This window comes from Sporosarcina sp. Y1004 (genome assembly GCF_057669665.1).
In genome coordinates this window covers 57,672-114,629 of record NZ_JBYHFQ010000001.1, presented here as the reverse complement: position 1 = coordinate 114,629, position 56,958 = coordinate 57,672, and the positions used below count along the sequence as shown (strand labels likewise).

At 43.3% G+C, this 56,958-nt stretch carries 69 protein-coding genes and 1 other annotated feature (2 of these 70 running past the window's edge); of the genes, 68 read left to right on the top strand and 1 reads right to left on the bottom strand.

Annotation, left to right across the window (positions count from 1 at the left end; all coding sequences use genetic code 11):
• Both AC25Y6_RS00675 and bioB read left to right on the top strand, forming a co-directional pair.
• A protein-coding gene (locus tag AC25Y6_RS00675; RefSeq protein ID WP_488141740.1) for a biotin transporter BioY crosses the window boundary here: on the top strand, positions 1-495 show its 3' portion. 102 nt of this gene lie to the left of the window's left edge; the window shows 495 of its 597 coding nt (coding positions 103-597); its start codon lies beyond the left edge, outside the window; it ends in the stop codon at positions 493-495.
• Between the two features lies 1 nt (position 496).
• Positions 497-1,501 carry a biotin synthase BioB gene (gene bioB, locus AC25Y6_RS00670; RefSeq protein WP_488141739.1) on the top strand — a complete coding sequence of 335 codons (1,005 nt, stop codon included), beginning with the start codon at positions 497-499 and terminating at the stop codon, positions 1,499-1,501.
• 35 nt (positions 1,502-1,536) lie between these two features.
• Here bioB and AC25Y6_RS00665 read toward each other — a convergent pair whose 3' ends face one another.
• Positions 1,537-2,121 carry a GNAT family N-acetyltransferase gene (locus tag AC25Y6_RS00665; RefSeq protein WP_488141738.1) on the bottom strand — a complete coding sequence of 195 codons (585 nt, stop codon included), beginning with the start codon at positions 2,119-2,121 and terminating at the stop codon, positions 1,537-1,539.
• Between the two features lie 206 nt (positions 2,122-2,327).
• Between AC25Y6_RS00665 and AC25Y6_RS00660 the strand changes: the two genes are divergently transcribed.
• The 66 genes from AC25Y6_RS00660 to rplM form a co-directional block, all read left to right on the top strand.
• On the top strand, positions 2,328-4,028 hold the full coding sequence (locus AC25Y6_RS00660) for a hypothetical protein (protein ID WP_488141737.1): 1,701 nt from the start codon (positions 2,328-2,330) through the stop codon (positions 4,026-4,028).
• 202 nt (positions 4,029-4,230) lie between these two features.
• On the top strand, positions 4,231-4,701 hold the full coding sequence (locus tag AC25Y6_RS00655) for a CtsR family transcriptional regulator (protein ID WP_482101619.1): 471 nt from the start codon (positions 4,231-4,233) through the stop codon (positions 4,699-4,701).
• Between the two features lie 32 nt (positions 4,702-4,733).
• Positions 4,734-5,288, top strand: coding sequence for a UvrB/UvrC motif-containing protein (locus tag AC25Y6_RS00650; RefSeq protein ID WP_488141736.1), 555 nt, complete (start codon positions 4,734-4,736; stop codon positions 5,286-5,288).
• Positions 5,278-6,366: a protein-arginine kinase McsB gene (gene mcsB / locus AC25Y6_RS00645; protein WP_488141735.1), complete on the top strand. Its 1,089-nt coding sequence runs from the start codon at positions 5,278-5,280 to the stop codon at positions 6,364-6,366. Before AC25Y6_RS00650 ends, mcsB begins: the two co-directional genes overlap by 11 nt.
• Positions 6,367-6,584: 218 nt before the next feature.
• Positions 6,585-9,059 carry an ATP-dependent Clp protease ATP-binding subunit gene (locus AC25Y6_RS00640; protein WP_488141734.1) on the top strand — a complete coding sequence of 825 codons (2,475 nt, stop codon included), beginning with the start codon at positions 6,585-6,587 and terminating at the stop codon, positions 9,057-9,059.
• 78 nt (positions 9,060-9,137) lie between these two features.
• A complete protein-coding gene (radA, locus tag AC25Y6_RS00635; protein WP_488139925.1) occupies positions 9,138-10,514 on the top strand; it encodes a DNA repair protein RadA in 1,377 nt (458 codons plus the stop codon).
• 186 nt (positions 10,515-10,700) lie between these two features.
• On the top strand, positions 10,701-11,792 hold the full coding sequence (locus AC25Y6_RS00630) for a PIN/TRAM domain-containing protein (protein WP_482101614.1): 1,092 nt from the start codon (positions 10,701-10,703) through the stop codon (positions 11,790-11,792).
• Positions 11,793-11,837: 45 nt separating this feature from the next.
• Positions 11,838-12,530 (top strand): 2-C-methyl-D-erythritol 4-phosphate cytidylyltransferase, encoded by a 693-nt coding sequence (gene ispD / locus AC25Y6_RS00625; protein WP_488141733.1) that lies wholly within the window; start codon positions 11,838-11,840, stop codon positions 12,528-12,530.
• Positions 12,527-13,003 (top strand): 2-C-methyl-D-erythritol 2,4-cyclodiphosphate synthase, encoded by a 477-nt coding sequence (gene ispF / locus AC25Y6_RS00620; RefSeq protein WP_488141732.1) that lies wholly within the window; start codon positions 12,527-12,529, stop codon positions 13,001-13,003. The genes ispD and ispF overlap by 4 nt, the downstream gene beginning before the upstream one ends.
• A 71-nt stretch (positions 13,004-13,074) precedes the next feature.
• Positions 13,075-14,538: a glutamate--tRNA ligase gene (gene gltX, locus AC25Y6_RS00615; protein ID WP_488141731.1), complete on the top strand. Its 1,464-nt coding sequence runs from the start codon at positions 13,075-13,077 to the stop codon at positions 14,536-14,538.
• A 589-nt stretch (positions 14,539-15,127) separates the two neighbouring features.
• Positions 15,128-15,790, top strand: a complete 663-nt coding sequence (gene cysE, locus AC25Y6_RS00610) for a serine O-acetyltransferase (RefSeq protein ID WP_482101610.1) — start codon at positions 15,128-15,130, stop codon at positions 15,788-15,790.
• Positions 15,787-17,187 carry a cysteine--tRNA ligase gene (cysS, locus tag AC25Y6_RS00605; RefSeq protein ID WP_488141730.1) on the top strand — a complete coding sequence of 467 codons (1,401 nt, stop codon included), beginning with the start codon at positions 15,787-15,789 and terminating at the stop codon, positions 17,185-17,187. The genes cysE and cysS overlap by 4 nt, the downstream gene beginning before the upstream one ends.
• Positions 17,184-17,615 (top strand): Mini-ribonuclease 3, encoded by a 432-nt coding sequence (locus AC25Y6_RS00600; RefSeq protein WP_488141729.1) that lies wholly within the window; start codon positions 17,184-17,186, stop codon positions 17,613-17,615. Before cysS ends, AC25Y6_RS00600 begins: the two co-directional genes overlap by 4 nt.
• A complete protein-coding gene (gene rlmB, locus AC25Y6_RS00595; RefSeq protein ID WP_488141728.1) occupies positions 17,612-18,394 on the top strand; it encodes a 23S rRNA (guanosine(2251)-2'-O)-methyltransferase RlmB in 783 nt (260 codons plus the stop codon). The genes AC25Y6_RS00600 and rlmB overlap by 4 nt, the downstream gene beginning before the upstream one ends.
• Positions 18,391-18,906 (top strand): NYN domain-containing protein, encoded by a 516-nt coding sequence (locus AC25Y6_RS00590; RefSeq protein ID WP_488141727.1) that lies wholly within the window; start codon positions 18,391-18,393, stop codon positions 18,904-18,906. Before rlmB ends, AC25Y6_RS00590 begins: the two co-directional genes overlap by 4 nt.
• Positions 18,907-18,980: 74 nt before the next feature.
• Entirely contained in the window at positions 18,981-19,628 is a 648-nt protein-coding gene (gene sigH, locus AC25Y6_RS00585) for an RNA polymerase sporulation sigma factor SigH (RefSeq protein ID WP_482101605.1), read from the top strand.
• Positions 19,629-19,824: 196 nt separating this feature from the next.
• Positions 19,825-19,974, top strand: a complete 150-nt coding sequence (rpmG, locus tag AC25Y6_RS00580) for a 50S ribosomal protein L33 (RefSeq protein ID WP_482101604.1) — start codon at positions 19,825-19,827, stop codon at positions 19,972-19,974.
• A gap of 38 nt (positions 19,975-20,012) precedes the next feature.
• On the top strand, positions 20,013-20,198 hold the full coding sequence (secE, locus tag AC25Y6_RS00575) for a preprotein translocase subunit SecE (protein ID WP_482101603.1): 186 nt from the start codon (positions 20,013-20,015) through the stop codon (positions 20,196-20,198).
• A gap of 231 nt (positions 20,199-20,429) precedes the next feature.
• The gene (gene nusG, locus AC25Y6_RS00570; RefSeq protein WP_482101602.1) at positions 20,430-20,963 is read left to right on the top strand and encodes a transcription termination/antitermination protein NusG; all 534 of its coding nucleotides are present in this window, start codon (positions 20,430-20,432) and stop codon (positions 20,961-20,963) included.
• 168 nt (positions 20,964-21,131) lie between these two features.
• Positions 21,132-21,557 (top strand): 50S ribosomal protein L11, encoded by a 426-nt coding sequence (gene rplK, locus AC25Y6_RS00565; protein ID WP_482101601.1) that lies wholly within the window; start codon positions 21,132-21,134, stop codon positions 21,555-21,557.
• Between the two features lie 120 nt (positions 21,558-21,677).
• On the top strand, positions 21,678-22,379 hold the full coding sequence (rplA, locus tag AC25Y6_RS00560; RefSeq protein WP_482101600.1) for a 50S ribosomal protein L1: 702 nt from the start codon (positions 21,678-21,680) through the stop codon (positions 22,377-22,379).
• Between the two features lie 46 nt (positions 22,380-22,425).
• Positions 22,426-22,574, top strand: a sequence feature (ribosomal protein L10 leader region).
• Between the two features lie 31 nt (positions 22,575-22,605).
• Positions 22,606-23,106 carry a 50S ribosomal protein L10 gene (rplJ, locus tag AC25Y6_RS00555; RefSeq protein ID WP_482101599.1) on the top strand — a complete coding sequence of 167 codons (501 nt, stop codon included), beginning with the start codon at positions 22,606-22,608 and terminating at the stop codon, positions 23,104-23,106.
• 90 nt (positions 23,107-23,196) lie between these two features.
• Positions 23,197-23,559: a 50S ribosomal protein L7/L12 gene (rplL, locus tag AC25Y6_RS00550; protein WP_482101598.1), complete on the top strand. Its 363-nt coding sequence runs from the start codon at positions 23,197-23,199 to the stop codon at positions 23,557-23,559.
• A 136-nt stretch (positions 23,560-23,695) separates the two neighbouring features.
• On the top strand, positions 23,696-24,298 hold the full coding sequence (locus tag AC25Y6_RS00545) for a class I SAM-dependent methyltransferase (protein WP_482101597.1): 603 nt from the start codon (positions 23,696-23,698) through the stop codon (positions 24,296-24,298).
• Positions 24,299-24,528: 230 nt separating this feature from the next.
• Entirely contained in the window at positions 24,529-28,062 is a 3,534-nt protein-coding gene (rpoB, locus tag AC25Y6_RS00540; protein ID WP_488139918.1) for a DNA-directed RNA polymerase subunit beta, read from the top strand.
• Between the two features lie 129 nt (positions 28,063-28,191).
• A complete protein-coding gene (gene rpoC, locus AC25Y6_RS00535) occupies positions 28,192-31,779 on the top strand; it encodes a DNA-directed RNA polymerase subunit beta' (protein WP_482101595.1) in 3,588 nt (1,195 codons plus the stop codon).
• A gap of 144 nt (positions 31,780-31,923) precedes the next feature.
• Positions 31,924-32,172 (top strand): ribosomal L7Ae/L30e/S12e/Gadd45 family protein, encoded by a 249-nt coding sequence (locus AC25Y6_RS00530; RefSeq protein WP_482101594.1) that lies wholly within the window; start codon positions 31,924-31,926, stop codon positions 32,170-32,172.
• A gap of 101 nt (positions 32,173-32,273) precedes the next feature.
• A complete protein-coding gene (gene rpsL, locus AC25Y6_RS00525; RefSeq protein ID WP_488139916.1) occupies positions 32,274-32,696 on the top strand; it encodes a 30S ribosomal protein S12 in 423 nt (140 codons plus the stop codon).
• A gap of 109 nt (positions 32,697-32,805) precedes the next feature.
• Positions 32,806-33,276 (top strand): 30S ribosomal protein S7, encoded by a 471-nt coding sequence (gene rpsG, locus AC25Y6_RS00520; RefSeq protein WP_067204733.1) that lies wholly within the window; start codon positions 32,806-32,808, stop codon positions 33,274-33,276.
• Between the two features lie 50 nt (positions 33,277-33,326).
• Positions 33,327-35,405: an elongation factor G gene (gene fusA / locus AC25Y6_RS00515; protein ID WP_488141726.1), complete on the top strand. Its 2,079-nt coding sequence runs from the start codon at positions 33,327-33,329 to the stop codon at positions 35,403-35,405.
• 131 nt (positions 35,406-35,536) lie between these two features.
• A complete protein-coding gene (gene tuf / locus AC25Y6_RS00510) occupies positions 35,537-36,724 on the top strand; it encodes an elongation factor Tu (RefSeq protein WP_482104725.1) in 1,188 nt (395 codons plus the stop codon).
• Positions 36,725-36,866: 142 nt separating this feature from the next.
• Positions 36,867-38,186 carry a Na+/H+ antiporter family protein gene (locus AC25Y6_RS00505; protein WP_482101590.1) on the top strand — a complete coding sequence of 440 codons (1,320 nt, stop codon included), beginning with the start codon at positions 36,867-36,869 and terminating at the stop codon, positions 38,184-38,186.
• Positions 38,187-38,441: 255 nt separating this feature from the next.
• A complete protein-coding gene (rpsJ, locus tag AC25Y6_RS00500) occupies positions 38,442-38,750 on the top strand; it encodes a 30S ribosomal protein S10 (protein ID WP_067204744.1) in 309 nt (102 codons plus the stop codon).
• A 43-nt stretch (positions 38,751-38,793) separates the two neighbouring features.
• Positions 38,794-39,423, top strand: a complete 630-nt coding sequence (gene rplC, locus AC25Y6_RS00495; protein ID WP_482104724.1) for a 50S ribosomal protein L3 — start codon at positions 38,794-38,796, stop codon at positions 39,421-39,423.
• A 25-nt stretch (positions 39,424-39,448) separates the two neighbouring features.
• Positions 39,449-40,072 (top strand): 50S ribosomal protein L4, encoded by a 624-nt coding sequence (gene rplD / locus AC25Y6_RS00490; protein WP_482101588.1) that lies wholly within the window; start codon positions 39,449-39,451, stop codon positions 40,070-40,072.
• Positions 40,072-40,356, top strand: a complete 285-nt coding sequence (rplW, locus tag AC25Y6_RS00485) for a 50S ribosomal protein L23 (protein ID WP_340792986.1) — start codon at positions 40,072-40,074, stop codon at positions 40,354-40,356. Before rplD ends, rplW begins: the two co-directional genes overlap by 1 nt.
• Positions 40,357-40,402: 46 nt before the next feature.
• Positions 40,403-41,233, top strand: coding sequence for a 50S ribosomal protein L2 (gene rplB, locus AC25Y6_RS00480; RefSeq protein ID WP_482101587.1), 831 nt, complete (start codon positions 40,403-40,405; stop codon positions 41,231-41,233).
• 60 nt (positions 41,234-41,293) lie between these two features.
• Positions 41,294-41,572, top strand: a complete 279-nt coding sequence (gene rpsS / locus AC25Y6_RS00475) for a 30S ribosomal protein S19 (protein ID WP_340792988.1) — start codon at positions 41,294-41,296, stop codon at positions 41,570-41,572.
• A 21-nt stretch (positions 41,573-41,593) separates the two neighbouring features.
• Positions 41,594-41,938: a 50S ribosomal protein L22 gene (gene rplV, locus AC25Y6_RS00470; RefSeq protein WP_067204760.1), complete on the top strand. Its 345-nt coding sequence runs from the start codon at positions 41,594-41,596 to the stop codon at positions 41,936-41,938.
• Positions 41,939-41,941: 3 nt separating this feature from the next.
• Entirely contained in the window at positions 41,942-42,604 is a 663-nt protein-coding gene (gene rpsC, locus AC25Y6_RS00465; protein WP_482101586.1) for a 30S ribosomal protein S3, read from the top strand.
• Positions 42,605-42,606: 2 nt separating this feature from the next.
• Positions 42,607-43,041 carry a 50S ribosomal protein L16 gene (gene rplP / locus AC25Y6_RS00460; protein WP_482101585.1) on the top strand — a complete coding sequence of 145 codons (435 nt, stop codon included), beginning with the start codon at positions 42,607-42,609 and terminating at the stop codon, positions 43,039-43,041.
• A complete protein-coding gene (rpmC, locus tag AC25Y6_RS00455) occupies positions 43,031-43,231 on the top strand; it encodes a 50S ribosomal protein L29 (RefSeq protein WP_025783856.1) in 201 nt (66 codons plus the stop codon). The genes rplP and rpmC overlap by 11 nt, the downstream gene beginning before the upstream one ends.
• Before the next feature lie 17 nt (positions 43,232-43,248).
• Positions 43,249-43,515 carry a 30S ribosomal protein S17 gene (gene rpsQ, locus AC25Y6_RS00450; RefSeq protein ID WP_340792992.1) on the top strand — a complete coding sequence of 89 codons (267 nt, stop codon included), beginning with the start codon at positions 43,249-43,251 and terminating at the stop codon, positions 43,513-43,515.
• Positions 43,516-43,554: 39 nt separating this feature from the next.
• The gene (gene rplN, locus AC25Y6_RS00445) at positions 43,555-43,923 is read left to right on the top strand and encodes a 50S ribosomal protein L14 (protein ID WP_482101584.1); all 369 of its coding nucleotides are present in this window, start codon (positions 43,555-43,557) and stop codon (positions 43,921-43,923) included.
• A 35-nt stretch (positions 43,924-43,958) separates the two neighbouring features.
• The gene (gene rplX, locus AC25Y6_RS00440) at positions 43,959-44,270 is read left to right on the top strand and encodes a 50S ribosomal protein L24 (protein WP_179392967.1); all 312 of its coding nucleotides are present in this window, start codon (positions 43,959-43,961) and stop codon (positions 44,268-44,270) included.
• 26 nt (positions 44,271-44,296) lie between these two features.
• Entirely contained in the window at positions 44,297-44,836 is a 540-nt protein-coding gene (rplE, locus tag AC25Y6_RS00435) for a 50S ribosomal protein L5 (protein WP_482101583.1), read from the top strand.
• A 19-nt stretch (positions 44,837-44,855) separates the two neighbouring features.
• Positions 44,856-45,041, top strand: a complete 186-nt coding sequence (locus tag AC25Y6_RS00430; RefSeq protein WP_482101582.1) for a type Z 30S ribosomal protein S14 — start codon at positions 44,856-44,858, stop codon at positions 45,039-45,041.
• Between the two features lie 30 nt (positions 45,042-45,071).
• Complete coding sequence (gene rpsH, locus AC25Y6_RS00425) at positions 45,072-45,470, top strand: 30S ribosomal protein S8 (RefSeq protein ID WP_149581701.1); 399 nt, start codon at positions 45,072-45,074, stop codon at positions 45,468-45,470.
• 30 nt (positions 45,471-45,500) lie between these two features.
• Positions 45,501-46,040, top strand: a complete 540-nt coding sequence (gene rplF, locus AC25Y6_RS00420; protein ID WP_482101581.1) for a 50S ribosomal protein L6 — start codon at positions 45,501-45,503, stop codon at positions 46,038-46,040.
• Between the two features lie 33 nt (positions 46,041-46,073).
• On the top strand, positions 46,074-46,436 hold the full coding sequence (gene rplR, locus AC25Y6_RS00415) for a 50S ribosomal protein L18 (protein WP_482101580.1): 363 nt from the start codon (positions 46,074-46,076) through the stop codon (positions 46,434-46,436).
• 22 nt (positions 46,437-46,458) lie between these two features.
• A complete protein-coding gene (rpsE, locus tag AC25Y6_RS00410) occupies positions 46,459-46,959 on the top strand; it encodes a 30S ribosomal protein S5 (RefSeq protein WP_482101579.1) in 501 nt (166 codons plus the stop codon).
• A 13-nt stretch (positions 46,960-46,972) separates the two neighbouring features.
• Complete coding sequence (gene rpmD, locus AC25Y6_RS00405) at positions 46,973-47,155, top strand: 50S ribosomal protein L30 (protein ID WP_482101578.1); 183 nt, start codon at positions 46,973-46,975, stop codon at positions 47,153-47,155.
• Positions 47,156-47,189: 34 nt separating this feature from the next.
• Positions 47,190-47,630: a 50S ribosomal protein L15 gene (rplO, locus tag AC25Y6_RS00400; protein WP_482101577.1), complete on the top strand. Its 441-nt coding sequence runs from the start codon at positions 47,190-47,192 to the stop codon at positions 47,628-47,630.
• Positions 47,630-48,922, top strand: coding sequence for a preprotein translocase subunit SecY (secY, locus tag AC25Y6_RS00395; protein ID WP_482104723.1), 1,293 nt, complete (start codon positions 47,630-47,632; stop codon positions 48,920-48,922). The genes rplO and secY overlap by 1 nt, the downstream gene beginning before the upstream one ends.
• Positions 48,923-48,977: 55 nt before the next feature.
• A complete protein-coding gene (locus AC25Y6_RS00390; RefSeq protein ID WP_482104722.1) occupies positions 48,978-49,631 on the top strand; it encodes an adenylate kinase in 654 nt (217 codons plus the stop codon).
• A gap of 422 nt (positions 49,632-50,053) precedes the next feature.
• Entirely contained in the window at positions 50,054-50,272 is a 219-nt protein-coding gene (gene infA / locus AC25Y6_RS00385; RefSeq protein ID WP_067204804.1) for a translation initiation factor IF-1, read from the top strand.
• 39 nt (positions 50,273-50,311) lie between these two features.
• A complete protein-coding gene (gene rpmJ / locus AC25Y6_RS00380) occupies positions 50,312-50,425 on the top strand; it encodes a 50S ribosomal protein L36 (RefSeq protein WP_067204807.1) in 114 nt (37 codons plus the stop codon).
• A 24-nt stretch (positions 50,426-50,449) separates the two neighbouring features.
• Positions 50,450-50,815 carry a 30S ribosomal protein S13 gene (rpsM, locus tag AC25Y6_RS00375; protein ID WP_067204810.1) on the top strand — a complete coding sequence of 122 codons (366 nt, stop codon included), beginning with the start codon at positions 50,450-50,452 and terminating at the stop codon, positions 50,813-50,815.
• Between the two features lie 25 nt (positions 50,816-50,840).
• Positions 50,841-51,230 carry a 30S ribosomal protein S11 gene (gene rpsK / locus AC25Y6_RS00370; RefSeq protein WP_482101574.1) on the top strand — a complete coding sequence of 130 codons (390 nt, stop codon included), beginning with the start codon at positions 50,841-50,843 and terminating at the stop codon, positions 51,228-51,230.
• 134 nt (positions 51,231-51,364) lie between these two features.
• A complete protein-coding gene (locus tag AC25Y6_RS00365; protein WP_482101573.1) occupies positions 51,365-52,309 on the top strand; it encodes a DNA-directed RNA polymerase subunit alpha in 945 nt (314 codons plus the stop codon).
• Between the two features lie 32 nt (positions 52,310-52,341).
• The gene (rplQ, locus tag AC25Y6_RS00360) at positions 52,342-52,722 is read left to right on the top strand and encodes a 50S ribosomal protein L17 (protein WP_482101572.1); all 381 of its coding nucleotides are present in this window, start codon (positions 52,342-52,344) and stop codon (positions 52,720-52,722) included.
• Between the two features lie 542 nt (positions 52,723-53,264).
• Positions 53,265-54,110 carry an energy-coupling factor ABC transporter ATP-binding protein gene (locus tag AC25Y6_RS00355; protein WP_488141725.1) on the top strand — a complete coding sequence of 282 codons (846 nt, stop codon included), beginning with the start codon at positions 53,265-53,267 and terminating at the stop codon, positions 54,108-54,110.
• Positions 54,086-54,955 carry an energy-coupling factor ABC transporter ATP-binding protein gene (locus tag AC25Y6_RS00350; RefSeq protein ID WP_488141724.1) on the top strand — a complete coding sequence of 290 codons (870 nt, stop codon included), beginning with the start codon at positions 54,086-54,088 and terminating at the stop codon, positions 54,953-54,955. Before AC25Y6_RS00355 ends, AC25Y6_RS00350 begins: the two co-directional genes overlap by 25 nt.
• Positions 54,955-55,752 (top strand): energy-coupling factor transporter transmembrane component T family protein, encoded by a 798-nt coding sequence (locus tag AC25Y6_RS00345; RefSeq protein WP_488141723.1) that lies wholly within the window; start codon positions 54,955-54,957, stop codon positions 55,750-55,752. The genes AC25Y6_RS00350 and AC25Y6_RS00345 overlap by 1 nt, the downstream gene beginning before the upstream one ends.
• An 11-nt stretch (positions 55,753-55,763) precedes the next feature.
• Positions 55,764-56,516 (top strand): tRNA pseudouridine(38-40) synthase TruA, encoded by a 753-nt coding sequence (gene truA, locus AC25Y6_RS00340; RefSeq protein WP_488141722.1) that lies wholly within the window; start codon positions 55,764-55,766, stop codon positions 56,514-56,516.
• A gap of 170 nt (positions 56,517-56,686) precedes the next feature.
• Positions 56,687-56,958 carry the 5' portion of a 50S ribosomal protein L13 gene (gene rplM / locus AC25Y6_RS00335; RefSeq protein WP_340793008.1) on the top strand. The gene runs 166 nt beyond the window's last position, so 272 of the gene's 438 nt are visible here — the first part of the coding sequence; the start codon lies at positions 56,687-56,689; its stop codon lies off the right edge, out of view.

Sequence of the window (56,958 nt, the reverse complement as noted above, 5' to 3'; positions counted from 1 at the left end):
ATTACAGCATTTTTACCATTTCTGGTAGTTGGCGGAGTACCGATTACATTACAAACCTTTTTCGCGATTCTTGCAGGACTTATTCTTGGCAGTCGCAGAGGTGCGCTGGCAATGACGGTCTACATGTTCATCGGGCTTGCGGGGGCGCCCGTATTTGCAAGATTCGGAGGCGGTTTTGGATCGATTATCAGTCCGACATTCGGATTTATCGTCTCTTTCATTTTCGTTGCATTCATTGCCGGAAAAATTGTTGAGAAGAACGGAAAGCTTCATGGATATATTATCGCGGCACTCGTTGGAATGTCTGTGAACTATCTATTTGGTACGAACTGGATGTATTATGCCTATAAGTTCTGGGCTGCGGCTCCAGATGCGTTCACGTACAAAGTGGCGTGGTTATGGATGGTTCCACCATTGCCGAAAGATATTATTCTTGCAGTTCTTGGCGGAATGTTTGGACATCGTATGTATAAAGTATTGAAAGTGAGGCGCTAATATGACGAAGTATACTGATTTAGCTGAACGTGTTCTAGAAGGACATGTCTTAACGGATGAGGAAGCACTCTCCATATTGGATAGTCCTGATGAGGAATTACTCTTACTCTTGCATGCGGCATATACAATTCGGAAACAGTATTATGGGAATAAAGTGAAACTTAATATGATAATGAATACGAAATCGGGCTTATGCGCGGAAAACTGCGGGTATTGTGCGCAGTCGATTATTTCGACAGCGCCAATCGAAAAGTATTCCATGATGAAAAAAGAAGAAATTGTAGCGGGTGCGGCAAGGGCGGCCGAATTGAATGCGGGAACCTACTGTATCGTGGCGAGCGGTAGGGGGCCTGTGAATCGTGAACTTGAAATCGTTATTGATTCTGTGAAAGAAATTAAGTTGAAACATGAACATATGACCGTTTGTGCATGTCTCGGACTTTTGAAACCGGAACAGGCAAAACGATTGAAAGAAGCCGGCGTCGACCGCTACAACCACAACATTAATACTTCAGCTGAGCACCATGAAAGTATTACGACATCCCATACATATGAGGATCGTGTAAATACGGTGGATCTTGTGAAGGAATCGGGTATTTCACCGTGTTCGGGTGTAATTATCGGTATGCGTGAGACAAAACAAGATGTCGTTTCCATGGCGCGTAGTCTGTACGCAATGGACGCAGATTCAATTCCAGTCAACTTTTTACATGCCGTGGATGGCACGCCCCTTGGTGGTACGGACGAATTAACACCACGTTATTGCTTGAAAGTACTGTGTTTGTTCAGGTTTATCAATCCTACAAAAGAAATTAGGATTTCAGGTGGGCGAGAAGTGAATTTACGCAGTCTACAACCGTTTGGTTTATACCCAGCAAACTCAATTTTCATCGGAGATTATTTAACGACGGCTGGACAGGAAAGCGATTGGGATCGTAAAATGTTGGAAGACTTAGGATTCGAAGTAGATTTGGAACCTTTGGAGAAAGAATTGATTAAGGCATAAAAAATGGACTTCCCATTTCAAAGGGAAGTCCATTTTTATTCGGATGTATCGAAAGGTTGAAGAATATCGCGTTTGCCCTTCGTGTGGAAAACAAGTACTTTATAGGTCGGGTCGTACTTTTGACCGTAAAAAGTTTCATCTTTGTATGTGTGAATTTCATCGTACGTCTGAGTCATTGCGTTGTAGATTTCTTCTTCGCCTGAATCAGTAGGCGACCAGTATAAAATTTCGAGCACTGTGTTTTCACCCGTAGCCAGAGAGCGGCGGTTATAGCCGATGCGCTGTGCATGTGAGAACGCTTCGCGTGAGTAAAATTTAAGCCTTTTAGCTGTATCTGTATCTTCATAGTCGACTGGCTCAACTTCTAGGAGGATCGGTTTATTTTTGGACTTTAACATGGTCAATAGTTTACCGCCAAGTCCCATACCGCGTGATTGTGTGGAAACAAACAAATAATCTACGAAGATGAATTTTTCGAACTCAACATACATGAGCACATGATGTGGTCCTTCGTCTTTTTTGTAGACACTTTTCTTGTCCAACAGCAACGCGTCCATATGTTCCTTTGACTTCATCTCTTCAACGGGGAAGTATTCATTTAACTTCTCGTACCAATTCAAAATGTATTGCCTCCAATGGTTTATTTACTGGATTGTAAGACCGAGGAAAAAAGAAGGGCAAGAAAAATCCTCTATTGCTCTGTTTACCCATGTATTCAAAATGATAAACTTTTTTCAACTTCAATCCGAAAAATGAAACTATTTTGCTGATAGCCCGTATACTAACTATCAGCAAAAAATCTTCAAGATGGAAAAGGGTGTATTTTATGCTTAACTTACTATTATTTTCTATAATTACGGGCGTTGTATTCAGTTTATTAATCGTACCTTTTATCCTCAGCAGTCAAACGAAACGTGTCACAGATGATGCGCAATCGCCGATTGCCTTCAATAGAGGTGCCGCAATAGCTACAGTAGCGATTATCTCTGCTATTTTGGTATTTTTGTTTTACTATTTGACTAATATGGATCGCAACTGGACGTCGCTTTGGATTGCGTTTCTAGTCGTTACACTTCTAGGAGCCATTTCCGCTGGCGGTAAAGATCGTAAAGTGAAAGGTATTTTGTTCCTGGGCGCACTTGTGTTTGGCGTTTATATTTTAAGTGCTCCGCTATTCAATGCCAATAAGAAATACAAAGCGGTTGAGATGGATCAGAAAGTTGAAATCACAGCTTTTGACGAAACGAAAACGCCAGCAAGTGTCCCTCCGAAATTTGCAAGAAATAAAATGAAGAAAGCGTTCGGGCAAGTACCGAATACAAGTTATTATGAACTTGGCAGTCTGCAGATTCAAAAAGTAGATGGTAAATTCGTCTACATTGCACCCGTTGAGTTTTCTGGCTTTTTTAAATGGCTAAATGCGGATACAACTCCGGGTTATTTCACGATGAGCGCGACGGATTCAGCAGATAATCCTAAATTTGTGGAAGCAGAAATGGCTTACACGCCATCGTCATTCTTCCATAAGCAAGTTGAGCGTCATATACGAATGAAAATGCCGAACCTCATCTTTTATGGAGATGTACAACTTGAAATTGATGATGAAGGAAAGCCGCATTATATACGTTCATACGGTGAATTCATCAGCGCACGTAATGGTTTTGACGTAAAGGGAATTGTAGTCGTTGATCCTGAGAGTGGTAGTGTGAAGAAATATTCGCTAAAAGATGTTCCAGAATATATTGATGGCGCTGTTTCACCTGAAGCTGTCAGTTTGCAGAACAGCTATTTCGGTAATTATATCCATGGTTTCTGGAATTCAATCATTGGGAAGAAAGACGTTAAACTACCGTCTGATGAAGGAACAGAGGCGAATGTCAGTCCAATCTTCGATGAAGATGGCCATATGTATTACTTCACCGATTTCACTAGCCCGAAAGAAGGCGTCGATTCGATGCTAGGCTATGCGTTGACTGACGGGAGAACAGGTAAAGCCACATATTATACAGGTAATCTAGAAGAGTCCTATATGGATTCTCAAGGAGCACTTCAAATCATAGAAAAGAAATTCATAGAAAAGAAATGGTCGGGAGAAATGCCAGTCTTGTATAACTTCTACGGAGAAGCTAGCTGGTTGACACCGGTACTCGATTCAAATGGATTCCTACAAAATTACTTCATCGTATCAGCATCGAATCCGGAGATTTCGGTCTACGGAAATACGCCAAATGAAGCGTTAAAGTTATATAAAACAGCTCTTCAACGCGGAAGTAGCAGTGTGGATGGCAGTTCAGGCGCCGAAGAGGCGAAGGTGGCGGTAACTGTCGTGCGTGTCTTTAAAGAACGCGTTGGCGACTTTACACTGATTTCATTTTTAGCGGAGGATGGACGTAACTTCATCGTTTCTTCTGAAACTGTGCCGCTTGCCATTTATATTCAAGCAGGCGATAAACTTGCCGTAACGTATTTAGAAACGGGAGAACTATTCTTGCCGGTTAAAGAATTGACGAATGTTAGCGTGGAATAGAGGGTAAAGGAGTGTAAGGCTATACGCCTTGCACTCCATTTTTTTGTTTAGAGACTAAAAGATCACCTACTATGCCGATGCTAAGGGAATCCCCTCCTTCTTGGTGCATATCGATTGCAGTGCGAACAGAGAGTCCTGTACAATCAAGTCAAAGATAGTCAAAGTCAACGGCTTATTCCCCCAGTAGGAAAGAGGTGAGGACATGCGAAACATTTCCGACATTATAGAAGGATATTTGAAGGCAATAATCGAAGAGGAACAGTGTGGAACGATTGAAATTAAGCGCAATGAAGTTGCTGAAAAATTCCAATGCGTACCATCGCAGATCAACTACGTCATTAAGACCCGTTTTACAGCGGAAAGAGGGTATGCAGTTGAGTCTAAGCGAGGTGGCGGTGGTTATATACGCATATTCCGCGTGCAGGCAAATTCTCGTAAAGAATTAATTGAACATATTCTAGAGGGTATCCAGTCAGGAGCCTCCTTTACAATGGCCCTGGATGTCGTCTACAGACTAATTGAGGAAGACGTTATATCAGAGCGCGAGTCAAAGCTTATTCTCGCCGCTGTCGATCGAACAACAATCCATCAGCCACTTCCCGAACGTGATATTATACGTGCACGTATTTTGCAAGCGATGCTTTTGACGCTCATTTACGAGCAGCTAAATTGATTGATAATCTAACTGATTTGAGGTGGCTTTCAATGATATGTGAAAATTGTAAAGAACGGCCCGCATCCGTCAGCATCACTCAAGAAAGCGTGGTCGGATCCATGGAACATCATTTATGTGAGAAGTGCGCCTTCCAATCACATACATTAATTTTTGATCCTAATCAGGAACCGCTGTCGATTCAACAGTTTCTATCGCACTGGTTCAGCGGTTCAGAATCATTTCAGGAACAGCAGCCGAAAAGAGGGGAACAGTTGACAGGACCTGAATGTCCTTCATGCGGTTTGACGTTCCCGAAATTTCTCGATATCGGGAAATTTGGCTGTGCGGCATGTTACGACACGTTCCGTGAAAGACTTCCATACGTCTTTGGGAAACTGCACAACGGACGTTCGTCACATACGGGTAAAATCCCAGTTTCTTTTAATGAGCTTTATGCCGTTAAAAAGAAGATTGATGAGATTCGGGTCAAAATGAAAGATGCTATCGAAGCCGAACGTTTTGAAGAAGCGGCAGAATTACGTGACGAAGCGAATACACTCAAGCAACACCTTTCCCATGGAGGTGAAGAAAACGATGTCGATTGAAAAATTCATGCGTAATGCGGTAACCACCTGGATGATAGCTTATGGAGAAAACTCAGATATCGTGATGTCTACACGGGTTCGGCTTGCACGTAATTTAACAGGCTATCGTTTTCCAATCGCCATCACGGAAGAAGAGGCCATGGCGGTTGATAGGGCGGTTACAGGCGTCTTGCTTGATGCTGTAGAAAACGGGTATACCTACACCAAGATGTCGGATCTCCCTGCACTGGAACGACAAGTGCTCGTTGAGAAGCATTTAATCAGTCCACAACTTGCAGCACCTAATCGGCACGGGGCTGTCTTGCTATCGGAAGATGAGACCGTGAGTGTCATGGTCAATGAAGAAGACCATATTCGGATCCAATGCATCTGTCCAGGGCTTCAGCTGGAAGATGCATATAAACAGGCAGACCGAGTAGATGATTATTTGGAAAAAGAGCTACCATACGCGTTTGATGAGGATTTCGGTTTTTTGACAAGCTGCCCGTCAAATACGGGAACCGGCATGCGCGCATCAGTCATGATGCATTTGCCTGCACTTACCATTACCAAACAGATTGAACGTATAATTCCGGCTATTTCACGACTTGGCATGATTGTCCGTGGAAGTTATGGAGAAGGAAGCGAAGCGCCCGGCAATATCTATCAAGTGTCAAATCAGACAACGCTTGGTAAAACGGAGCAGGAGATATTAAAAGACCTTAGGAACATTACATCTCGCCTGATTGCTCATGAACGGAAATCACGGGAGTTGTTACTTGCAAAGTCACGGATTTCACTTGAGAACAGGTTATTCCGTTCGCTCGGTACAATCAGCTATGCACGTCTGTTACCGTCAGGAGAAGCTGCTCGATGTCTTTCCGACGTCAGGCTCGGAATCGATCTAGGGATTATCCAGGACGTTGATGTGTCGATCTTAAATGAGTTGATGATATTTATGCAACCGGGTTTTTTGCAGCAATATGCAAGTACGGAGTTATCCCAGGAAGAACGGGATATCTTCAGGGCGAAATTGTTCCGCGAACGGCTTAACGTTGAAAGAACAGTGCCGCCGGTTGAAAAAGAAGCGGAAGAGTGAGCAACTATTTTGCACAATATCTTAGGTTTCTGTATAGTCAGGTCAAAGATAGTCAAAGTCAATTTCTCTAATAAAGGAGTTCTGACGTTACCAGTTGAATACGTATAATTAGGATGGTTGTTTTATCGCTCCATTCTAATATTTATAATTCAATTGAGTAATGTACGAGTATTTGGGGAATTGATTGTATATATATAGATAGAAGGAGAGGACTGATTATGATGTTTAACCGATTTACACAGCGTGCACAGAAAGTATTGCAACTTGCACAGGAAGAGGCAATTCGAATGAAACACGAGTCCATCGGCACAGAACATATTTTGCTAGGGCTAATCCGTGAAGGCGGAGGAATTGCCGCGAAAGCACTTGAAGCGATTGGTGTGAACTTTGAAACAATCGTACAAGGCGTGGAAAAACTTGTCGGAGCCGGAACAAAGGATGTCGGTCCCATCGTTCACTACACACCTAGAGCAAAAAAAGTTATTGAATTATCCGTAGATGAATCACGCAAACTTGGCCATTCCTATATCGGTACGGAACATATTTTGCTTGCACTTATTCGTGAGGGTGAAGGCGTTGCAGCGCGAGTATTGAATAATTCCGGCGTTAGCTTGAACAAAGCGCGTCAGCAAGTACTTCAACTTCTGGGAAGCAATGACAGTTCAGCAACAGGTCAAGGGGTCTCTAATTCTGCCGCAACACCAACGTTAGATAGTTTGGCACGTGATTTAACAGAAGTGGCACGTGAAGGCTTGCTAGATCCGGTTATCGGACGTAGCAAAGAAATCACACGTGTTATTGAAGTATTGGCACGCCGGACGAAAAACAATCCGGTACTTATCGGAGAACCGGGTGTCGGTAAGACAGCAATTGCGGAAGGGCTTGCGCAGCAAGTCATTAACAACGAGGTACCTGAAATCCTTCGCGACAAGCGTGTTATGACGCTTGATATGGGAACTGTTGTCGCAGGTACGAAATACCGTGGTGAATTTGAAGATCGCATGAAAAAAGTAATGGAAGAGATTCGCCAGGCAGGCAATATCATCCTGTTCATCGATGAATTGCATACATTAATTGGAGCAGGAGGAGCGGAAGGTGCAATCGATGCATCTAATATCCTGAAACCGTCGCTCGCACGCGGTGAATTGCAATGTATTGGTGCAACGACACTGGACGAATACCGTAAATATATTGAAAAAGATGCAGCGCTTGAACGACGTTTCCAACCGATTCAAGTCGATGAGCCAACTGTTGATGAAACAATCCAGATTCTATACGGATTGCGTGACCGTTATGAAGCGCATCACCGTGTGAAAATTACGGATGCCTCAATTGAAGCGGCTGCAAAAATGTCGGATCGCTATATTTCCGACAGATTCCTTCCGGATAAAGCAATTGACTTAATTGACGAAGCGGGCTCGAAGGTTCGCCTACGTTCATATACAACACCACCGAACTTGAAAGAGCTCGAATCGAAACTAGAAGCAATTCGTTCTGAGAAGAATGCGGCTGTACAAAGTCAAGAATTCGAAAAAGCGGCATCTTTCCGTGATAAAGAACAGAAAATGAAAGAAGAACTTGAAACAACGAAAACTGACTGGAAAGAAAAGCAAGGTCAAAAGGAATCCGAAGTAACAGTTGAAGATATCGCTGAAGTTGTAGCGATGTGGACGGGAATACCTGTCTCTAAAATTGCAGAAGCGGAATCCGCCAAATTGCTCAATATGGAAGAAATGCTCCATGAACGTGTTATCGGTCAAGGTGAAGCAGTTACAGCTATTTCCCGGGCAATACGCCGAGCGCGTGCAGGCTTGAAAGATCCTAAGCGTCCAATCGGTTCGTTCATATTCCTCGGTCCTACAGGTGTCGGGAAAACGGAACTTGCAAGAGCGCTTGCAGAAGTCATGTTCGGTGACGAAGACGCAATGATCCGCGTCGACATGTCCGAGTATATGGAAAAACATTCGACATCACGACTTGTCGGTTCACCTCCAGGTTATGTAGGCTATGAAGAAGGCGGACAGTTAACAGAGAAAGTTCGACGTAAACCCTACTCAGTAGTCCTGTTGGATGAAATCGAAAAAGCGCACCCGGATGTATTTAACATACTACTGCAAGTACTGGAAGATGGAAGATTGACGGATTCAAAAGGACGCACAGTCGATTTCCGTAATACGGTTATTATTATGACGTCAAACGTAGGTGCACAAGAACTCAGGAAAAATCGTTATGTGGGCTTCAATATTGGAGACGCAGGACGTGATTACGAAGGCATGAAGTCGGCGATGCTTGAAGAGTTGAAGAAAGCTTTCCGTCCAGAGTTCCTAAATCGTGTCGATGAAATGATTGTTTTCCATTCTCTTGAAAAAGATCATTTGCGTGAAATCGTCACACTTATGTCTAATGAGTTGACTAAACGTCTCGTCGAACAAGATATCGAGCTTGCATTAACGGATGCTGCGAAATTGAAAATTGTTGACGCGGGTTACGACCCTGAGTACGGTGCTCGACCACTGCGCCGTGCCATTCAGAAACACGTCGAAGACCGGTTGTCCGAGGAACTTTTAAAAGGTACAGTCCTCGTAGGTGGTAAAGTACTCGTCGATGTGGTGAATGATGAGTTTGTCGTCAAGGTTGGCAAAGATGCCGAACAAACAGAGGTCGCAGAAAAAGAAGTAGTAATCGAAAAATAAAGAGTGAATTGGATAGCCCATCCTTAACCCGCTATTTTGGGGGAAGATGGGCTGTCCTTTTCGTATTTGGAGGATTCCATGGCTAAAAGAAAGGTAAAATTCATGTGTAAGTCATGTGGATATGAATCACCGAAGTGGATGGGCCGCTGTCCGGGGTGTGGTGAGTGGAACATGATGGAGGAAGAAGTTGAAGCCGCTGTCCAAAAAGGTCCGCGCGGCGCATTTCAGCATACGGATACAGTTCGTCACAAGGCGCTACCAATCAGTTCGATTGAAATGGTTGAGGAACCAAGAATCGCAACGGATCTGGAAGAGTTTAACCGCGTTCTAGGCGGTGGAATTGTCCCTGGTTCACTCATACTTATCGGTGGGGATCCGGGTATCGGAAAGTCGACACTCCTACTACAAGTATCGTCGCTCTTGGCGAATAAAGGGCAGCGTGTCCTTTACATTTCAGGCGAGGAATCAATTCGCCAAACAAAGTTACGTGCCGAGCGGTTAGGCGTAAAGTCTGACGAACTCTATATTTATGCAGAAACGGATCTTGGGTTGATTCACGAAACGATTGCAGATGTGAAACCTACATTTGTCGTTGTGGACTCAATCCAGACCGTTCATCATCCAGAAGTAGCGTCTGCGCCTGGAAGCGTATCTCAAGTACGCGAATGTACGGCTCAACTGATGCGCATCGCAAAGACGCAAAACATTGCCATTTTCCTCGTTGGCCACGTGACGAAAGATGGACAGATCGCCGGTCCGCGACTGCTTGAGCATATGGTCGATACCGTACTCTACTTCGAAGGGGAGCGTCATCATACGTACCGGATTTTACGCAGTGTAAAAAACCGGTTTGGTTCTACAAATGAAATTGCCATATTTGAAATGTTGCAGGAGGGTTTAAAAGAAGTACTAAATCCATCCGAGCTGTTCCTTAGGGAAAGATCTCAAGGTGGGGCTGGCTCAACAGTCGTCGCATCTATGGAAGGAACAAGACCGATTCTTGTGGAAATCCAAGCGCTCGTGACGCCTTCAAGCTTTAATTACCCGAAGCGCATGGCAACAGGGCTCGACCAAAACCGTGTCCAATTGCTGATGGCTGTACTTGAGAAGCGTATGGGGATGCTCCTGCAAGCACAGGATGCATATATTAAAGTAGCGGGTGGCGTAAAGCTGGATGAACCGGCGATTGACCTAGCTGTGCTCGTTAGCATCGTCTCCAGCTACCGCGACGTAGCGGCAGGTCTATCCGACTGCTTTATTGGCGAAGTTGGCTTAACGGGGGAAGTACGCCGGGTATCCAGGGTCGAACAGCGCGTATCGGAAGCAGCAAAACTTGGTTTCGAACGCGCAATCATTCCTGAATCGAACCTTGGCGGCTGGGATTACCCGAAAGGCATCCGTGTGATAGGTGTAGAAACAGTCAGTGATGCATTGAAAATCGCTTTCACAGATTGAATGAAAGACAGGGCTGTAATTATGGCAGTTCTGTCACTTCTCTTTTGAAATAAACGGAAAAAGAGAAACTTTCAATTGTCCTAAAGAGTCCTATTACAACAGAGGTGAAAGCTACTCCTGCCTATGCTTATCAAAGCGTTTTGGCGTGAAAACATGTATAATTAATAACTGAAGGAGGTGGTTCATATGTTGAAAAAAGTAGTTCAAGTTACATTCCTGCTTATAGGAGGAACACTGGGTGTATTATTTTTACCGCATTTATTCGCCTTATTTTCTTTCTCCCAGAGTCTATGGATTGATAATCCATACGTGTCCGCAATCCTTGGAGCAGCAATTTTTTACGTGCTCGGTCTTTTCTTAGTGGAACCAATTGTCAATTTCATCAAATGGATGGAAGAACTTTTACTGAAAGCGCCAGTTTTTGATTTAATATTTGGTACAATCGGCCTCGTCGTGGGTTTAAGTGTCGCGTTCCTTGTCAGTTTTGGTTTGGGCAGTATCCAAATACCAATCATTACATCGGTTCTTCCGATTCTATTATCAATCATTCTCGGCTATTTAGGTTTTCAGGTTGGGTTTAAGAAGCGGGAAGAAATTATCAATACGCTACAATCTACAAAGAACAGTGGACTCAAAAAGAAAGAAGTGGAGGATGCATCCACTCAAACAAAAGGGAAGCACTACAAGATATTGGATACCAGCGTTATTATAGATGGTCGGATTGCTGATATTTCGGAGACAGGTTTTCTCGAAGGTGTGTTAGTTGTGCCCCAGTTCGTATTAACAGAGCTTCAGCATATTGCGGATTCTTCAGACACGTTAAAACGGACGAAAGGCAGACGCGGACTTGACGTATTGAAGCGCATGCAAACCTATGACGGTCCATCTATTCAAATTACTGACGAAGATTTCGCTGGTGTTCCCGAAGTCGATATGAAGCTTGTGCATTTGGCTAAGAGTATGGGTGGGCTCGTAGTAACAAACGATTTCAATTTGAATAAAGTCGCAGATTTGCACGGTGTTTCAGTTCTAAACATCAACGATCTTGCGAATGCGGTGAAGCCGGTTGTTATTCCGGGTGAAGACATGCATGTCGTGATTGTTAAAGACGGTAAAGAACAGAACCAGGGTGTTGCCTACTTGGATGACGGTACAATGATTGTCGTTGAAGATGGGAAATTCCATATTGGTAATGCCATCGATGTCGTTGTAACAAGTGTGTTGCAGACGTCGGCGGGAAGAATGATTTTTGCTAAATTGAAAAATGGTAAACCTTAAAAACTAAATTGAGGATGACGAACTCATAAAAAAGGGATGGAAATCGTGAACTATACAGTGATGATGCCGGCAGCCGGAAGTGGTCAACGGATGGATGCCGGATTCAATAAATTGTTTTTGAAACTGGATGACAAACCAATTCTTATCCATACACTACAAGTGTTTGAAGGAGATCCGGCGTGTGTTGGGGTTATTCTTGCTGTGAAGCCTGAAGAGCGTGCTCAAATTCAATCTATGCTTGACCAATTCGCTATTAATAAAGTTACAGCTTTAGTAGATGGTGGAGGGGAGCGGCAAGATAGTGTAGCGGCATGTATCTGTGCACATGACGGGGGTGGTATTGTCCTCGTTCATGATGCTGCCAGGCCATTTATCCGACATAGCGTTATTACTGAGCTTGTTAAAGTAGCGGAGAAGCACGGAGCGGCGATTGCTGGCGTACGGGCAAAAGATACAATGAAGTATGTTGAATTGGGTGTTGTCGAAGGCACAGTGGATCGTGAGAAGTTGTGGGTCATTCAGACTCCCCAGGCATTCCGCTATGAGTTGCTGAAACTGGCATCCGCACAAGCACAAGCAGAGGGTTTTCTAGGCACGGATGAATCGATGCTCGTCGAACGCCTTGGCGAACCGATACATATTGTAGAAAGTACTTATGATAATGTGAAGATGACAACGCAAGAGGACCTTGTTTTTGGAGAGGTTTTATTGAAAAAAAGTAGGAGGTTTTTTAAATGATTAGAGTAGGACAAGGGTTTGATGTACACAAGTTTGAAAAGGGGCGTCCGCTTATCATCGGTGGTGTTCTAATTCCGCATGACAGAGGGCTGACAGGTCATTCTGATGCGGATGTACTTCTACATACAATTACCGATGCAGCGCTTGGTGCAATTGGTGAAGGGGATATCGGAAGGCATTTTCCGGATACGGATGCGGAATTTAAAGACGCTGATTCGGCAGTGTTGTTAGAAAAGATTTGGACACTTGTAGAAGAAAAAGGTTATAAACTCGGCAACATTGACTGTACGATTATTGCGCAAAAGCCGAAAATGGCTCCGTATATTGAAGTAATCCAAAAGCGTGTCGCAGACTTGCTGAAAGCAGATGTAACACAAGTGAATGTCAAAGCGACGACAACTGAACAATTAGGGTTCACTGGACGCGAGGAAGGAATTGCCTCTATGGCAACAATTCTGCTCGTTAAGGCATAACACCTTTTAAACGGTCGAGGCAAGTGGTAAAATAACAAACAGTAATGAAATCAGATCGGGGAGAGATTCATATGACTTCAGAAGTACGCGTACGCTATGCGCCAAGTCCAACCGGCCATCTACATATCGGCGGAGCACGCACAGCATTATTCAATTACCTATTCGCACGTCACCATGGCGGTAAATTCATCGTACGAATTGAGGACACAGACATTGAACGTAATATCGAAGCGGGAGAACTTTCCCAGCTTGAAAACTTGAAGTGGTTAGGTATCGATTATGATGAGTCGGTTGATATCGGAGGTCCATACGCTCCTTATCGTCAAATGGAACGTCTCGATCTTTACACGAAATACGGTCAGGAAGTATTGGAAAAAGGTCATGCTTACAAATGCTTCTGTACATCTGAAGAACTGGAAATAGAGCGTGAAGCGCAGAAGACGGCAGGAATCGCTGCTCCAATGTACGGCGGTAAATGCCGGAATCTGAGTGCAGAAGAAGTAGCGGAAAAAGAAGCTACTGGACTTTCATATACAATTCGTATGCGTGTACCGAAAGACAAAACGTATAAAGTGGAAGACCTTGTCCGAGGCACAGTGACATTCGAGTCGAAAGATGTAGGCGACTGGGTTCTTGTGAAAGCAAATGGCATTCCAACTTACAACTTTGCGGTTGTTATCGATGATCATTTAATGAAAATTTCCCACGTATTCCGCGGCGAGGAGCATTTAACAAATACGCCGAAACAACTGATGGTGTCTGATGTCTTCGGTTGGTCGTATCCAGAATTCGGTCATATGACGTTAATTGTCAATGAAGATCGAAAAAAACTTTCTAAACGTGATGAATCGATTATTCAATTCATTTCGCAGTATAAAGACCTTGGGTATTTACCCGACGCTATGTTTAACTTCTTCGCACTGCTAGGCTGGTCTCCAGGTGGAGAAGAGGAGATATTCACGCACGAAGAATTAATCAAGATGTTTGACGTAAGCCGTCTTTCTAAATCTCCCTCCATGTTCGATAAACAAAAATTGACGTGGACGAACAATCAATACGTGAAAAAGATGAGCCTTGAAGAAGTGGTCGAATTTGCATTGCCATACCTTCAGGATGCAGGTCTTCTCAATAAAGAGATGACTGAATCGGAAACCGCATGGGCTCACGATTTGATCGCTCTCTATCAGGATCAGTTGAGCTTCGGAGCAGAAATTGTTGAATTATCTGCCCAGTTTTTCGATCACGAGATTGAATATGATGAAGAATCCACGGAAGTACTTGCTGGAGAACAGGTGCCTGAGGTGATGGCTTCCTTTAAAGAAAAGCTAGAAGCGCTTGAGACATTTGATGCGCCATCTATTAAAGACGCCATCAAAGCAGTCCAAAAGGAAACAGGCCACAAAGGTAAAAACTTGTTCATGCCAATCCGTGTTGTAACAACGGGTCAAATGCATGGCCCAGAATTGCAGGCATCCATTGCATTGATTGGGAAAGAAAAGTCAATTGAACGTGTGGCTAAATTCGCAAAACAATAACATTGACTTTCCTCTTTTGAAATGTACAATTAAATTAATTACGTAAACCTATGAAAAGGATTAAGTACACAATGCAAGCTCTTCAGAGAGGATCATCACCGGCTGTAAATGATCCGTGCCTCTGCGTTGTGGAAATGCCCCTTAGAGTGCCGTGCCGAAAGTTAGTAGGCCGGACGCATCGCCAGCGTTATAGGCGTCAAGCGGGAAGGCTAACACCTTCCAAGCGGAGTGGAACCGCGCATTCAATGCGTCTCTGTCATTTATTTGACGGGGACGTATTTTTTTTATGAGAAAAGCGGAGGCGGCCGCATAGATGCGATAGGCATAAGACGGACCTGTGGAGCGGAGCACTTTTCCCGGGAAGGATGCAGTTCAATCCTTCCTAGCAGGGCTGGCTTATGACCCGAGCATCTGTCCGCAGTAGCTAGACAAGAAAAGCGAAAGCGGCCGTGTAGATGAACGCAGCATTAGTGCGCCACGTCCTGTGAAAACAGGGAGGATGCAGTTCAATCCTTCCTAATAGGGTCGGCTTAGGAACTAAGCATCTGGCCGCAATAGCTAGACACTGAGTTAAGGGGGAGTGAACGAGTTGTTTCGCAGAATGAAAGAAGATGTTCAATGCATATTTGAACAAGATCCAGCAGCACGTAATGTTTTTGAAGTTATCCTAACTTATTCTGGCCTGCACGCGTTATGGTCTCACCGAATTGCACATGCTCTATTTAAAAAGAAACTGTTATTTCTGGCTCGTGTTGTCTCACAGATTAGCCGGTTTTTCACAGGTATAGAAATTCATCCGGGTGCTAAAATCGGGCGCAGGTTTTTCATAGACCATGGTATGGGAGTTGTTATTGGGGAAACTTGTGAAATAGGCAACGACGTTACGATTTATCAAGGCGTGACCCTCGGTGGAACGGGTAAAGAAAGTGGAAAGCGGCATCCTACACTCCATGACAATGTACTTGTTGCCTCTGGCGCGAAAGTACTGGGTTCCATCATAATCGGTGAGGGTAGCAAAGTAGGAGCAGGTTCAGTCGTGTTGAAAGACGTCCCACCCGAGTCGACAGTTGTGGGAATTCCCGGGAAAGTCGTCGTTGCGAACGGTGTACGTGTCAAGAGCAAGCATGATCACCGCGATATGCCGGATCCAGTGGCGGATCGATGTGAGATGCTTGAAAATGAGGTCGAGTACTTGAAGAACAGGCTTGAACAACTAGAGGATTCCAAAGTGAAGGATGGGAAATTATCATGACTATTCAAATCTATAACACACTGACGCGTAAGAAAGAACCTTTCATTCCAATAGAAGAAGGCAAAGTGAAGATGTATGTGTGCGGTCCAACTGTTTACAACTACATCCACATTGGTAATGCACGACCGGTTATCGTATTCGACACAGTTCGACGCTATTTTGACTATCGTGGATATGATGTGAAGTACGTTTCGAATTTCACGGACGTAGACGACAAAATTATCAAAACGGCAAATGAACTTGGGGAAGAAGTTGGAGAACTGACAGAGCGCTTCATCAACGCTTACTTTGAGGATGTCAATGCACTCGGTTGTGGAAAAGCAGACGTTCATCCACGTGTGACAGATCACATTGAGGATGTCGTGGATTTTGTGAAAGTTTTAGTCGATAAAGACTATGCCTACGAATCACAGGGGGATGTTTATTTCCGTACACAGAAATTTGAAGGCTACGGTAAGTTGTCCCATCAATCGACAGATGAACTGAAAATTGGAGCGCGTATTGAGCAAGGGAACAAGAAAGACAATCCACTTGATTTTGTACTTTGGAAAGCGGCTAAGCCTGGTGAAGTTTCATGGGAGAGTCCGTGGGGATTAGGACGTCCGGGATGGCATATCGAATGTTCGGTAATGGCTAGAGAGCACCTCGGCGATACGATCGATATTCACGCAGGCGGTCAGGATCTAACATTCCCACATCATGAGAACGAAATTGCTCAATCCGAATCAATGACAGGTAAGCAGTTTGCGCGTTATTGGATGCACAATGGCTACATTAATATTGATAATGAAAAAATGTCCAAATCACTTGGGAATTTTGTTCTTGTGAATGATATCCGCAAGCAGATTGACCCGAAGGTGCTTCGGTTCTTCATGTTATCCGTGCATTACAGACATCCAGTCAACTTCTCGGAAGAACTTGTCATCAGCGCACAAAACGGTTTGGAACGAATTCAGACTGCGTACAATAACTTGAAACACCGTCTTGCAGCATCTGCAGATCTCGGTGATCAGGCAGATATTTGGAATCATAAAGTGGATGAAATCAAAACAACATTTGAAATTGCTATGGATGATGATTTCAATACTGCAAATGCAATTGCATCCATATTTGAATTAGCGAAGCTTGCTAACGTCTATTTATTGGAGAAAAACACCCAAACTGAAGTACTTAAGCATTTCATTGACACGTTTGATGGTTTGATGGCAGTTCTTGGATTGCCGTTTGATGAGGAAATAGGCCTTTTAGATGGAGACATCGACGTGTTAATCGAAGAGCGTTTGGAAGCGCGCCGTAATCGTGATTTTAATCGTTCAGATGAAATCCGCGATCAACTGAAAGAACAAGGAATTCTCTTGGAAGATACAGCACAAGGCACTCGCTGGAAAAGAGGATGACTGGTTTGTACAATTTGCGTGATATAGATGTAAAACAAATAAAGGCCTTAGCCCTCGCTTACATGGGAGATGCGGTTTACGAACAAGCAATTCGGGAGCATCTCCTTCGTTCGGGGCGCGTAAAGCCAAATGTACTGCATAGGGAAGCAACGCACTATGTATCCGCTAAATCGCAGGCAGCTACGCTGAAGATGATGCAAGAATCAGGGTTTTTAACAGAAGAAGAAGAGGCAATCATGAGACGCGGTCGTAATGCGAAGTCCGGTTCAGTACCGAAAAATACCGATGTAATAACGTATAATTACAGTTCAGGATTTGAAGCGGTCATTGGTTATCTACATTTACTAGGAAGAACAGAGCGAGTCCAAGAATATATCGGTGAGGCAATCAGATTCATCGAACTAACGAAGGAGGAAGGGTCAAAATGAATGAGTATGAAAATGGAAATGAGAATGACATTGAATCCGAGCTGATCGGTGGAAAAAATCCGATTGTTGAAGCGCTACGTTCAGGTAGAGAGTTGAATAAAATTTGGGTTGCCGAAGGCCTTAACATGAAAAGTATCGGGGAAATTCTGTCGCTTGCGAAAAAAGCAGGGATTATCGTACAGGCAGTACCGAAACAAAAACTGGATGGCTTACTCGATATTAATCACCAAGGAATTGTCGCTTCTGTAGCGGCTTACGAATACGCTGAACTCGAAGATCTTTTCGCGGTCGCGACCGAACGTGGGGAAGACCCGCTATTCCTTATACTTGATGAACTCGAAGATCCTCACAATCTAGGCTCGATATTGCGGACTGCGGATGCGTCTGGCGTGCACGGTGTTATTATACCGAAGCGTCGTGCTGTAGGATTGACAGGCGTTGTAGCGAAGTCATCAACAGGTGCAATCGAACATATTCCGGTTGTGCGTGTGAATAATTTATCACAGACAGTTGAAGAGTTAAAAAAGAGGGGTGTCTGGATAGCGGGAACGGATGCTAGTAAATCAGTGGATTATAGACTGATGGACGCAACACTCCCTCTGGCTGTTATTATCGGCAGTGAAGGGAAGGGAATGTCTCGAATATTAAAAGAGAAATGTGACTTCCTTTATCATTTGCCAATGATCGGCCATGTTACGTCTTTGAACGCTTCGGTAGCAGCGTCCCTTCTCATGTACGAGGTACTGCGTAAACGTCAACCGCTTAAGTCCGACAGATGAAAACAGATATACTCCTGGTCGACGGCTACAATATCATCGGCGCGTGGGAGGAACTGGGTGGGATGAAGCGTAAAAAATTGGCGGATGCACGTGACCGGCTGATTGAACGGATGGCGGAATACAGGGCGCATACCGGCTGGCGTGTCATTATCGTCTTCGATGCGCATCTTGTACCGGGTGTAGAAAAAAGGAAAGTGCTTAATAATGTTGAAATTGTCTTTACAAGGAAAAATGAAACGGCCGATGAAAGAATTGAAAAACTTGTCACTGAATTGAGTGGCAGGCGTGTGCAAATTCATGTGGCTACATCAGATTTAACAGAACAATGGGTCATTTTTGCGCATGGAGCTCTGAGAAAGTCGGCAAGAGAACTTGAACTAGAGATGAATGAAATAGATCAGCTGATTTCCACGGAAGTAAAGACTATTCAAAAACAACGGCCACTTTCAAAGATACCTCTAACTGATGAAATAGCGGAAATATTTGAAAAATGGCGCCGTGGAATGAAGTGAACGGTTGACGTAAATTTTTCCAATACTGTATACTAGTTAAATAGTATTGATAACGAACCGGGGTGATCCACGTGTTGAAGCAAACTTACGCAGAAGGTAACATACCGAATTTTCACGGGTTATCCGATGGGGAAATCATTGTTATTATCCACGAAGGCAACACGGATGCTCTCAATTTCCTTATTAAAAAGTATCAATCGTTTGTCAGATTGAAAGCGCGTTCCTATTTCCTTATTGGTGGAGACCGAGAGGATATTATTCAAGAAGGCATGATTGGTCTATACAAAGCAATTCGTGACTTTAAAGAGGATAGGTTAAGTTCGTTCAAAGCCTTTGCGGAGCTATGCATCACTCGTCAAATCATTACCGCTATCAAAACGGCGACCAGACAGAAACACATCCCTTTAAATACATCGATTTCATTAGATAAACCTGTATTTGACGAAGAATCCGAACGTACATTGCTCGACGTGATTGCAGGTCCGGTGTTGGATGATCCTGAAGGGCTTATGATTCATAAAGAAGATTTTATCCAGATGGAAGATGAAATGAACAAAGTATTAAGTAGTCTTGAAAAACAAGTGCTAGCACTTTACTTGGATGGACAATCTTATCAAGAAATTTCCGTAGAGTTAAATAGACAAGTTAAATCTGTAGATAATGCGCTCCAGCGGATTAAGCGTAAACTTGAGCGATATATGCAAGTTGATGCGGTCAACTAAAAAGCGATTTCCATCGTATTGACATCATGAATTATAGGTGGTACTCTTTAGCAAGACTATGAAAAGGTGTTCAGAAAGCCTGGGGACATAAGACTTCGATGTTTTTTGCCAGCATTTATCTCCGTTCCCTGCGTAGTTAAAAATGCGCTACCCGGCTCCATTCGGACAAGAACTATGAGTCGAAAAGGGTGAGGGAATGTCTAAGAAAATTATTTTAAGTTGCGACAAATGCGGGTCACGGAACTATACCGTGCCAGCACGTAGCGATAAGCCAACGGAACGTTTGACGCTTAAGAAGTTTTGCAGCAATTGCAATGCACATACATTGCACAAACAGACGGCATAAAGCAGGATCATACTTAATATTCGGAGGGTTACGGTATAATGAGCAAGTTAAGTGGTTTTTTAAAAGACGTTGTCTCGGAAATGAGAAAAGTAAGCTGGCCGAAACGTAAAGAATTGACTCGTTACACAATCGTAGTCCTTTCTACAGTCGTCTTCATGGCGATATATTTCGGAATTCTTGACCTTGGTATTTCACGAGTTCTGGAATGGTATATTGCATTATAAGAAGAAACATGAATAATCCCTTGAAAAATAGCCCGTCTGACAGGTTGAACGGGTTTTTTCAATTGTCTAGGAAACAACCAGTGAATAAGTTATTCGATGGAGATTTAACGTTTAGACCCCAACGCCAGGTAACGTATGATATAAATTATCGACGGATCTAAAGCGTTTACGCTTCTATATTATTTGCACGATAAAAGGAGGGACGGACGTACAGTCCTCGTCACTATGGATATGGAGAAAAATTGGTATGTCGTTCATACGTACTCCGGTTATGAAAACAAAGTGAAAGCCAATCTGGAAAAACGTGTTGAAACGATGGGCATGTCAGATAAAATATTCCGCGTTGTCATCCCGGAAGAAGAAGAAACAGATTTCAAAGATGGTAAAAAACGTGTTCTCCTCAAAAAGACATTCCCAGGATATGTCCTTGTCGAAATTATCATGACAGATGATTCTTGGTATGTTGTTCGGAATACACCTGGAGTTACAGGCTTCATCGGTTCATCTGGTGGAGGCGCTAAGCCGACACCGTTACTTCCAGAAGAAGTTGAGTTCATCCTCAAACAGATGGGCGTGAAAGAGCGTAAAGCAGAAATTGACTTTGCTCTCGGTGAAATGGTTGAAGTACTCGAAGGGCCATTCGCAAACTTCCAAGGTAAAGTGGAAGAAATCGATGAAGATAAAGGCAAAGTGAAAGTATCAGTGGATATGTTTGGACGAGAGACGAAAATGGAACTCGACTTCGAACAAGTTCAAAAATTATAATCGTATACTACTTGCGCAAAACGCGAAACAGTGGTATCATTTCAAAGGTCAGCCTATAATCAAGTGGTCTGAACGAACTATCAAATTCTACCGGCGCAAGTCGGCAGGCACATATGAGTGGGAGGGGCAACCCTATTACCACATCACGGACTTAAGGAGGTGTGTCTCGTGGCTAAAAAAGTCATAAAGGTTGTTAAATTGCAAATTCCTGCAGGGAAAGCGAATCCGGCTCCACCAGTTGGACCGGCGTTAGGACAAGCAGGTGTGAACATCATGGGATTCTGTAAAGAATTCAATGCGCGTACATCAGATCAAGCAGGTCTTATTATTCCTGTTGAAATCTCTGTATTCGAAGACCGTTCATTTACTTTCATTACTAAAACTCCACCGGCAGCAGTTTTGCTGAAGGTTGCAGCTAATCTTACAAAAGGTTCAGGTGAACCGAATAAAAAGAAAGTTGCTACTGTGAAACGTGATAAAGTTCGCGAAATAGCAGAACAAAAGATGGAAGATTTAAACGCGGCGTCAGTTGAAGCAGCGATGGCAATGGTTGAAGGTACTGCTCGCAGTATGGGAATCACGATCGAAGACTGATCATGATTTTATAAATCAATAGTTGTTTGTAGTGGGGGTTGCGCTTGTTCTCCGGAGCACGCAACCCTTATTCGTGGGAGGTTTAACCCGTTAAAACCACAATCGAGGAGGAAATATAAAATGGCTAAAAAAGGTAAAAAGTTCACAGAAGCTGTAAAGCTAGTTGAACATATGAAAGCGTATGACGCAAAAGAAGCAATCGCACTTGCAAAGCAAACTAGTACAGTTAACTTTGATGCGACTGTAGAAGTTGCATTCCGTCTAGGAATCGACACGCGTAAAAATGATCAACAAATCCGTGGGGCAGTTGTACTTCCAAACGGTACTGGTAAAACTCAACGTGTTCTCGTTTTCGCTAAAGGCGAAAAACTTAAAGAAGCTGAAGCTGCAGGTGCAGACTTTGCAGGGGATGCAGAATATATCGCTAAGATCCAATCAGGTTGGTTCGACTTTGACGTTATCGTTGCTACTCCAGACATGATGGGTGAAGTAGGGAAAATTGGTCGTGTTCTTGGACCTAAAGGACTTATGCCTAACCCGAAAACAGGTACAGTAACATTTGACGTAGCGAAAGCTGTAGCAGAAATCAAAGCAGGTAAAGTTGAATACCGTGCGGACAAAGCGGGAATCATTCACGCGCCAATCGGAAAAGTTTCATTCGACGATGCTAAACTTGAAGAAAACTTCAAAACTGTTTTTGAAACTGTTCAAAAAGCGAAACCTGCTTCTGCAAAAGGAACTTACATGAAGTCAGTTAACATCACGACTACAATGGGACCTTCTGTAAAAGTGGATCCTTCAAGCGTTTCAATCAACAAATAAATAATGTTGACAAACAGATAATCTTTTGATAAGATGACTTCTGTTGTGAATATAATCATTTGTACCGTAGACAGCAGGAGCGGCATGCCGCTTAAAACTTCCTGCCGAGGACAAGACGCTCTTTTTCTTTAAAAAGATGACGACTTTTCAGCCCTCAGTCTACTTCCGTAGATTGAGGGCTTTTCATTTCGGTATAAGTGACCCAAACTTTTTAGGAGGTGTCCAAATGAGCAAAGTATTAGAAGCCAAACAAGCAGTTGTTGGTGAAATTACGGATAAGTTGAAATCAGCAGCTTCCGTTGTTGTTGTTGACTACCGTGGTTTGACTGTAGGTCAAGTTACGGAACTTCGTAAACAACTTCGTGAAGCAGGTATTGACTTCAAAGTTTATAAAAACTCGATGTCACGCCGTGCTGCTGAAGCTGCAGGACTTGAAGGGTTGAACGAACACCTAACAGGACCGAACGCAATTGCATTTTCAAATGATGACGTCGTTGCTCCTGCAAAAATCCTTAACGATTTTGCAAAGAAAAACGAAAAGCTTGAAATTAAAGCTGGCGTAATCGAAGGTTTAGTTGCATCAGAAACTGACATTAAAGCATTGGCGGAACTTCCGTCACGCGATGGTCTACTTTCTATGCTACTCAGCGTACTTCAAGCTCCAATGCGCAACTTTGCGCTTGCAACAAAAGCTGTTGCAGAACAAAAAGAAGAACAAGGCGCATAATAACGCTGCCTGAAACAAACATTGCGGGTTAAATTCGATAAGTATATACTTGCGGGTACCTGACAAAACAACTACTAGGAGGAACATATAATGACTAAAGAAAACATTCTTGAAGCGATCAAAGAAATGACAGTACTTGAACTTAACGACCTTGTAAAAGCAATCGAAGAAGAGTTCGGCGTAACTGCTGCTGCACCTATGGCAATGGCAGGAGCTGGCGGCGGAGAAGCTGCTGCAGAGCAAACTGAATTCGACGTAATTCTTACTGCTGCTGGAGACCAAAAAATCAAAGTTATCAAAGCAGTTCGCGAAATCACTGGCCTAGGCTTGAAAGAAGCGAAAGCGGTTGTTGACGAAGCTCCAAAAGCAATCAAAGAAGCTGTTTCTAAAGAAGAAGCAGAAGAAATGAAAGCTAAACTTGAAGAAGTTGGCGCGTCAATCGAAGTTAAGTAATTTTTGAATAATGAAGAAAAGCTCGTCAGATATAGACGAGCTTTTCTTCGTTTTTTTATCTAGCCGGTAGTGGGAAATTACTATCTGCTTTTTGTTACTTTTTGTTATAAGTTTCTATACGAGGGGGAAGACTGGTATGTCTGAACATTATTACTCGGAAAATCCGAAGGTTAAAAGCGATCCGAAAGAATGGTCTGCGGAATTGCGTGGAAAAACACTTCGATTCAAAACGGATGCCGGGGTATTCAGTAAAGGGGAAGTGGATTTTGGTTCACGGCTTTTAGCTGAAGCATTTAGTGCGCCGGAATCAGAGGGTTTAATTCTTGATCTAGGTTGTGGATATGGTCCAATCGGTTTATCGATTGCCGCATCTTTTCCGGAACGGATTGTTCACATGGTCGACGTGAACGAACGTGCACTCACTCTTGCTGTGCATAACGCAAAACAAAACGGTGTTACAAATGCGGAGATTTATTCAAGTGATGCATTATCCGGTATCACGGCAGAGGGGTTTGCTGCAATTTTAACAAATCCTCCGATCCGTGCAGGAAAAGAGATGGTATTCAAGTTTTACGAAGGTGCTTTTTCCAAGTTGAAAGTCGGCGGTGAACTATGGATTGTCATCCAGAAGAAACAAGGTGCACCTTCAACAATTGATTTTTTGGAAAAGCTTTTTGGTAATGTTGAAACGGTTGTCAAGAAAAAGGGTTATTCTATTATTAAAGTTGAAAAGAATTGACGCTATAGTATTGATATGGTAAAGTTGTAAAATGCATAAATTATTATAGTGCAGTCGTATGCCCTTTTGCATGAAAAATGGAAATGAAAGGCATACTGACAATGTATAAAAGATAGTCAAACCGAAAATGAGCTCTTGCCGGAACTCGTTTTCTTTTTGTTTTTTCGATATCATACACTATATTTGTGGTTTCGAAAAGACCTAATATTGTTTTATAAGGGGTGAAAGAGTTGACAGGTCATCTAGTACAGTATGGTCAACACCGTCAGCGGAGGAGTTTCGCACGGATCAGCGAAGTGCTCGATCTGCCGAATCTGATTGAAATCCAGACGGCATCTTATGAGTGGTTCATGGAAGAAGGAATGATGGATATGTTCCACGATATTTCCCCGATTTCAGATTTTACGGGAAATCTTTCGTTGGAATTCATCGATTATACTCTTGGGGAGCCTAAATACCCTGTTGAAGAGTCAAAAGAGCGAGATGTTACGTTCGCAGCTCCAATCCGCGTCAAGGTCCGTCTCCATAATAAAGAGACGGAAGAAGTAAAAGAACAAGACGTCTTTATGGGAGATTTCCCGCTGATGACGGAAAATGGTACGTTTGTCATTAATGGTGCTGAGAGGGTTATTGTCTCACAACTCGTTCGATCACCGAGTGTTTATTTCAGTGATAAGACGGACAAAAACGGTAAACGTGGTTTCGGTGCAACTGTCATTCCAAACCGTGGTGCTTGGTTGGAATATGAAACAGATGCAAAAGATGTTGTCCACGTCCGAATTGATCGGACTCGTAAATTGCCTGTTACAGTACTCCTTCGCGCGCTCGGATTTTCATCCGACCAGGAGATCATTGATTTAATCGGTGATAACGAGTATTTGCGCAACACGCTAGAGAAAGACAACACGGAAACATCTGAAAAAGCATTACTCGAAATATACGAACGTCTTCGCCCGGGTGAGCCACCAACACTTGATAGTGCGAAAAACCTGTTATTCTCTCGATTCTTCGATGCAAAGAGATACGACTTAGCCAATGTTGGACGCTACAAGATGAATAAGAAACTTCATGTTCAAAACCGTCTTTTCAATCAGACGCTAGCTGAAACGCTTGTCGATCCTGAAACAGGCGAAATTTTACTGGAGAAAGACCAACTCATCGATCGTCGCGCATTGGACAAACTGCTTCCGCATTTGGAAAAAGGTATCGGCTTTGAAGAGATTACCCACGCAAGTGGAGTTCTTGAAGAAAAGATAACAATCCAGTCCATTAAAATCTATTCTCCGAAAAGTGAAGAAAAGCAAGTAATCAACGTAATATCCAACGCGTATGTCGATGATTCTATTAAACATGTCACGCCGGCAGATATTGTTGCTTCAATCAGTTATTTCTTCAACCTTCTCCATGGGGTAGGTAATACGGATGATATCGATCATCTTGGTAACCGTCGTCTGCGCTCTGTAGGCGAACTACTTCAAAATCAATTCCGTATCGGGCTTTCCCGAATGGAGCGTGTCGTAAAAGAACGTATGTCTATAAATGATACGCAGTCGATTGTACCGCAGCAGCTGATTAACATCCGCCCTGTTATCGCATCGATTAAAGAGTTCTTTGGTAGTTCACAATTGTCCCAGTTCATGGACCAGACAAATCCGCTTGCCGAATTAACACACAAACGGAGGCTGTCAGCATTAGGGCCTGGTGGTTTAACAAGGGAACGTGCAGGAATGGAAGTACGTGACGTTCACTACTCCCATTACGGACGCATGTGTCCAATTGAAACGCCAGAGGGACCGAATATCGGGCTGATTAACTCACTTTCAACATTTGCGAAAGTGAACAAGTTCGGATTCATTGAAACGCCATACCGCAAAGTTGACCCTGTCTCTGGTAAGGTCACTGCTAAAATTGATTACTTGACTGCAGATGTAGAAGATAATTACGTCGTGGCTCAAGCGAATGCAATCCTTTCAGAAGATGGTTCTTTCGTTAGTGAAGGAGTCGTTGGACGTTTCCAAGGGGATAATACAGTATTTAAACGCGAACAAATCGACTATATGGATGTTTCGCCTAAACAAGTAGTTTCTGCGGCAACTGCATGTATTCCATTTTTAGAAAATGATGACTCTAACCGTGCCCTTATGGGAGCGAACATGCAACGTCAAGCTGTTCCTCTTCTCAATCCGGAAGCGCCTTTCGTAGGAACTGGTATGGAACACATATCAGCACGCGATTCAGGTGCAGCTGTACTTGCGAAGTTTGATGGAATTGTCGAGCATGTTGAAGCGAGAGAAATCCGCGTTCGTCGCATTGAAACCGTGGATGGCAAAGAAGTGAAGGGTGATCTTGTAATACATCATCTAGAAAACTTCATCCGCTCGAATCAGGGAACTTGTTACAACCAACGTCCTATTTGTAGTGTAGGAGACAGAGTTAAGCCACTTGACATTCTTGCAGATGGTCCTTCCATGGAACAAGGAGAACTTGCGCTTGGTCGCAACGTTCTAACTGCCTTCATGACATGGGATGGCTTCAACTATGAAGATGCTATTATCATGAGTGAACGACTTGTGAAAGATGATGTATTCACATCGGTGCATATCGAAGAATACGAATCTGAAGCACGGGATACTAAACTCGGCCCTGAAGAAATCACGCGCGACATTCCTAACGTAGGTGAAGAAGCGCTCCGTAACTTGGATGACCGTGGAATCATCCGTGTTGGTGCTGAAGTGCGTGACGGAGATATCCTAGTCGGGAAAGTGACACCAAAAGGCGTAACTGAACTGACTGCTGAAGAAAGGCTTTTACATGCAATCTTCGGTGAAAAGGCTCGTGAAGTCCGTGATACATCCCTTAAAGTACCTCACGGGGCTAGCGGAATCGTTCTGGATGTTAAGGTATTCAACCGTGAAGACGGAGATGAATTGCCGCCGGGTGTTAACCAATTGGTGCGCGCGTATATCGTTCAGAAACGTAAAATATCCGTTGGGGATAAGATGGCTGGACGTCACGGTAACAAAGGGGTTATTTCTCGCATCTTGCCTGAAGCAGATATGCCTTACTTGCCGGATGGCACACCAATCGACGTCATGCTTAACCCGCTTGGCGTACCATCACGTATGAATATCGGACAGGTTCTTGAAATGCACCTTGGTATGGCATCCCGCAGTCTTGGGATTCATATGGCATCGCCCGTATTTGACGGAGCGAATGAACAGGACGTTTGGGAAACGATGGAAGAGTCCGGTATGGACCGAGATGGAAAAACGGTACTCTATGATGGTCGTTCAGGCGAAACTTTCGACAACCGTGTATCTGTTGGTGTTATGTACCTTATCAAATTGGCGCATATGGTCGACGATAAATTGCACGCTCGTTCAACAGGACCTTACTCACTCGTTACACAACAGCCACTGGGCGGTAAAGCTCAGTTTGGTGGACAGCGTTTCGGAGAGATGGAAGTGTGGGCGCTAGAAGCATACGGGGCTGCATATACGCTTCAAGAGATTCTGACTGTGAAGTCGGATGATGTTGTAGGACGTGTGAAGACGTATGAAGCAATTGTTAAAGGTGAAAGCGTTCCACAACCGGGTGTTCCTGAATCATTCAAAGTTCTAATAAAAGAACTTCAAAGCCTTGGTTTGGACGTTAAAATGTTATCGATTGACCTTGAAGAAATCGAGTTGCGTGATCTTGATGAAGATGACGATATGCAACCGACAGATGCTCTGAATCTGATAAAAGAAAATCAAACAGTTTGATTTGCCTAGTGAATGATATAAATGGTTCAAAGGGGAAATGCACATCTTCCCCTTTCTCTATTCAAAATAATGTGTGCGCCTGCTCGGAAAAGCCAAATGCAGCGATAAGACTAAAGGGAGGTAGGCTCCTTGATAGATGTAAATAATTTTGAGTATATGAAGATCGGCCTTGCTTCGTCAGATAAGATTCGATCATGGTCATATGGTGAAGTTAAAAAGCCGGAAACAATTAACTATCGTACGTTGAAGCCTGAAAAAGACGGTCTGTTCTGTGAACGTATTTTCGGACCTACGAAAGATTGGGAATGTCATTGCGGAAAATATAAACGCGTACGTTATAAAGGCGTCGTTTGTGACCGTTGTGGAGTAGAAGTGACGCGTCAAAAAGTTCGCCGTGAACGCATGGGGCATATTGAACTAGCAGCTCCAGTGACGCATATTTGGTACTTCAAAGGAATTCCAAGCCGTATGGGACTCATACTCGATATGACACCACGTGCTTTGGAAGAAATTATTTACTTCGCATCTTATGTAGTAGTTGACCCTGCGGATACACCGCTTGAAAGAAAGCAGTTGCTATCCGAAAGAGAATATCGCATCTACCGCGAAAAATACGGAACTAAATTCCAAGCACTCATGGGTGCTGAAGCGATTGAGCGACTACTTGCGGCAATCGATCTTGAAAAAGAGATGGAGTTCTTAAAAGAAGAGTTGAAAACTGTTCAAGGACAACGCCGCACACGTGCAATTCGACGCCTTGAAGTAGTTGAGGCATTCCGTAATTCGGGCAATAAGCCTGAGTGGATGGTGCTGGAAGTATTGCCAGTCATCCCACCGGAACTACGTCCGATGGTACAACTTGACGGAGGACGTTTTGCGACATCCGACTTGAATGATTTGTACCGAAGGGTTATCAACCGGAACAATAGATTGAAACGACTCTTAGATCTTGGAGCACCGGGCATCATTGTTCAGAATGAGAAGCGGATGCTGCAAGAAGCAGTCGATGCACTCATCGATAATGGTCGTCGTGGCCGTCCAGTTACTGGACCGGGTAACCGTCCACTCAAATCCCTTTCGCATATGCTGAAAGGTAAACAAGGTCGTTTCCGTCAAAACTTACTTGGTAAACGGGTTGACTATTCTGGTCGTTCCGTAATCGTCGTAGGGCCTAACCTGAAAATGTATCAGTGTGGTTTGCCGAAAGAAATGGCTATTGAATTGTTCAAACCTTTTGTAATGAAAGAACTCGTTGAACGTGGTCTAGCACATAATATTAAGAGTGCTAAACGTAAAATTGAGCGTCTACATTCAGAAGTATGGGACGTTCTAGAAGAAGTCATCAAGGAGCATCCGGTCTTATTGAACCGTGCCCCGACTCTTCACAGACTGGGTATCCAGGCATTTGAACCAATCCTTGTAGAAGGGCGTGCAATTACGCTTCATCCACTCGTTTGTACAGCTTACAACGCTGACTTTGATGGTGACCAAATGGCAGTCCACGTTCCGTTATCGGCAGAAGCACAAGCTGAAGCGCGTCTTCTTATGTTAGCGGCACAAAATATATTGAACCCGAAAGATGGGAAACCAGTTGTTACTCCGTCTCAAGATATGGTGTTAGGAAACTATTACCTCACATTGGAACGTAAAGGAGCATCAGGTGAAGGAACTTCCTTCAGCAGCGCGGACGAAGCACTTATCGCTTACCATAACGGTCATGTGCATCTTCATTCACGTATTGCTCTTCAGGCAAGTACTTTGAACAACCCTACTTTCAATGAAGAACAAAATTCAAAACTACTACTAACAACGGTTGGTAAAGTGATTTTCAACGAGATTCTGCCTAAATCGTTCCCGTATATTAACGAGCCGACAGATTTCAACTTGCAAATTGAAACACCAGATAAGTATTTCGTAAGTGGTACTGTCAACATAAAGGACCATTTAGCTGAAATGGATTTAATTGAACCTTTCAAGAAAAAAATCCTAGGTAATATTATTGCGGAAATCTTTAAACGTTTCCATATTACAGAAACGTCGAAAATGCTTGACCGTATGAAGAACCTTGGATTCAAATACTCTACTCGTGCAGGAATTACAATCGGTATTTCCGATATCGTCGTTTTGCCGAATAAAGATGACATCTTGAATGAAGCACAAGACAAAGTGGACAAAGTACTACAACAGTTCCGTCGTGGTCTGATTACTGAGGAAGAGCGATATGATCGCGTTATCTCTTATTGGAGTCATGCCAAGGATGTAATTCAGGACAAACTGATGGATTCACTTGATCACTCTAACCCGATCTACATGATGAGTGATTCGGGCGCACGGGGTAACGCATCTAACTTTACGCAGCTAGCTGGCATGCGTGGTCTGATGGCCAACCCGGCAGGACGAATCATTGAACTTCCAATCAAATCGTCATTCCGTGAAGGTCTGACAGTGCTTGAGTACTTCATCTCGACACACGGTGCTCGTAAAGGACTTGCCGATACAGCCCTTAAGACGGCTGACTCAGGTTACTTGACACGTCGACTAGTTGACGTTGCACAAGACGTCATCGTCCGTGAAGATGATTGTGGTACAGATCGCGGATTGGATATCGGTGCACTTATGGATGGAACAGAAGTTATCGAAGGTCTGGATGAACGTATTGAAGGCCGTCACACGAAGAAAACAATCTACCATCCTGAAACAGGTGCCTTAATCCTTAAACGTGATGGCTTAATTACTGCTGATGCGGCTCGTGCCATTTTGGATGCAGGACTTGAACAAATAACAATCCGTTCTGCGTTCACATGTAATACGAAACACGGTGTTTGTAAATTATGTTACGGCATTAACTTGGCAACAGGTGAAACAGTTGAAGTTGGTGAAGCAGTTGGTATTATCGCTGCACAATCAATCGGCGAGCCGGGTACACAGCTTACAATGCGTACGTTCCATACAGGTGGAGTTGCAGGTTCCGATATAACACAAGGTCTTCCACGTATCCAAGAAATTTTCGAATCACGTAATCCAAAAGGGGTTGCAGTCATTTCGGAAATCAAAGGTGAAATCGTCGAAATCGATGAAATTCGTGAAGGTCAGAAAGAAATTACAATTCAAGGCGATGTAGAAACGCGGAAGTACCTGACGCCATACAACGCCCGTCTTAAAGTTGAGGTCGGTGATACGATTGACCGGGGTGAAGTGATAACAGAAGGTTCTATCGATCCGAAAGAACTGATTGTTGTCAAAGACGTCGTTACCGTTCAAGTCTATCTCTTGAAAGAAGTTCAAAAAGTTTACCGCAGTCAGGGTGTTGAAATCGGTGATAAGCACATTGAAGTAATGGTTCGCCAAATGCTTCGTAAAGTGCGCATCATCGAAGCAGGGGACACGGATCTATTACCGGGTTCACTACTCGACATCCATCAATTCTCAGATGCGAATGCGGAAGTGCTTAAAGTCAACAAAGTTCCGGCGACTTGTCGTCCTGTTATTCTCGGTATTACGAAAGCTTCACTCGAAACGGAATCCTTCTTATCGGCAGCTTCTTTCCAAGAAACAACTCGTGTCTTGACGGATGCAGCCATCAAAGGGAAAACCGACGAGCTACTCGGCTTGAAAGAAAACGTCATTATCGGGAAACTTGTTCCAGCTGGAACAGGAATGCAGCGTTACCGTCACATCGTTATGGAACAGGATAAAGAAAAAAGTGTAACGAAATAAGTTTAAAGTCTTTAACTCAACTGTAAATGGGGGAACTCGAAAGACTTCCTCCCCATTTATTATTGAAAGTGTTGACAGTTACCGATACAGGTGATAAAATACAAAAGGTTGATAGTTGATGTCTGTACTTTGGAGGATATGGAAATGTCTTATGAAAAAGTTGAGCAGGCAAAGAAGACGATCATCGGTACAAAGCAGGCAGTGAAAGCAATCCGTGCAGGGATAGTGATAGAAGTTATTATTGCGCAGGATGCAGAAGGACGGATTATTGCTCCAGTGATGGAGGAGGCCGAACTTCATAACGTTCAAGTAACGTATGTTGATTCGAGAGAAAAACTCGGAAATGCATGTGGCATTCAAGTCGGTGCAGCTGTGGTTGCGATTACTGATTAATAGTTTTTGTGCAGATTAGCACAAAGACTTTGTTTTTACCCCAAAAATGAACCACCTGGATGTGTGGTCTTACAAAAGAAGTTCGGAAGGAGGAAAAATCGATGCCTACAATTAATCAATTGGTCCGTAAACCACGTAAGACAAAAGTGGCAGGATCTAAATCTCCAGCACTTGGAAAAAGCTATAACAGCTTCAAAAAAGCTACAACAAACGTAAACTCACCACAAAAAAGAGGTGTTTGTACGCGTGTTGGTACAATGACACCGAAAAAGCCAAACTCGGCTCTTCGTAAATATGCACGTGTACGCTTGACAAACCAATTGGAAGTCAACGCATACATCGGCGGTGAAGGTCACAACCTTCAAGAGCATAGTGTTGTTCTTCTTCGCGGAGGACGCGTAAAAGATTTACCAGGTGTTCGTTACCACATCGTTCGTGGAGCACTTGATACAGCTGGTGTAACTGGACGTCTACAAAGCCGTTCTAAGTACGGAGCTAAAAGACCAAAAGCTAAGAAAAACTAATTACACAACATAAATTCAAAATGATAGTTAAGCAAAACCCGCTTAAAAAATGATGATTGATGGTTATTTAAGCGGCAAACGCTTAAAAACTTGAAAGGAGGAATACAACATGCCACGTAAAGGCCCTGTTGCAAAACGTGACGTACTTCCGGATCCGATTTACAATTCGAAGCTCGTTTCACGTCTTATTAATAAAATGATGGTTGACGGTAAAAAAGGTACATCTCAAAAAATCCTCTATGGTGCGTTCGAGCTAGTGAAAGAACGTTCTGGAAAAGATCCACTTGAAGTATTCGAAGCGGCACTTACTAATGTAATGCCAGTTCTTGAAGTTAAAGCACGCCGTGTAGGTGGAGCAAACTATCAAGTACCAGTTGAAGTACGTCCTGATCGCCGTACAACTCTTGGACTTCGTTACCTTGTTAACTACTCACGCACACGCGGAGAAAAAACAATGGAAGAACGTCTTGCGAATGAAATCCTTGATGCTTCCAACAACACTGGTGCTTCTGTGAAACGCCGTGAAGAAATGCACAAAATGGCTGATGCTAACAAAGCATTCGCTCACTATCGCTGGTAAGCTCAAGCGATTCATAACTACTCTAATCCGAGACGGAAGGAGATCATATAATGGCTAGAAAATTCTCCTTAGAGAATACACGTAACATTGGTATCATGGCTCACATTGACGCTGGTAAAACAACGACAACTGAACGGATACTTTATTACACTGGTAAAATCCACAAAATCGGGGAAACGCACGAAGGTGCATCTCAAATGGACTGGATGGAGCAGGAGCAAGAACGCGGAATCACAATCACTTCAGCTGCTACAACGGCTGAATGGAAAAACCACCGCGTAAACATCATTGATACTCCGGGTCACGTAGACTTCACTGTTGAAGTTGAACGTTCACTTCGTGTTCTTGATGGAGCTGTAACAGTGCTTGACGCTCAATCGGGTGTTGAACCACAAACAGAAACAGTTTGGCGTCAAGCGACAAACTACGGCGTTCCACGTCTAGTTTTCGTTAACAAAATGGATAAAACAGGTGCTGATTTCCTTTATTCAGTAGGTACTCTTGTAGACCGTCTTGGAGCAAACGCACATCCAATTCAATTGCCGATTGGTGCGGAAGATACTTTCGCTGCAATTATCGATTTAGTTGAAATGAACGCAGTTTTCTACGATGATGATACAGGCCTAAACGCTGAAGTTAGAGAAATTCCAGAAGAATATCGTGAGCAAGCTGCAGAATACCGTGAAAAACTAATTGAAGCGGTTGCTGAATTCGATGAAGCACTTATGAATAAATTCTTGGATGAAGAAGAAATTACAAACGATGAAATCAAAAAAGCGATTCGTAATGCGACATTAGCTGTTGAATTCTATCCGGTTGTATGTGGGACTGCTTTCAAAAACAAAGGTGTACAACTTGTTCTTGATGCTGTTATCGACTATCTTCCATCTCCACTTGACATCCCGCCTATGAAAGGAACAAATCCTGAAACTGATGAAGAAGTTGAGCGTCACTCAGACGATTCAGAGCCCTTCTCGGCATTAGCTTTCAAAGTTATGACGGATCCTTATGTAGGTAAACTAACATTCTTCCGTGTGTATTCCGGTGTTCTTCAATCAGGATCATACGTACAGAATGCTTCAAAAGGTAAGCGTGAACGCGTAGGACGTATTCTACAAATGCATGCTAACTCACGTGAAGAAATCTCTGAAGTACATTCAGGGGAAATTGCTGCTGCAGTTGGACTTAAAGATACAGGAACTGGTGACACACTATGTGATGCTAGCGCGCCTGTAATTCTTGAGTCAATGGACTTCCCAGAACCAGTAATTTCACTTTCTGTTGAACCGAAAACGAAAGCCGACCAAGATAAAATGGGTATGGCTCTTGCTAAGCTTCAAGAGGAAGACCCTACATTCCGCGCACATACAGACCAAGAAACAGGAGAAGTAATCATCGCTGGTATGGGTGAATTGCATCTTGACGTTCTTGTAGACCGTATGCGTCGTGAATTCAACGTTGAAGCTAACGTCGGAGCACCGCAAGTATCTTATCGTGAAACATTCCGTTCTTCGGCGGAAGTTGAAGGTAAGTTCGTGCGTCAATCCGGTGGACGTGGACAGTTTGGTCACGTTTGGATCGAATTCTCTCCTAACGAAGAAGGAAAAGGATTTGAATTCATTAACAACATCGTTGGGGGATCAGTTCCACGTGAATATATCCCTGCAGTTGAAGCAGGTATCCGTGATTCACTAGATAATGGTGTAATTGCTGGTTATCCTTTGATTGACATTAAAGCTCGTCTATTTGACGGTTCTTATCATGATGTCGACTCCAATGAAATGGCGTTTAAAATTGCTGCTTCTATGGCACTTAAAAACGCTGTATCAAAAGTTAACCCAGTTCTACTTGAACCGATGATGAAAGTAGAAGTTCAAATTCCTGAAGAATACATGGGCGATATCATGGGTGATGTTACATCACGCCGTGGCCGTGTAGAAGGAATGGACGCTCGTGGTAATTCACAAGTAGTTCGTGCAATGGTTCCACTAGCTAATATGTTTGGTTACGCAACATCTCTACGTTCTAACACACAAGGACGCGGAAACTTCTCAATGGCATTTGATCACTATGAAGAAGTGCCGAAATCAGTTGCAGAAGAAATTGTCAAGAAAAACAAAGGCGAATAATAGCATTCTAATTTGTTTCTAATTAAAATGTAAGTAGTAGATATGGGCAGTTAAAGGGGGGCCCCCCTTTAACACCTATAACTATATATAAAAACAAAAATAACTTTTATATTTCGAGGAGGATTTCCATAATGGGAAAAGAAAAATTCGACCGTTCCAAGCAGCATGCTAACGTAGGTACAATTGGTCACGTCGACCATGGTAAAACAACACTAACTGCAGCAATTGCAACAGTTCTTGCAAAAAAATTAGGTGGAACTGCAGCATCATATGCTGACGTTGACAACGCACCTGAAGAAAAAGAACGCGGAATCACAATCAATACTTCACACGTTGAATATGAAACTGCAACACGTCACTACGCACACGTTGACTGCCCAGGTCACGCGGATTACGTTAAAAACATGATCACTGGTGCAGCTCAAATGGACGGCGGTATCCTAGTTGTTTCTGCAGCTGACGGCCCTATGCCACAAACACGTGAGCACATTCTTCTTTCACGTCAAGTAGGTGTTCCTTACCTAGTTGTCTTCATGAACAAATGTGACATGGTTGATGACGAAGAACTTCTTGAATTAGTAGAAATGGAAATTCGTGACCTTCTTTCTGAATACGATTTCCCTGGCGATGACATTCCTGTCATCAAAGGATCTGCTCTTAAAGCACTTGAAGGTGAAGAAGCTTGGGAAGATAAAATCATGGAGCTTATGAATGCTGTTGATGAATATATCCCTACACCACCACGTGATACTGAAAAACCATTCATGATGCCTGTTGAGGACGTATTCTCAATCACAGGACGTGGAACTGTTGCTACTGGTCGCGTTGAGCGTGGAGTAGTTAAAATCGGTGATGTTGTTGATATCATCGGTATCGTTGAAGAACCAAAAGCTACTACTGTAACAGGCGTAGAAATGTTCCGTAAACTTCTTGACTATGCAGAAGCTGGCGACAACATCGGTGCACTACTTCGTGGTGTATCACGTGACGATATCCAACGTGGGCAAGTACTTGCTAAACCAGGTACTATCATTCCACACACTAAATTTACATCTGAAGTTTATGTTCTTTCAAAAGAAGAGGGTGGACGTCATACTCCATTCTTCTCAAACTACCGTCCACAGTTCTACTTCCGTACAACTGACGTGACTGGTGTTATCGAGCTTCCAGAAGGCGTAGAAATGGTTATGCCTGGCGATAACGTTGAAATGACAATCGATTTGATTGCTCCAATCGCTCTTGAAGAAGGTACTAAATTCTCTATCCGTGAGGGTGGACGTACTGTAGGCGCTGGCGTTGTAGCAACAATCATTAAATAATTCGTCACCTTTTAAATCCCGCCCTTTGTGGCGGGATTTTTTTGTCCTTGAATTTCCATTGACAGATGAAACACCCTTTGTTATCTTAATGTAGTCACTTCAACGCTTTAACTGACTAAAGAAACATTCGGGAGGAAAATACATGAACGCTGTACTAATTGCTGTAGGAATAATGCTCATACTAAGTTTACTGCGGGTTAACGTCGTGTTGGCTCTTGTTGCAGGAGCAATTATTGGCGGATTTGCAGGTGGTTTGTCATTAAATGAGACGATTACTTCATTTACGGGTGGGCTAGGAGCCGGTGCAACCATTGCCCTAAGTTACGCGCTACTGGGCGGATTTGCTGTTGCCATCTCTAAAACTGGTATTCCACAGCTACTGGTAGCTGCAATGCTACGAATTGTAAAGAGAGATGGGGAAGCGGATCGAACGGGTCTCGGGAAAGTTCTAATTATATTAGTTCTTCTAACGATGGCTTTGTTCTCACAAAATCTTATACCTATTCATATTGCATTCATACCGTTAATAGTACCGCCAGTTCTACATATTTTAAATTTGTTGAAAGTGGATCGTCGTTTAATTGCTTCCGTACTAACATTTGGATTAACGGCTCCATATATCCTACTGCCATATGGCTATGGATTCATCTTCCACGAGATTCTCGCTATTCAAATGGAAGCATCTGGACTAGCAATCAACATGGCAGATATCCCAAAAGCAATGGCATTTCCTGTTCTGGGCCTGGTGGTTGGACTACTGATTGCGATCTTCTTCTCTTATCGTAAACCAAGAGAGTATGCGGATAAGCGAATTGAATTTGCCGAAGAGGTAGTTATTGTGAAGAAACGCAATATCGTCTTTACAGTGGTAGCGCTTATCGGTACCCTTGCAGTACAAATACCAACAGATTCGATGATTGCAGGTGCCGTAACCGGTATCACAATTCTATATATTACAGGGGCACTAAAATGGAAAGATGCTGATGGTCTTATCAATGAAGGAATGCGCATGATGGCATTTGTCGGCTTCGTTATGATTTCGGCGAATGGATTTGCTGCTGTGCTTCAAGAGACGGGTCATATTGTTACGCTTGTGGAATATGCAAGTACCGTTCTTGGTGACAGTAAAGGAATCGCTGCTTTTGTAATGCTTATGGTCGGTTTGATTGTCACGATGGGCATAGGATCATCATTTGCTACGATTCCAATTATCACTTCAATCTTTGTACCGCTTAGTATGGCCTTCGGTTTCAGTACGTTATCAATCATCGCACTCATAGGAACTGCAGCGGCCCTGGGAGACGCAGGCTCGCCTGCATCTGACTCTACACTTGGACCGACTGCTGGACTTGACGTGGATGGTCAGCATAATCATATATGGGACACATGTGTACCAACGTTCATTCATTACAACATTCCGTTGTTGGTGTTCGGATGGATAACAGTAATGTATCTAAACTGATAAATAAATTTTTCGGACTATTAAGCTCTGTGTTGCAAAAATGGAGAGAAAGAATTATAATAATAAAGTTGAGAAAAAGAATTCCGCCAAAACACTTGCGAGATTCTTTTTCTTTGTGTATAATATTGAATGTTGGTCTTTGACTGCGATGAAGCGAGAGGTTGCCGACACACCAGGCCGCTTTGCCATGGCATGTGTGTGGGAAATTTTCGCGGAGAATGTCTATAACAAAATAGGCGCAAGGGAGGGAAAATAATGGCAAAACAAAAGATTCGTATTCGTTTAAAAGCATATGATCATAGAATTCTTGATCAATCGGCTGAAAAGATCGTAGAAACAGCAAAACGTTCGGGTGCTAGTGTATCGGGTCCGATTCCACTACCGACTGAAAGAACTGTCTACACGATTCTTCGTGCGGTACATAAATACAAAGATTCGCGCGAACAGTTCGAAATGCGTACTCATAAACGTCTTATCGATATCGTTAATCCGACACCACAAACTGTCGATGCTTTAATGAAACTCGATTTACCATCAGGCGTAGACATTGAAATTAAACTTTAATCGATACTAAATAAAACACACATTAATTCAGGAGGTGGACTAAATGACCAAAGGAATCTTGGGAAGAAAACTCGGTATGACGCAAATTTTTGCTGAAAACGGAGATCTTATCCCGGTAACTGTGATTGAAGCTGGACAAAACGTTGTTCTTCAAAAGAAGACAAAAGAAACGGACGGCTACGAATCAATCCAAATCGGATTTGAAGATAAACGCGAAAAGCTTGCTAACAAACCTGAAAAAGGGCACGTTGCAAAAGCTGATACTGCACCTAAGCGCTTCATTCGTGAATTCCGCGAATTAGACGTTAGTGGCTACGAAATTGGTCAAGAAGTCAAAGTCGATACTTTCGCTGAAGGCGATATCGTTGATATTACAGGCACATCAAAAGGTAAAGGGTTCCAAGGTGTTATCAAGCGTCACGGATATTCACGCGGACCTATGACTCACGGATCACGTCATCACCGCGCACCAGGTTCAATTGGATCTGTAGATGCACAACGTGTATTCAAAGGTAAAAAAATGCCGGGCCGTATGGGCGGTAAAACAGTAACAGTTCAAAACCTTGAAATTGTACGGGTTGACACTGAACGTAACTTGTTACTAGTTAAAGGTAACGTTCCTGGAGCACGCAAATCACTTCTACAAGTGCGCAGCGCAATCAAAGGGAACTAACTACTAAAGGAAGGAGGAAACAGGAATGCCTAAAGTAACCGTATTAAATCAGGCAGGAACTTCTGTCGGAGACATCGAGCTAAATGAAGCAATCTTTGGCATCGAGCCGAATGAATCTGTTTTATTCGAAGCATTAGTTAGCCAACGTGCTTCATTGCGTCAAGGTAACCATAAAGTGAAAAGTCGCGGACAAGTAGCTGGTGGTGGACGTAAGCCATGGCGCCAAAAAGGTACAGGTCGTGCCCGTCAAGGTTCGATTCGATCACCACAATGGCGTGGAGGCGGTATCGTATTCGGTCCAACTCCAAGAAGCTACAGCTACAAATTACCGAAGAAAGTCCGCAGGTTGGCTCTTCTTTCAGCACTTTCTACGAAAGTTCGCGACGAAGAAGTAATCATTCTTGAAGGACTAACATTCGAAGCACCAAAAACAAAAGAATTCATCAAAGTACTTGCTGATCTTTCGATTGACAGAAAAGCATTGATTGTAACTGCAGACCTAGATGAAACTGTGGCATTGTCCGCACGTAACATCCCTGGAATAAGTGTAGTAACAGCTACAGGTATCAATGTACTTGACCTTATTGGTCACGACAAACTTGTTATGACAAAAGCAGCGGTGCAAAAAATAGAGGAGGTGCTTGGTTAATGGAAGCACGTGATATTCTAAAACGTCCGGTCATTACCGAGCGTACTTCTGAACAAATGGAATTCAAAAAGTACACTTTCGAAGTTGACACGCGCGCTAATAAAACACATATTAAGCAAGCTATCGAAGAAGTCTTCGGTGTTCAAGTTGATAAAGTGAACGTACAGAATTACAAAGGTAAACTTAAGCGTATGGGTAAGCATTCTGGTTATACGAACAGACGCCGCAAAGCGATTGTTACACTAACTGCTGACTCAAAAGACATTGAACTTTTCGAAATGTAATTTGAACGACTAATAGATATCTAATTATACGAAGGAGGGAACACAAATGGCGATTAAGAAATACAAACCTACCTCCAACGGACGCCGTAACATGACTACATCCGATTTTGCTGAGATTACTACTGACAAACCGGAAAAATCATTGCTTGCACCGCTTAAGCGGAAAGGCGGCCGTAACAACACTGGTAGGACTACTGTTCGTCACCAAGGTGGAGGCCACAAGCGCCAATACCGTGTCATCGATTTCCAACGACGGAAAGATGGCATACCAGGACGCGTTGCTACGATCGAATACGATCCAAACCGTTCAGCTAACATTGCTCTAATCAATTATGTAGATGGAGAGAAACGCTACATTCTTGCTCCAAAAGGTTTAGTAGTTGGAGCAATGATTATGTCAGGCCCGGAATCAGATATCAAAGTGGGTAACTCACTTCCACTTGAAAACATTCCAATGGGTACTACAATCCACAACATCGAAATGAAACCAGGTAAAGGCGGACAACTAGTACGTTCTGCAGGAACTTCTGCACAACTATTAGGCCGAGAAGACAAGTATGTAATTGTACGTCTTCAATCTGGAGAAGTTCGCATGATTCTTGCAACATGCCGCGCGACAATTGGTCAAGTTGGTAATGAGCAACACGAACTTATCAATATCGGTAAAGCAGGACGTTCACGTTGGATGGGTAAACGCCCAACAGTTCGTGGTTCTGTCATGAACCCTAACGATCACCCACACGGTGGTGGTGAAGGTAAAACTGGTATCGGTATGAAATCGCCGGTTACTCCTTGGGGTAAACCGACACTTGGATATAAAACACGTAAGAAAAACAACAAATCCGACAAACTTATCGTTCGTCGCCGCAAGAAATAATTTGAATGCACTGCGGTTCAACGAATGGACCGTAGTACAGACACGGAGGGAGGTTCCGACATGGGCCGCAGCTTGAAAAAAGGACCATTTGTAGACGATCATCTAATGAAGAAGGTTGAAGCACAAAAGGATTCCGAGAAAAAACAGGTTATCAAAACTTGGTCACGCCGTTCAACTATCTTCCCGACATTCATCGGAATGACAATTGCTGTATACGACGGACGTAAACATGTTCCTGTTTATGTTACTGAAGATATGGTAGGTCATAAACTGGGTGAATTTGCACCAACGCGCACATACAGAGGTCATGGCGCTGACGATAAGAAAACAAGACGTTAATTTGAGAGGAGGTTATTTCTGATGCAACAAGCAAAAGCTACTGCCCGCACAGTCCGTATTGCTTCTCGCAAAGTCCGTTTGGTCGTTGATCTTATCCGGGGCAAAAAAGTCGGTGAAGCTATCGCAATTCTACGCCTGACGCCGAAAGCGGCATCTCCGGTTGTAGAAAAAGTTTTGAAATCAGCGATTGCAAATGCTGAACATAACTACGAAATGGACGTCGAAAACCTATTCATAAGCGAAGTATTCGTTGATGAAGGTCCGACTATGAAACGTTTCCGACCACGCGCACAAGGACGCGCAAGTGCGATTAACAAGCGTACGAGCCACATTACTTTAGTGGTATCTGAAAAGAAGGAGGGATAATTCGTGGGTCAAAAAGTACATCCTAACGGTTTACGGGTCGGTATCATCCGTGACTGGGAGTCTAAATGGTACGCAGAAAAAGACTATGCGACTCTCTTACACGAAGATTTGAAAATCCGTGAATACATTGAAAAGCGTCTTATAGAAGCGTCTGTTTCTAAAGTGGAAATTGAGCGTGCTGCAAAGCGTGTTAACATCAGCATTCACACTGCTAAACCAGGTATGGTTATTGGTAAAGGTGGTACTGAGGTTGAAGCACTTCGTAAACAACTGAACGAAATCACTGGTAAACGCGTTCACATCAACATCATTGAAATTAAACGTGCAGATCTTGATGCTAAATTAGTTGCAGAGTCAATTGCTCGTCAACTAGAAACTCGCGTATCATACCGCCGCGCACAAAAACAAGCGATTCAACGTACGATTCGTTCTGGTGCTAAAGGAATTAAAACACAGGTTTCTGGTCGTCTTGGCGGGGCTGACATAGCTCGTTCGGAACATTACAGTGAAGGTACTGTCCCTCTCCATACATTACGTGCAGATATTGATTATGCACATGCTGAAGCAGATACTACATTTGGTAAGCTTGGCGTTAAAGTATGGATTTACCGTGGAGAAGTCCTTCCAGTGAAGAAACAGAAGATCTCTGAGGAAGGAGGCAACTAATTATGTTAATGCCTAAACGAGTTAAATATCGTCGTGTATTCCGTGGTAAAATGCGCGGTACTACAAAAGGCGGAGCAACAGTTCAATTCGGTGAATACGGTCTACAAGCGGTTGATGCGGCATGGATTACAAGCCGTCAAATCGAAGCAGCACGTATTTCAATGACACGTTACATGAAACGTGGCGGTAAAGTTTGGATCAACATTTTCCCGCATAAACCATATACGAAGAAGCCTCTTGAAGTCCGGATGGGTTCCGGTAAAGGTGCTGTAGAAGGCTGGGTAGCAGTTGTTAAACCTGGTAGAGTTATGTTCGAAATAGCAGGTGTACCGGAAGAAGTTGCGCGTGAAGCGCTTCGCCTTGCATCTCACAAACTTCCTATCAAAACTAAGTTTGTAAAACGTGAAGAAATTGGTGGTGAATCTAATGAAAGCTAATGAAATTCGTGATCTGACAACTGCAGAGATTGAGCAAAAAGTGAAATCACTGAAAGAAGAGCTTTTCAACCTTCGCTTCCAACTCGCGACAGGTCAATTAGAAAACACTGCACGCATCCGAGAAGTTCGTAAATCGATTGCGCGCATGAAAACTGTAATACGTCAAAGAGAAATCAGTGCAAATAACTGATGAAGGAGGTTGCAGCCATGACTGAGGAGCGTAACCAACGCAAAGTGTATACAGGCCGCGTTGTATCCGACAAAATGGATAAAACAGTTACTGTAATGATCGAAACACAGAAGAAACATGCTAAATACGGTAAACGTGTTAAGTACTCTAAAAAATTCAAGGCCCACGATGAGCTGAATGAAGCGAAAATCGGTGATGTTGTTCGTATTATGGAAACTCGTCCATTATCGGCAACAAAACGATTCCGTCTACTTGAAGTAGTCGAAAAAGCGGTCATCATCTAATAACGTTCGGATATATAAATCCGGGAGGAGGTAGCCTCAATGATTCAACAGGAAAGTCGTATGAAAGTCGCCGACAACTCAGGCGCTCGTGAAGTTTTAACAATTAAAGTATTAGGCGGTACAGGCCGTAAAGTAGCAAACATCGGTGATGTTGTTGTAGTTACGGTAAAAAAAGCAACACCAGGTGGCGTTGTTAAAAAAGGTGAAGTCGTCAAGGCTGTTATCGTCCGCACGAAAAGCGGAGTACGCCGTAAAGACGGAACTTACATTACATTTGATGAAAATGCTTGTGTTATTATCCGTGACGACAAGAGCCCACGTGGAACACGTATTTTCGGACCGGTTGCTCGCGAACTTCGTGACAGCAACTTCATGAAAATCATTTCACTCGCTCCTGAAGTTCTTTAATTACATGATAGTGCCAATCAAGGAGGTGCGACAGAATGAATGTTAAAAAAGGTGATAAAGTTATGGTCATCACTGGTAAAGACAAAGGTAAAACCGGTGTGATTTTAGTGGCTTTCCCTAAAAAGGATCGTGTACTTGTTGAAGGTGTTAACATCGTCAAGAAGCATACGAAACCTAACCAGGAGAATCCTCAAGGTGGAATTGTGAGCCAAGAGGCAGCTATCCACGTATCAAACGTCATGTTAATCGATCCTAAAACAGGCGAGCCAACTCGCGTAGGTTACAAGATCGAAGATGGCAAAAAAGTTCGTGTTGCTAAAAAATCCGGGGAATTACTGGACAAATAAGTAACGGATGAAAGGAGGTCCAACAGATGAGCCGTTTAAAAGATAAGTTTAAAAACGAAGTCACACCTGCTCTAATGAGCAAGTTTGAATATACATCAGTTATGCAAGTCCCTAAAGTAGATAAAATCGTTATTAACATGGGTGTTGGTGACGCTGTTCAAAACACGAAAGCACTAGATGCGGCAGTGGAAGATCTAACAATCATTTCCGGTCAAAAGCCGGTCATCACAAAAGCGAAGAAATCAATCGCGGGATTCCGTCTCCGTGAAGGTATGCCTATCGGAACAAAAGTTACATTACGCGGTGAGCGTATGTACGAATTCCTAGATAAGCTAATATCTGTTTCTCTACCCCGAGTACGTGACTTCCGTGGTGTTTCGAAGAAAGCATTCGATGGTCGCGGTAACTATACACTTGGTGTTAAAGAGCAACTAATTTTCCCTGAAATCGACTATGATAAAGTTTCTAAAATACGCGGTATGGATATCGTCATCGTTACGACTGCAAACTCGGACGAAGAAGCACATGAGTTATTAACGCAGTTCGGCATGCCGTTCCAGAAGTAAATAAGAGGGAGGCGTAAACGTGGCTAAAAAGTCAATGATTGCTAAACAAAAACGTACACCGAAATTCGAAGTACAGGCATACACACGCTGCGAGCGTTGTGGCCGTCCGCATTCTGTATACCGGAAATTCAAGCTTTGCCGTATTTGTTTCCGCGAACTAGCGTATAAGGGACAAATTCCTGGCGTCAAAAAAGCCAGCTGGTAAACCCCTAAATTTGGGAAGGAGGTAAATGTAATGACAATGAGTGATCCGATCGCAGATATGCTTACACGCATCCGTAACGCCAATATGGTTCGTCACGAGAAGCTTGAAGTACCTGCTTCAAACATGAAAAAAGAAATTGCAGAAATCTTGAAACGTGAAGGTTTCGTACGCGATGTTGAATATGTAGAAGATAACAAGCAAGGTATCATCCGCATTTTCCTTAAATATGGTCAAAATAACGAGCGTGTCATCACTGGTCTTAAACGTATTTCAAAACCTGGTCTTCGTGTTTATGCAAAAACAAGCGAAGTTCCAAAAGTGTTGAATGGTCTTGGTATCGCCCTCGTTTCCACATCAAATGGCGTTCTTACTGACAAGGAAGCACGCGCTAAACAAGTAGGCGGAGAAGTAGTAGCTTACGTCTGGTAATTCGTAACAATTGAATGGAGGTGCAATTGAATGTCCCGTATTGGCAAAAAGCCGATTGAGGTACCTGAAAACGTGACAGTTACCATCACAGAAGGTAACTTCGTTACTGTTAAAGGTCCTAAAGGCGAACTTACAAACACATTTAACACGGATATTAAAATCGAGCAGGAAGACAATGTGATCACTTTGGTCCGTCCTTCTGAATCCAAGGAACACCGTTCTATTCACGGAACGACGCGTTCACTTCTCGACAATATGGTGATTGGCGTTTCACAAGGTTTTGAACGTAAACTTGAACTAGTCGGTGTAGGTTACCGTGCTTCCCTTCAAGGTCCTAAACTTGTATTGAACGTTGGTTATTCTCACCCGGTTGAATTTACACCCGAAGAAGGAATTGAAGTTGAAGTTCCTGCTAACACTAAGATCACTGTCCGCGGTATCAATAAAGAACGCGTAGGTGCTCTTGCATCAAACATCAGAAAAGTACGTCCACCAGAGCCATATAAAGGCAAAGGAATTCGCTACGAAGGTGAAGTTGTCCGTCGTAAAGAAGGTAAAACAGGTAAATAATGCCGCTTAAGGCATCCGGAAGGAGTGATCACGATGATTACGAAAAAAGATAAAAACGCTACTCGTAAGAAACGTCATACACGGGTTCGTAACAAAATTAGCGGGACTGCAGCACGTCCACGTCTAAACGTATTCCGTTCAAACAAGCATATCTATGCTCAATTGATAGATGACGTAAATGCAGTAACGATTGTTAGTGCTTCTTCAATGGATAAAGAGTTCGAATCTGAATCCAAAGCGGACACTGCAGCAGCAGTAAAAGTCGGCGAGATGATTGCAAAGAAAGCTGTAGAAAAAGACGTTAAAGCGGTAGTATTTGACCGTGGCGGCTACTTATTCCACGGCCGTGTGAAAGCTCTTGCGGACGCAGCTCGTGAAAACGGTCTGGAATTTTAATTAAGAAGGAGGGACACATTTCATGCGTCGTAATGATCAGAATAAAAGTGAATTCGAAGAACGCGTAGTTACGATTAACCGCGTAGCGAAAGTTGTGAAAGGCGGACGTCGTTTCCGTTTCACTGCTCTCGTCGTTGTCGGAGATAAAAATGGCCGTGTCGGTTTCGGTACTGGTAAAGCACAAGAAGTTCCGGATGCAATCCGTAAAGCTATCGAAGATGCGAAGAAGAATTTGATCGTTGTACCAATGGTCAAAGGAACAACTCCGCACGAAATTCTTGGACACTTTGGTGCAGGAAAAATCCTCATCAAACCAGCAGCTCCAGGTACTGGAGTTATCGCCGGCGGACCTGTCCGTGCGGTACTTGAACTTGCAGGCATCACGGATATCCTTTCAAAATCACTTGGTTCAAGCACACCTATTAATATGGTTCGTGCAACAATCGAAGGATTAACGAATTTGAAACGCGCTGAAGATGTTGCTAAATTGCGCGGTAAAACCGTGAAAGAACTGTACAGTTAAGGGGGGAAATACAATGGCGAATAAACTTGAAATCACCCTTACAAAAAGCACTATCGGTGCGAAACCTGCACAACGTAAAACAATCGAAGCACTTGGACTTCGCAAATTACACCAAACGGTCGAACATCAGGATAATGTTGCTATTCGCGGCATGATTAGCAAAGTCGACCACCTAGTTACGATCACTGAACAATAATTATCGACTTTTTGAATAAGGAGGTGCCAATAAGATGAAATTACACACTATGAAACCTGCTGAAGGTTCTCGTACAAAACGTAAACGTATTGGACGCGGAATCGGTTCTGGTTTTGGTAAAACTTCCGGTAGAGGTCATGGCGGACAAAACTCCCGTTCGGGCGGTGGCGTACGTCTTGGATTCGAGGGTGGACAAATTCCATTCTTCCAAAGACTACCTAAACGTGGTTTTACGAACATCAATCGCAAGGATTATGCAATTGTAAACCTTGACACACTTAATCGTTTCGACGAAGGCACAGAAGTAACGCCTGAACTACTAATTGAATCAGGCATCGTGAGCAACGCTAAATCAGGTATTAAGATTCTGGGTAACGGAATTCTTGAGAAAAAGATTACTGTCAGAGCTCACAAATTCTCTGCTTCTGCTAAGGAAGCAATCGAGAAGGCGGGCGGACAGACCGAGGTGATTTAATGTTTCAGACGATCGCTAATTTTATGCGCGTTAAAGACATACGGTCTAAAATATTCTTCACATTGCTTGTTCTTGTCATCTTTAGATTAGGAACATTTATACCAGTACCAAACGTTGATGCGACTGCTTTACAGCAAACTGATAATAACCTTATCGGCTTACTGAATGTATTTGGCGGTGGAGCTCTTGCAAACTTCTCCATTCTTGCAATGGGAATTATGCCTTACATCACCGCATCCATTATCGTGCAATTATTGCAGATGGATGTCGTACCAAAATTTGCCGAATGGGCGAAACAAGGTGACGTTGGAAGACGTAAACTTGCACAGTTCACTAGGTATTTCACAATAATCCTAGCCTTTATTCAAGCAATCGCAATGTCTTTCGGTTTCAACCGAATGTATGGCGGCTCGCTGATAAAAGACGAAGGTGTTTCGACATATGTTGTCATCGCGATCGTATTGACGGCAGGAACTGCATTTCTTCTATGGCTCGGTGAACAGATCACGGCAAAAGGTGTTGGGAATGGTATTTCCATTATCATCTTTGCTGGTATCGTCGCAGCGATTCCAAATGCAGTCAACCAACTTTACGCAACTCAGATCCAAGGAGCGGGCGATGCATTGTTCATTAGAATTGCGCTTATGGCTCTTCTACTCCTCTTGATCATTGCGATTACTGTCTTGGTCATATACTTCCAGGAAGCATTACGGAAGATTCCAATTCAATATGCGAAACGTGTCACAGGACGAAGTCAAACGACTGCAGGCCAACAGACACACTTACCATTGAAACTTAATGCTGCGGGGGTTATCCCGGTAATCTTTGCTTCAGCATTTTTCATTACACCACAATCAATTGCGACCTTCTTTGGAACTAACAGTGTAACGACCGCAATTACAACTATGTTTGATTATACAAAACCGGTTGGAATGGTCTTTTATCTGATACTGATTCTTGCATTCACATACTTCTACGCATTCATTCAGGTGAATCCGGAGAAAATTGCAGATAATCTAAAGAATCAAGGCGCTTATATCCCGGGCATTCGTCCAGGACAAAATACACAAAATTACCTAACGAGCACTTTGTATAGACTGACATTCGTTGGCGCGATATTCCTCGCTACGGTGGCAGTCATGCCGATTTTCTTCATCAATTTCGCAAACCTTCCACAGTCTGCGCAAATTGGAGGAACGAGTTTGATCATCGTCGTCGGGGTTGCACTTGAAACGATGAAACAACTTGAATCACAACTTGTGAAAAGGCATTATAAAGGGTTCATGAAGTAATCTTCGCGGAGGTTCATCTCTTCGTGATTTGAATATGAATGGGAGTGCAATACGTATGAATATCGTATTAATGGGTCTGCCAGGAGCCGGTAAAGGCACACAGGCAGACAGAATTGTCGAAAAGTACGGAACCCCTCATATTTCTACAGGCGATATGTTCCGTGCAGCTATTCAAGAAGGCACGGAACTTGGAGTCAAAGCAAAATCGTTCATGGATCAGGGAGCACTTGTCCCTGATGAAGTGACAATCGGAATTGTTCGTGAAAGATTAGGCAAATCCGATTGCGATAACGGATTCTTGCTCGACGGTTTCCCGCGTACAGTACCTCAGGCTGAAGCACTTAATCAGCTTTTGGCTGACATGGGTCGGAAAATTGAGCACGTCATCAATATCCAGGTCGAGAAAGAAGAACTTGTCGCGAGGCTGACAGGCCGCCGCATTTGTAAAGTTTGCGGTACATCCTATCATTTGCTTTTTAATCCTCCAAAGGTTGAAGGTGTATGTGATAAGGATGGCGGAGAACTTTATCAGCGAGCCGATGACAATCCGGAAACTGTCACGAACCGTCTGGAAGTAAATATGAATCAAACGGCACCACTCTTGGCATTTTACGATACCAAAGAGGTGTTAGTGAACATAGATGGACAGAAAGATATTAAGGACGTTTTCAAAGATCTGGACGTTATCCTTCAAGATAGCGAAAAGTAATCTTTTTCGGACTGAGATATTTATGCCATTAATTGGGCAGTATAGTATTGGCGAACGAAAAAACGTTTAACGAGCTGCAAAAGCATATGATGCCCGGTGTAATAACTGGTTGAATTTTAGCAATTTAATGTTCTGATACATTTGAAATGCATTTTCTTACTCAAGTAGGTATAATATGTTTCGTGGAAAGAACTGTATAAAGCAACTAGGAACTCATCCACGGCATTCTGGACAGTCGTGTCCAATTCGACGCGATTTTCCACAACTAGAAGTCGAGGACTGACTTAAGGGAAACGGAATGTGACGGACCTCTTTTGAACATCACTCATGCAATCCGGACATATGTTGAAGGAAGCTTTAAAGGCGACTGATGCCGCTCGATGGTGAGAACCTTTATTGGATATAGAAGGGAGATTGGGTTGATGGCGAAAGATGATGTAATTGAAGTTGAAGGAACCGTACTCGAAACGTTGCCAAACGCAATGTTTAAAGTAGAGCTGGAAAACGGCCATACAATACTTGCGCACGTATCTGGCAAAATTCGTATGCACTTTATCCGTATTCTACCTGGCGATAAAGTGACAATGGAACTCTCGCCTTATGATTTAACACGTGGTCGTATCACATACCGTTTCAAATAATCTTTTGTAACTCCGGAATATTGAAGGAGGTTGGGTAAGATGAAAGTTAGACCATCTGTAAAACCGATGTGCGAAAAATGTAAAATTATTCGCAGACGCGGCCGAGTAATGGTAATCTGTGAAAATCCAAAACATAAACAAAGACAAGGCTAATTCTGAAGGAGGTGCACAATATATATGGCACGTATTGCTGGTGTAGACGTTCCGCGCGATAAGCGCGTAGTCATTTCATTAACTTACATTTTCGGAATCGGAAAAACAACTGCTCAGAAAGTATTGGCAGCAGCTGGAGTCTCTGAAGACGCGCGTGTTCGCGATCTTACAGACGCTGAGCTCGATAAAATCCGTGAACAAATGGACACACTTAAAGTTGAAGGTGATCTTCGACGTGAAACTTCCCTTAACATCAAACGTTTGATGGAAATCGGTAGCTTCCGTGGAATCCGTCATCGTCGTGGCTTGCCCGTTCGTGGACAAAACACGAAAAACAACGCACGTACTCGTAAAGGTCCAAAACGGACAGTAGCGAACAAGAAAAAATAATAGGTAAAGGAGGTATCTTCTTAACATGGCACGTAAACAACAAACTCGTAAACGTCGTGTGAAAAAGAATATTGAATCCGGGATTGCACATATCCGTTCAACGTTCAATAACACAATCGTTACAATTACAGATATGCAAGGAAACGCATTGTCTTGGTCAAGTGCAGGTGCACTAGGCTTTAAAGGGTCTCGTAAATCAACTCCATTTGCTGCACAAATGGCTGCTGAAACAGCTGCTAAAACATCAATGGAGCATGGTCTGAAAACGTTGGAAGTTACTGTTAAAGGTCCAGGAGCTGGACGTGAAGCAGCAATTCGTTCACTACAGGCTGCAGGACTTGAAGTTACTGCAATTAGAGACGTAACACCGGTTCCACATAACGGATGCCGCCCGCCAAAACGCCGTCGTGTATAATGGCTTTTACTCCATATGATTGAGAAACACAATTTTTGTCAAAAATGATTGTGCGATTGCAATTTGCCGTCTATGATAATCGATTTCAATATGGAACGGCCAATACATTTGACGTTTTGAAGGAGGGTAAATGAATGATCGAGATTGAGAAACCAAAGATTGAAACAGTTATGATCGGCGAAGACATCAAGTTCGGTAAGTTCATCATCGAACCACTTGAGCGTGGATACGGAAATACTTTGGGGAATTCCCTACGCCGCATCCTTCTATCCTCACTGCCAGGGGCTGCCGTTACATCGATTCAGATTGATGGCGTGCTTCATGAATTCTCAACAATTGAAGGTGTCGTCGAAGACGTCGCAACAATTATTTTGAACGTGAAGAAACTGGCTCTTAAAATCTATTCAGATGAAGAGAAAGTGATTGAGATAGACGTGAAAGGCGAAGGAGTCGTCACAGCTGCGGACATTACACATGATAGTGACGTAGAAGTGTTGAATCCTGAAATTCCTATCGCGACTCTTGGTAAAAACGGACACTTGCGCATGCGTATGTATGCTGTACGTGGACGTGGTTATGCACGTTCTGATCAAAACAAACGTGAGGATCTCGCAATTGGCGTTATTCCAATCGACTCCATTTATACTCCTGTTTCACGCGTTAACTTCCAAGTGGAAAATACTCGGGTTGGTCAAATGGCAAACTTCGATAAATTAACACTTGATGTTTGGACAGATGGCAGCATCGGTCCTAAAGAAGCTGTTTCACTCGGGGCGAAAATCTTGACGGAGCATCTGAATATATTTGTCGGTATGACAGATGAAGCACAAACTGCTGAAATCATGGTGGAAAAAGAGGAAGATCAGAAAGAAAAAGTGCTTGAGATGACGATTGAAGAACTCGACCTTTCAGTTAGATCATACAACTGCCTAAAACGTGCTGGCATCAATACAGTTCTTGAACTTGCTACCAAGTCAGAGGATGAAATGATGAAAGTACGAAATCTCGGACGTAAATCACTTGAAGAAGTGAAAGCGAAGTTGGACGAGCTTAACCTGGAGTTACGCACGGAAGATTGAGCGAATTTATAGATTGAAGGAGGGAAACTTCTATGGGATACAGAAAACTTGGACGTACAAGTTCACAACGTAAAGCAATGCTTCGCGACCTAGCTACAGATCTTATCATCCACGAACGTATTCAAACGACAGAAGCTCGTGCGAAAGAATTGCGTTCAGTTGTTGAGAAAATGATTACGCTTGGAAAACGTGGAGACTTGCATGCACGTCGACAAGTTGCACAATTCATCCGTCGTGAACTCGTTACATTGACGGACGATGAAGGCAAAGAGACAGAAATCTTCGCAATCCAAAAACTTTTTGATAATGTCGCTCCACGCTACGCTGAGCGTCAAGGTGGATATACACGTATCATGAAAATGGGACCTCGTCGCGGCGACGGAGCACCTGTCGTTGTTATCGAACTCGTTTAACAACATTCAGCAGTAGTCTTCTCCTTTTTTAAGTAGAGCGATGAATGCGAATGATAACTCAAGTATAGCCTTTGGTGAAATTTCACCGAAGGAGTACTTAAGTAAATCTTCAGAGGGTGTGTCTGGCGTACCCAGAGCTGCACCCTTTTTTTAAAAATTTATACGACACCTTTAAAAGCTGAGTGTTACGATCGTCGTTTTTAACGTCTGGTCTAGCTCTACGCACCTCATCCGCGGTTCCGGATTGAGCACCTGGAACAGTCATAGATATGAGCGCATTTCTTCGGATGAGGTGCGCGCTTTTTTTTATCCAAAATTAAATGTCTAAATTTTATCTTTATTCAGCTGAACTAGGAGGAATGAAGTTCAATTCCTCCCTGATAAAGCCTCCGGCGGATGTCCCAGATTTTGAATCGAGCAAGCTCGATTCAAAATCTGGACGCAATTACGCCGAGGCATAATTGATAAATGGGATTCCCTGTCAACTTGCAGGGGATCCTTAGTAGTATACATACTGTGAATGTAGCCGGAGGTGGAAGGCGATGAAGGAAATTCTGTCGATGGATAATATATCTTATTCTTATCAAAGTGAGAATGAGGAGACGAAAAAAGCAATCGATGGCGTGACATTTACGGTACATGACGATGAATGGATAGCAATTGTCGGCCATAACGGTTCAGGTAAGTCGACACTTGCCAAAATGATGATTGGACTACTGTTTCCTGATGAAGGGAATGTCAATTTATTCAATGAAAAACTGACAGAAGAGAATTTATGGGGGATTCGTTCCCAGATGGGTTTTGTTTTTCAAAATCCAGATAATCAGTTTGTCGGTTCAACAGTCCAAGATGATGTTGCATTTGCATTGGAAAACAACGGTGTCCCTTATGATGAAATGGTAACTCGAGTTCATGAAGCACTTAAGCAGGTTAATATGAGTGAATTCCTAGATCATGAGCCGCACCATCTCTCAGGCGGACAGAAACAACGCGTTGCCATTGCAGGAGCGCTCGCTTTACATCCGAAACTTCTAATTATGGATGAAGCAACGTCGATGCTTGATCCGCAAGGACGTAATGAAGTCATTCATCTAGTTGAAGAATTGAAGCGTAAGACGGGTCTTACCGTTATTTCGATTACACACGACTTAGAAGAAGCGCTTCTTGCAGACCGCATTATTGTCATGAACAAAGGAAAAGTCTTGTCAGTTGGGACGCCTGAGCAGATATTTGCCAAAGGTGCGGAGCTTGAGGAAATAGGTCTTGACTTGCCATTTGCATTGCGGGTTTCGGTAATGTTGCGGGAGCTTGGGATGGAGATTACTGGTGAGCATATGACAGAAGAAGAGTTGGTGAATGAATTATGGACATCTCACTTCAGCAAGTAGGGTATTTGTATGGGAAAGACACTCCTTTTGAAAAGAGGGCTTTGCACAATGTTAATGCGACAATCCCATCGGGTTCTTACTCAGCCATAATTGGGCATACTGGATCTGGAAAGTCGACACTACTTATGCATTTGAATGGTTTGCTAAAGCCTTCAGAAGGTGTAGTGCAAATAGGTGATACTACGATTTCTGCAGGCACGAAGGCAAAAGGTTTGAAAGAAGTCCGCAGTCGTGTAGGAATTGTATTCCAGTTCCCTGAACATCAACTTTTTGAAGAGACGGTTGAGAAAGATATCATGTTCGGTCCTATGAATTTTGGTGTACCTGAAGAAGAAGCTAGAAGAAGAGCACATGAATTGATAAAATTGCTGGGTTTGCCGGCAGAAGTTGCACAGGAGTCTCCTTTTGATTTGTCAGGTGGCCAGATGCGCAGAGTTGCGATTGCCGGTGTACTAGCATTTAAACCGTCAGTACTCGTTTTGGATGAACCCACAGCGGGTCTTGACCCGCGCGGTCGCCGTGAAATCATGGAGTTATTTAATCGCCTGCATACTGAGGAAAACCTCACGACAATCCTGGTCACACATAGTATGGAGGATGCTGCACGTTATGCGGATAATATCATCGTTATGCATGATGGAACTTCAGTCTTGTCGGGCAGCCCGCAAAAAGTTTTCGAAGATGAAGGGATACTATCATCCTTCAGGCTCGGTTTACCGCGTTCAGTAAAATTTCAGCGTGATATTGAACAGTTAATTGGCCGTCCGCTTAATGCTCTGGCACTTACGGAAGAACAGCTCGCAAAAGCCATTGCGACTGCCGCTGCGGAAGAAGGTGGCCGTTAATGCTAGAGAAAATGATTTTCGGTCGCTTTATCCCGGGTAATTCATTTATTCATAAGCTCGATCCACGTTCGAAACTGTCATTTGTTTTTCTATTTATCATTGGCGTGTTTCTTGCAAATAATGCAGTGACCTATGCTTTATTATTAGGATTTACTGTGTTAGTTATTTTCAGTTCAAAAATACGCCTCTATTTTCTTCTCAACGGCTTAAAGCCCATTTTATTTCTAATTATTTTCACCTTTCTCATGCATGTTCTTTTCACGAAAGAGGGAGCCTTGCTCGTTGACTGGAAATTCATTAAAATTTATGAAGAAGGATTAAGACAAGGGATTTTCATTTCAATTCGTTTTCTAGTACTCGTTTTACTCACGTCTATACTGACGCTGACAACATCGCCGATTTCAATAACGGATGGGATGGAAGATCTACTGGGTCCATTCAAGCGGTTTAAATTGCCTGTACATGAGTTGGCACTGATGATGTCTATTTCACTTCGTTTCATTCCAACATTGATGGATGAGACGGATAAGATATTGAAAGCGCAATTGGCGAGGGGCTCGGACATTAGCACCGGCTCCATTAAGCAGCGAATCCGTTCGGTCATTCCTTTGCTTGTTCCTCTCTTCGTGAGTGCGTTTAAGCGTGCTGAAGACCTTGCAGTCGCTATGGAAGTCCGCGGCTATCGTGGAGGCGCAGGTAGGACGAGGTACCGACTGTTGAAGTGGCATTGGCGCGATACAACCATTATGTGCTTACTCGCCGTTCTCATTGTCGTCCTCTTCCTACTCAGGGCATAGGGGGCGTGTAAATGGATAGGAAGCGTGTGAAAGCGATAATTTCGTATGATGGTACTCATTTCGCCGGGTATCAGGTACAGCCGGGTATGCGGACGGTGCAGTCGGAAATTGACAAGGCGCTTGTGAAAATGCATAAGGACAAGGAAATCTTTTCAGTCGCAAGTGGAAGGACGGATTCCGGTGTTCATGCAACAGGACAAGTCATTCATTTTGATACTCCGCTGTCACTACCGACAGATCGCTGGCAACTGGCGTTGAATGTTCTACTTCCAACAGATATACGAATTATTCAAGCTGATTATGTTAGCGAAGATTTTCATGCCCGCTATTCTGCTACTGGAAAGACGTATGTCTATAAGTGGTCTTATAGCGAGGTGCATAGTCCATTTGAGCGTAACTTTTCTGTTCATTTAGGCAGGTCACATCCTGATATAGAAGCAATGAAAATTGCTGCGAATCATTTTATTGGGACGCATGACTTTACAAGCTTCTGTTCTTCAAAAACCGCTACGACCAATAAAGTCCGAACGGTGAGGCAGCTAACACTTGAAAAAAAAGGTGAATACCTCGTCATGACCATTGAAGGTGACGGTTTTTTATATAATATGGTTAGGAGTATTGCAGGTATGCTTCTTGTTGTGGGCAACGGTTGGAAGACGTCTGATGACGTCAAGCAGATACTCGACTCTCGCAGTCGGAAAGCCAACGTCAAAACCGCACCAGCACACGGTTTGTACCTTGAAAATGTAAGCTATCAAGACTGAGGCAACTTTTCCTGGTGTATTTAGAAAAGATGCTTGACTTAATGTGGTATTCGAGATAAGATGAGTAATGGTATTTCTAATAACCCCACAAAGAAGCCCCGGAAGGTAAAATTGTGTTTAGGGATAGAGAAAACGGGAACGAATAGATATTCATTTAGGAGGATAAAATTATGCGTACAACATTCATGGCTAAAGGTCACGAAGTAGAGCGTAAATGGCTCGTTGTCGACGCTGAAGGACAGACGCTTGGTCGTCTTGCTTCTGAAGTTGCATCACTTTTGCGCGGCAAACATAAACCTACGTTCACACCACACGTTGATACAGGTGACCATGTCATCATCATCAATGCAGAAAAAATACATCTTACAGGTAACAAATTGAAAGACAAAATTTATTACCGTCACTCAGGTTACACGGGCAGCATGAAACAACGTACGGCTCT

Bases quoted from the DNA above. Each gene is read 5' to 3' on its own strand.
- AC25Y6_RS00630 (WP_482101614.1), top strand. From the start codon at position 10,701: ATGTTGAAAAAAGTAGTTCAAGTTACATTCCTGCTTATAGGAGGAACA.
- AC25Y6_RS00545 (WP_482101597.1), top strand. From the start codon at position 23,696: ATGTCTGAACATTATTACTCGGAAAATCCGAAGGTTAAAAGCGATCCG.
- rplV (WP_067204760.1), top strand. From the start codon at position 41,594: ATGCAACAAGCAAAAGCTACTGCCCGCACAGTCCGTATTGCTTCTCGC.
- nusG (WP_482101602.1), top strand. From the start codon at position 20,430: ATGGAGAAAAATTGGTATGTCGTTCATACGTACTCCGGTTATGAAAAC.
- mcsB (WP_488141735.1), top strand. From the start codon at position 5,278: ATGTCGATTGAAAAATTCATGCGTAATGCGGTAACCACCTGGATGATA.
- rplR (WP_482101580.1), top strand. From the start codon at position 46,074: ATGATTACGAAAAAAGATAAAAACGCTACTCGTAAGAAACGTCATACA.
- rplA (WP_482101600.1), top strand. From the start codon at position 21,678: ATGGCTAAAAAAGGTAAAAAGTTCACAGAAGCTGTAAAGCTAGTTGAA.
- AC25Y6_RS00390 (WP_482104722.1), top strand. From the start codon at position 48,978: ATGAATATCGTATTAATGGGTCTGCCAGGAGCCGGTAAAGGCACACAG.
- rplQ (WP_482101572.1), top strand. From the start codon at position 52,342: ATGGGATACAGAAAACTTGGACGTACAAGTTCACAACGTAAAGCAATG.
- AC25Y6_RS00640 (WP_488141734.1), top strand. From the start codon at position 6,585: ATGATGTTTAACCGATTTACACAGCGTGCACAGAAAGTATTGCAACTT.
- rpmC (WP_025783856.1), top strand. From the start codon at position 43,031: ATGAAAGCTAATGAAATTCGTGATCTGACAACTGCAGAGATTGAGCAA.
- AC25Y6_RS00660 (WP_488141737.1), top strand. From the start codon at position 2,328: ATGCTTAACTTACTATTATTTTCTATAATTACGGGCGTTGTATTCAGT.
- AC25Y6_RS00345 (WP_488141723.1), top strand. From the start codon at position 54,955: ATGCTAGAGAAAATGATTTTCGGTCGCTTTATCCCGGGTAATTCATTT.
- rplE (WP_482101583.1), top strand. From the start codon at position 44,297: ATGAGCCGTTTAAAAGATAAGTTTAAAAACGAAGTCACACCTGCTCTA.
- rplX (WP_179392967.1), top strand. From the start codon at position 43,959: ATGAATGTTAAAAAAGGTGATAAAGTTATGGTCATCACTGGTAAAGAC.
- rplC (WP_482104724.1), top strand. From the start codon at position 38,794: ATGACCAAAGGAATCTTGGGAAGAAAACTCGGTATGACGCAAATTTTT.
- rpsK (WP_482101574.1), top strand. From the start codon at position 50,841: ATGGCACGTAAACAACAAACTCGTAAACGTCGTGTGAAAAAGAATATT.
- rpsM (WP_067204810.1), top strand. From the start codon at position 50,450: ATGGCACGTATTGCTGGTGTAGACGTTCCGCGCGATAAGCGCGTAGTC.
- truA (WP_488141722.1), top strand. From the start codon at position 55,764: ATGGATAGGAAGCGTGTGAAAGCGATAATTTCGTATGATGGTACTCAT.
- secY (WP_482104723.1), top strand. From the start codon at position 47,630: ATGTTTCAGACGATCGCTAATTTTATGCGCGTTAAAGACATACGGTCT.
- AC25Y6_RS00505 (WP_482101590.1), top strand. From the start codon at position 36,867: ATGAACGCTGTACTAATTGCTGTAGGAATAATGCTCATACTAAGTTTA.
- rplF (WP_482101581.1), top strand. From the start codon at position 45,501: ATGTCCCGTATTGGCAAAAAGCCGATTGAGGTACCTGAAAACGTGACA.
- ispF (WP_488141732.1), top strand. From the start codon at position 12,527: ATGATTAGAGTAGGACAAGGGTTTGATGTACACAAGTTTGAAAAGGGG.
- rpsL (WP_488139916.1), top strand. From the start codon at position 32,274: ATGCCTACAATTAATCAATTGGTCCGTAAACCACGTAAGACAAAAGTG.
- rplL (WP_482101598.1), top strand. From the start codon at position 23,197: ATGACTAAAGAAAACATTCTTGAAGCGATCAAAGAAATGACAGTACTT.
- AC25Y6_RS00590 (WP_488141727.1), top strand. From the start codon at position 18,391: ATGAAAACAGATATACTCCTGGTCGACGGCTACAATATCATCGGCGCG.
- bioB (WP_488141739.1), top strand. From the start codon at position 497: ATGACGAAGTATACTGATTTAGCTGAACGTGTTCTAGAAGGACATGTC.
- AC25Y6_RS00655 (WP_482101619.1), top strand. From the start codon at position 4,231: ATGCGAAACATTTCCGACATTATAGAAGGATATTTGAAGGCAATAATC.
- rplN (WP_482101584.1), top strand. From the start codon at position 43,555: ATGATTCAACAGGAAAGTCGTATGAAAGTCGCCGACAACTCAGGCGCT.
- rpsJ (WP_067204744.1), top strand. From the start codon at position 38,442: ATGGCAAAACAAAAGATTCGTATTCGTTTAAAAGCATATGATCATAGA.
- rplB (WP_482101587.1), top strand. From the start codon at position 40,403: ATGGCGATTAAGAAATACAAACCTACCTCCAACGGACGCCGTAACATG.
- AC25Y6_RS00355 (WP_488141725.1), top strand. From the start codon at position 53,265: ATGAAGGAAATTCTGTCGATGGATAATATATCTTATTCTTATCAAAGT.
- AC25Y6_RS00350 (WP_488141724.1), top strand. From the start codon at position 54,086: ATGGACATCTCACTTCAGCAAGTAGGGTATTTGTATGGGAAAGACACT.
- rpsG (WP_067204733.1), top strand. From the start codon at position 32,806: ATGCCACGTAAAGGCCCTGTTGCAAAACGTGACGTACTTCCGGATCCG.
- rplW (WP_340792986.1), top strand. From the start codon at position 40,072: ATGGAAGCACGTGATATTCTAAAACGTCCGGTCATTACCGAGCGTACT.
- tuf (WP_482104725.1), top strand. From the start codon at position 35,537: ATGGGAAAAGAAAAATTCGACCGTTCCAAGCAGCATGCTAACGTAGGT.
- AC25Y6_RS00650 (WP_488141736.1), top strand. From the start codon at position 4,734: ATGATATGTGAAAATTGTAAAGAACGGCCCGCATCCGTCAGCATCACT.
- cysS (WP_488141730.1), top strand. From the start codon at position 15,787: ATGACTATTCAAATCTATAACACACTGACGCGTAAGAAAGAACCTTTC.
- gltX (WP_488141731.1), top strand. From the start codon at position 13,075: ATGACTTCAGAAGTACGCGTACGCTATGCGCCAAGTCCAACCGGCCAT.
- rpsQ (WP_340792992.1), top strand. From the start codon at position 43,249: ATGACTGAGGAGCGTAACCAACGCAAAGTGTATACAGGCCGCGTTGTA.
- rpsH (WP_149581701.1), top strand. From the start codon at position 45,072: ATGACAATGAGTGATCCGATCGCAGATATGCTTACACGCATCCGTAAC.
- AC25Y6_RS00530 (WP_482101594.1), top strand. From the start codon at position 31,924: ATGTCTTATGAAAAAGTTGAGCAGGCAAAGAAGACGATCATCGGTACA.
- rlmB (WP_488141728.1), top strand. From the start codon at position 17,612: ATGAATGAGTATGAAAATGGAAATGAGAATGACATTGAATCCGAGCTG.
- rplD (WP_482101588.1), top strand. From the start codon at position 39,449: ATGCCTAAAGTAACCGTATTAAATCAGGCAGGAACTTCTGTCGGAGAC.
- fusA (WP_488141726.1), top strand. From the start codon at position 33,327: ATGGCTAGAAAATTCTCCTTAGAGAATACACGTAACATTGGTATCATG.
- rpmJ (WP_067204807.1), top strand. From the start codon at position 50,312: ATGAAAGTTAGACCATCTGTAAAACCGATGTGCGAAAAATGTAAAATT.
- AC25Y6_RS00600 (WP_488141729.1), top strand. From the start codon at position 17,184: ATGACTGGTTTGTACAATTTGCGTGATATAGATGTAAAACAAATAAAG.
- radA (WP_488139925.1), top strand. From the start codon at position 9,138: ATGGCTAAAAGAAAGGTAAAATTCATGTGTAAGTCATGTGGATATGAA.
- secE (WP_482101603.1), top strand. From the start codon at position 20,013: ATGAGCAAGTTAAGTGGTTTTTTAAAAGACGTTGTCTCGGAAATGAGA.
- rpmD (WP_482101578.1), top strand. From the start codon at position 46,973: ATGGCGAATAAACTTGAAATCACCCTTACAAAAAGCACTATCGGTGCG.
- rpmG (WP_482101604.1), top strand. From the start codon at position 19,825: ATGTCTAAGAAAATTATTTTAAGTTGCGACAAATGCGGGTCACGGAAC.
- rpsE (WP_482101579.1), top strand. From the start codon at position 46,459: ATGCGTCGTAATGATCAGAATAAAAGTGAATTCGAAGAACGCGTAGTT.
- rplJ (WP_482101599.1), top strand. From the start codon at position 22,606: ATGAGCAAAGTATTAGAAGCCAAACAAGCAGTTGTTGGTGAAATTACG.
- rplP (WP_482101585.1), top strand. From the start codon at position 42,607: ATGTTAATGCCTAAACGAGTTAAATATCGTCGTGTATTCCGTGGTAAA.
- AC25Y6_RS00365 (WP_482101573.1), top strand. From the start codon at position 51,365: ATGATCGAGATTGAGAAACCAAAGATTGAAACAGTTATGATCGGCGAA.
- rplO (WP_482101577.1), top strand. From the start codon at position 47,190: ATGAAATTACACACTATGAAACCTGCTGAAGGTTCTCGTACAAAACGT.
- rpsS (WP_340792988.1), top strand. From the start codon at position 41,294: ATGGGCCGCAGCTTGAAAAAAGGACCATTTGTAGACGATCATCTAATG.
- infA (WP_067204804.1), top strand. From the start codon at position 50,054: ATGGCGAAAGATGATGTAATTGAAGTTGAAGGAACCGTACTCGAAACG.